The 57,671-nt window shown below is 60.6% G+C and carries 29 protein-coding genes, 2 tRNA genes and 5 pseudogenes (2 of these 36 cut by a window edge); 16 read left to right on the top strand and 20 right to left on the bottom strand.

Annotated elements, in window-relative coordinates; all coding sequences use genetic code 11:
• A protein-coding gene (locus OZY47_RS08425; protein WP_277177918.1) for a ParB/RepB/Spo0J family partition protein crosses the window boundary here: on the top strand, positions 1-135 show its 3' portion. 1,314 nt of this gene lie to the left of the window's left edge; only the last 135 of its 1,449 coding nucleotides appear in the window; its start codon lies off the left edge, out of view; its stop codon occupies positions 133-135.
• A gap of 529 nt (positions 136-664) precedes the next feature.
• On the opposite strand, the gene trxB is transcribed toward OZY47_RS08425, so the two are convergent.
• The 3 genes from trxB to OZY47_RS08410 all read right to left on the bottom strand — a co-directional run bounded on the left by trxB (position 665) and on the right by OZY47_RS08410 (position 4,470).
• Positions 665-1,660 (bottom strand): thioredoxin-disulfide reductase, encoded by a 996-nt coding sequence (gene trxB / locus OZY47_RS08420; protein WP_277177917.1) that lies wholly within the window; start codon positions 1,658-1,660, stop codon positions 665-667.
• 147 nt (positions 1,661-1,807) lie between these two features.
• On the bottom strand, positions 1,808-2,860 hold the full coding sequence (locus OZY47_RS08415; RefSeq protein ID WP_277179254.1) for a class E sortase: 1,053 nt from the start codon (positions 2,858-2,860) through the stop codon (positions 1,808-1,810).
• 848 nt (positions 2,861-3,708) lie between these two features.
• A complete protein-coding gene (locus OZY47_RS08410; protein WP_277177916.1) occupies positions 3,709-4,470 on the bottom strand; it encodes a DUF881 domain-containing protein in 762 nt (253 codons plus the stop codon).
• A gap of 766 nt (positions 4,471-5,236) precedes the next feature.
• On the opposite strand from OZY47_RS08410, the pseudogene crgA reads away from it, so the two are divergent.
• The 4 genes and pseudogenes from crgA to OZY47_RS08390 all read left to right on the top strand — a co-directional run.
• A pseudogene (gene crgA / locus OZY47_RS08405) lies at positions 5,237-5,632 on the top strand (cell division protein CrgA); the annotation flags it as partial.
• Between the two features lie 1,381 nt (positions 5,633-7,013).
• Positions 7,014-8,888 carry an isopeptide-forming domain-containing fimbrial protein gene (locus tag OZY47_RS08400; RefSeq protein WP_277177915.1) on the top strand — a complete coding sequence of 625 codons (1,875 nt, stop codon included), beginning with the start codon at positions 7,014-7,016 and terminating at the stop codon, positions 8,886-8,888.
• Between the two features lie 164 nt (positions 8,889-9,052).
• Positions 9,053-10,186: a class C sortase gene (locus OZY47_RS08395; RefSeq protein ID WP_277177914.1), complete on the top strand. Its 1,134-nt coding sequence runs from the start codon at positions 9,053-9,055 to the stop codon at positions 10,184-10,186.
• A gap of 854 nt (positions 10,187-11,040) precedes the next feature.
• Positions 11,041-11,562 (top strand): annotated as a pseudogene (locus OZY47_RS08390) (gamma-glutamyl-gamma-aminobutyrate hydrolase family protein); the annotation flags it as partial.
• Positions 11,563-11,723: 161 nt separating this feature from the next.
• Here OZY47_RS08390 and OZY47_RS08385 read toward each other — a convergent pair.
• The 9 genes and pseudogenes from OZY47_RS08385 to OZY47_RS08345 form a co-directional block, all read right to left on the bottom strand.
• Positions 11,724-12,923: an ATP-binding protein gene (locus OZY47_RS08385; RefSeq protein ID WP_277177913.1), complete on the bottom strand. Its 1,200-nt coding sequence runs from the start codon at positions 12,921-12,923 to the stop codon at positions 11,724-11,726.
• A 466-nt stretch (positions 12,924-13,389) separates the two neighbouring features.
• The gene (pknB, locus tag OZY47_RS08380; protein WP_277177912.1) at positions 13,390-15,423 is read right to left on the bottom strand and encodes a Stk1 family PASTA domain-containing Ser/Thr kinase; all 2,034 of its coding nucleotides are present in this window, start codon (positions 15,421-15,423) and stop codon (positions 13,390-13,392) included.
• Positions 15,424-16,628: 1,205 nt separating this feature from the next.
• Positions 16,629-17,528, bottom strand: a pseudogene (locus tag OZY47_RS08375) (serine/threonine-protein kinase); the annotation flags it as partial.
• Positions 17,525-18,991, bottom strand: a complete 1,467-nt coding sequence (locus tag OZY47_RS08370; protein WP_277177911.1) for a penicillin-binding transpeptidase domain-containing protein — start codon at positions 18,989-18,991, stop codon at positions 17,525-17,527. The gene OZY47_RS08370 and the pseudogene OZY47_RS08375, both read right to left, overlap by 4 nt.
• Positions 18,992-19,677: 686 nt before the next feature.
• Positions 19,678-21,036 (bottom strand): annotated as a pseudogene (locus OZY47_RS08365) (FtsW/RodA/SpoVE family cell cycle protein); the annotation flags it as partial.
• Between the two features lie 950 nt (positions 21,037-21,986).
• Positions 21,987-22,835, bottom strand: a pseudogene (locus tag OZY47_RS08360) (protein phosphatase 2C domain-containing protein); the annotation flags it as partial.
• Between the two features lie 848 nt (positions 22,836-23,683).
• Entirely contained in the window at positions 23,684-24,244 is a 561-nt protein-coding gene (locus OZY47_RS08355) for an FHA domain-containing protein (RefSeq protein WP_277177910.1), read from the bottom strand.
• 27 nt (positions 24,245-24,271) lie between these two features.
• Positions 24,272-24,973, bottom strand: coding sequence for a DUF3662 and FHA domain-containing protein (locus OZY47_RS08350; RefSeq protein WP_277177909.1), 702 nt, complete (start codon positions 24,971-24,973; stop codon positions 24,272-24,274).
• Between the two features lie 289 nt (positions 24,974-25,262).
• Positions 25,263-27,842: a PASTA domain-containing protein gene (locus OZY47_RS08345; protein ID WP_277177908.1), complete on the bottom strand. Its 2,580-nt coding sequence runs from the start codon at positions 27,840-27,842 to the stop codon at positions 25,263-25,265.
• A gap of 301 nt (positions 27,843-28,143) precedes the next feature.
• Here OZY47_RS08345 and OZY47_RS08340 point away from each other — a divergent pair, with 301 nt between their 5' ends.
• The gene (locus tag OZY47_RS08340) at positions 28,144-29,379 is read left to right on the top strand and encodes an alpha/beta hydrolase (protein WP_277177907.1); all 1,236 of its coding nucleotides are present in this window, start codon (positions 28,144-28,146) and stop codon (positions 29,377-29,379) included.
• 508 nt (positions 29,380-29,887) lie between these two features.
• Positions 29,888-31,099, top strand: a complete 1,212-nt coding sequence (locus OZY47_RS08335; protein ID WP_277179252.1) for an aminotransferase class I/II-fold pyridoxal phosphate-dependent enzyme — start codon at positions 29,888-29,890, stop codon at positions 31,097-31,099.
• A gap of 438 nt (positions 31,100-31,537) precedes the next feature.
• Here OZY47_RS08335 and OZY47_RS08330 read toward each other — a convergent pair whose 3' ends face one another.
• A complete protein-coding gene (locus OZY47_RS08330) occupies positions 31,538-32,545 on the bottom strand; it encodes a 2-dehydropantoate 2-reductase (RefSeq protein ID WP_277177906.1) in 1,008 nt (335 codons plus the stop codon).
• 281 nt (positions 32,546-32,826) lie between these two features.
• Positions 32,827-33,834: a ketopantoate reductase family protein gene (locus OZY47_RS08325; protein WP_277177905.1), complete on the bottom strand. Its 1,008-nt coding sequence runs from the start codon at positions 33,832-33,834 to the stop codon at positions 32,827-32,829.
• Positions 33,835-34,290: 456 nt separating this feature from the next.
• Between OZY47_RS08325 and OZY47_RS08320 the strand changes: the two genes are divergently transcribed.
• A complete protein-coding gene (locus OZY47_RS08320; RefSeq protein ID WP_277177904.1) occupies positions 34,291-34,866 on the top strand; it encodes a TIGR00730 family Rossman fold protein in 576 nt (191 codons plus the stop codon).
• A gap of 148 nt (positions 34,867-35,014) precedes the next feature.
• Here OZY47_RS08320 and OZY47_RS08315 read toward each other — a convergent pair.
• The 3 genes from OZY47_RS08315 to tgt all read right to left on the bottom strand — a co-directional run bounded on the left by OZY47_RS08315 (position 35,015) and on the right by tgt (position 38,846).
• A tRNA-Leu gene (locus tag OZY47_RS08315) sits at positions 35,015-35,100 on the bottom strand.
• 299 nt (positions 35,101-35,399) lie between these two features.
• A complete protein-coding gene (locus tag OZY47_RS08310) occupies positions 35,400-36,599 on the bottom strand; it encodes a nitroreductase family protein (protein WP_277177903.1) in 1,200 nt (399 codons plus the stop codon).
• Between the two features lie 936 nt (positions 36,600-37,535).
• Positions 37,536-38,846, bottom strand: coding sequence for a tRNA guanosine(34) transglycosylase Tgt (gene tgt, locus OZY47_RS08305; RefSeq protein WP_277179250.1), 1,311 nt, complete (start codon positions 38,844-38,846; stop codon positions 37,536-37,538).
• Positions 38,847-39,568: 722 nt separating this feature from the next.
• Between tgt and OZY47_RS08300 the strand changes: the two genes are divergently transcribed.
• The 7 genes from OZY47_RS08300 to OZY47_RS08270 all read left to right on the top strand — a co-directional run bounded on the left by OZY47_RS08300 (position 39,569) and on the right by OZY47_RS08270 (position 51,090).
• Positions 39,569-41,509, top strand: coding sequence for a trypsin-like peptidase domain-containing protein (locus OZY47_RS08300; protein WP_277177902.1), 1,941 nt, complete (start codon positions 39,569-39,571; stop codon positions 41,507-41,509).
• 185 nt (positions 41,510-41,694) lie between these two features.
• Positions 41,695-43,152: an FAD-dependent oxidoreductase gene (locus OZY47_RS08295; protein WP_277177901.1), complete on the top strand. Its 1,458-nt coding sequence runs from the start codon at positions 41,695-41,697 to the stop codon at positions 43,150-43,152.
• Between the two features lie 359 nt (positions 43,153-43,511).
• Entirely contained in the window at positions 43,512-44,483 is a 972-nt protein-coding gene (gene htpX, locus OZY47_RS08290) for a zinc metalloprotease HtpX (protein ID WP_277177899.1), read from the top strand.
• Positions 44,484-44,572: 89 nt separating this feature from the next.
• Positions 44,573-44,643: transfer RNA gene (locus OZY47_RS08285), tRNA-Gly, on the top strand.
• A gap of 276 nt (positions 44,644-44,919) precedes the next feature.
• The gene (locus OZY47_RS08280; RefSeq protein ID WP_277177897.1) at positions 44,920-47,880 is read left to right on the top strand and encodes an HAD-IC family P-type ATPase; all 2,961 of its coding nucleotides are present in this window, start codon (positions 44,920-44,922) and stop codon (positions 47,878-47,880) included.
• A gap of 282 nt (positions 47,881-48,162) precedes the next feature.
• Positions 48,163-49,284 (top strand): class II fructose-bisphosphate aldolase, encoded by a 1,122-nt coding sequence (gene fbaA / locus OZY47_RS08275; RefSeq protein ID WP_277177895.1) that lies wholly within the window; start codon positions 48,163-48,165, stop codon positions 49,282-49,284.
• Positions 49,285-49,788: 504 nt separating this feature from the next.
• A complete protein-coding gene (locus tag OZY47_RS08270; protein ID WP_277177894.1) occupies positions 49,789-51,090 on the top strand; it encodes an adenylosuccinate synthase in 1,302 nt (433 codons plus the stop codon).
• 300 nt (positions 51,091-51,390) lie between these two features.
• Here the strand turns inward: OZY47_RS08270 and OZY47_RS08265 are convergent, their stop codons facing one another.
• Positions 51,391-54,378 carry a BspA family leucine-rich repeat surface protein gene (locus OZY47_RS08265; protein WP_277177893.1) on the bottom strand — a complete coding sequence of 996 codons (2,988 nt, stop codon included), beginning with the start codon at positions 54,376-54,378 and terminating at the stop codon, positions 51,391-51,393.
• Positions 54,379-54,514: 136 nt separating this feature from the next.
• Here OZY47_RS08265 and OZY47_RS08260 point away from each other — a divergent pair, with 136 nt between their 5' ends.
• Positions 54,515-54,796, top strand: a complete 282-nt coding sequence (locus OZY47_RS08260) for a hypothetical protein (RefSeq protein WP_277177892.1) — start codon at positions 54,515-54,517, stop codon at positions 54,794-54,796.
• A gap of 150 nt (positions 54,797-54,946) precedes the next feature.
• Here the strand turns inward: OZY47_RS08260 and OZY47_RS08255 are convergent, their stop codons facing one another.
• Positions 54,947-56,377, bottom strand: a complete 1,431-nt coding sequence (locus OZY47_RS08255) for a DASS family sodium-coupled anion symporter (RefSeq protein WP_277177891.1) — start codon at positions 56,375-56,377, stop codon at positions 54,947-54,949.
• Positions 56,378-56,858: 481 nt separating this feature from the next.
• A protein-coding gene (locus OZY47_RS08250; protein ID WP_277177890.1) for an ATP-binding protein crosses the window boundary here: on the bottom strand, positions 56,859-57,671 show its 3' portion. Its footprint extends 495 nt past the window's final position; 813 of the gene's 1,308 nt are visible here — the last part of the coding sequence; the start codon falls outside the window, past its right edge; it ends in the stop codon at positions 56,859-56,861.

Raw genomic sequence — 57,671 nt, 5'->3', positions numbered from 1 at the left:
ACCAAGGTGGCTATCAAGGGCAATAAAAAGCACGGAAAGATCGAAATCGTGTTCTCGTCTCCAGAGGACATGGATCGAATTCTCGGTCTTTTGATGCCTAACAATGCTCAAAAGAAAGAATCTGGCTGGGTGTGAAGCCTGGCATCACCGTGATTCAGCAAAAATGTTTCACGTGAAACAATTTAAAGCAAAAACAAATGGGCGGCCAAATCCCGAGAAGGGATGGCCGCCCACTTGCAACTGCGAAAGTTGGAATTATAGGCCAAATATTTGGTTTATGATCGGGGTTTGGCCTTGTGAGAGCAGGCGTCTCGTCCTGTTATTTTTCTTCGCGGTTTTAGGGAGGTGGTCTTAAGGAATGAGGGCGTGCTTGAAGATGAAAGCCTTCCCGCAACTGTCAACACGGACGAACCCACAGTCGGCGCGGGCAAATCAAGCTTTGGCGTCAGACACAGATGGAGTTGAACAAGCACATGAATGTTAGGAACCGGATTCTAAAACTAATATTTTGGTTATAGCCTAGCGAAGCTCTCATTCTGCTCGGTTCTTTTCGGCTAAACCTAAAATATAAAAAAGTGGGCGGCTGAATCCCGAGAAGGGATGGCCGCCCACTTGTTAGTGAAGCTGTGTCACGTTAGACACAGCTTGCGAGCCTCGCACACGCTCATTGCAATTCGTTGAGGTAGTCCTGGGCATCGAGCGCGGCGCGGCAGCCCATGCCGGCGGCCGAAATGGCCTGGCGGTAGACGCTGTCGACCACGTCACCAGCGGCGAAAACGCCAGGAACCGAAGTCCGGGTGGAAGCGCCGTCGACCTCGATGTAGCCCTGAGCGTCCAGCTTCAGCGCGCCGTCGAGGAACGACGTGGCGGGAGTGTGGCCGATGGCGACGAATACGCCGCTGGCCGGCACCTCGGTGGTCTCGCCGGTTTTCACGTTTTTCACCGTGACGGAAGTGGCGCTGCCGTTCTCCCCATTGACCTCGGTGACGACAGAGCTCTTGAGGAACGAGATCTTCTCGTTGGCCTCGGCGCGATCGACTAGGATCTTCGAGGCGCGGAACTCGTCGCGGCGGTGGATGATGGTGACGGACGTGCCAAACCGGGTAAGGAACTCGGCGTCGGTGAACGCGCTATCGCCGCCCCCGACGACCACGATGGGCTTGCCGCGGAAGAAGAAGCCGTCACACGTGGCGCAATATGAAACACCTTTGCCGGAGTATTCCTTCTCGCCGGGCACGCCCAGCTTGCGGAAGTTGGAGCCGGTGGTCACCACGATCGCGCGGGCGCGTAGCACGTCGCCCTGGTCGCAGGTCACGGTTTTAATCGCGCCGGTAGCCTTGCCGTCGCTGCCGTCAGCGCTGTCCGCGCCAAAATCGACGGACACCACGTCGTCCCAAATGATCTCCGCGCCGAACTTCTCGGCCTGCTTCTGCATGTTGTCCATGAGGTCCGGCCCCATCACTCCATCGGGGAAGCCGGGGTAGTTCTCCACCTCGGTGGTGTTGACGAGCTGGCCGCCGGGCGTGATCGCGCCGGCGATAACGGTCGGCTTGTAGCCGGCGCGCCCCAGATAGATCGCGGCGGTGTAGCCGGCCGGGCCCGAACCGATGATAATGACGTCTCGTACGTCGTTGCTTTGCTGTGTTTGCTCTTGTGCCATGCGTCCACCATAACATCAGCCGCCACGGTCTGAGCTTTGGGCGCAACGGGAATAAACGCCTATTGCGCCGTGTGACGTTCGGTCGTCACAATCGGTGTGCGCAAGGTGAGTGAAGGCGCTCTGAACTGGCCGATCCCCGCTGAAACCTTATTGGTTGATTGCCACGTAATTAGACATTTGGTGGAGTAATGGTATATTTTGCGCGGCCCACGGGAACACCCACTGGAAGAGCGAAAGCGCGACCGCGGCCAACAGCAACACCACCAGCAAAATCCGCACCGGTTTGACGCCGGGTTGCAAGCGCGAAAGCCCGCCGTAAATGCTGACGTCCGGCTTTTTGTGCTCGCCGAGGCAAATCGCCTTGCGCAGCGGCCAGCGCCACACAATCGCCGCCGCGAGGAACAGCACCAGGTAGACCATCAAAATCCCGAGGATCAGTGGGATGAGCGAGCTGATTTTGGCCACGGGCGACGTCTTGCCGTTGTTGATGAACTGCACCTGCCCGTTCGCGCCCTGCCGCGCCAGCTCCTGTGGAATGCCGTCGGAGACCTTGGCCCAATACTTGAGTTTGCCGTAGGTGATCCAACGGTGGGTGGGGGTGGAGTATTTCGGCTCGCAGGTGGTCAGCGTGATGAGCCGCTGCGTGGCCGGCGACATCGGACTGTGCGGGTTCGGCGCGATCACGCGAATCTGGTCGGGCGTCACGATTTCGTAGCCGGTGTATTGGTAGACGTACCAGTAATCCTTCGTGCGGATGATGATCGTGTCGCCGGCCTTGGCGTCGAGTTTGTCGACGTTGCCAAGCGGCTGCCCATAGCCGTTGCGATGCCCCGCGACCGCGAAATTGCCGACCTGGCCGGGCATCTGCGACTGCGGATAATGGCCGATGCCGTGCTCGTTGAGTTCCGGCATGTCGATGCCCTCGACGATGTTGCGCTGCCATTGGTCGCCGAAGCGCGGGATGTAGATCTGCGCGATTAGGTCGCCTTGCCTGGCCTGTTTCGGCTGGACGGGAGGCGCGCCGTTCTGCGCGGGCGCGATCTGCTGGTTCTTCTCGGTGGCCGGGTTGCTCCAGCCCACCGATTGCCGCTGCTCGATCTGGGTGTGCTCGGATTCCACGCCCGTCCACCACATTTGCCAGACGACATATAGCGCGCAGACGGCCGCGATGGTGAACAGCAGTTCGGCCACAATGCCCATGGTCTGCCAGAGCCTGGAATTCTTGCTTTTGGCCGCGCCGCCCCGGCCGCCGTTCGTGCCGTTCAGGGCTTGCGTGTTGTCATGAGTATATATGGAGTGGCCGCGCGGGGGAGTGGCGACGTCGGCCGCTCGGGTTGCGCCGGTCGCGCTCGCGGAGTTGGTTGCGTTGGCCGTGCCCGCATCGAAAGTGCTTGCATTTTGGAGGATGGATGATTGCGTGGCACTCGCGGTTGTGGCGGTTTGCGTTTGCGCCTGCGTTGCCGCCTGCCCGGCCATGGTATCACCGTTATATCCAAACGAAGGTACCGCTGAATATGCAGTATTACTAGTATTACTGGCGTTACTAGCGTTGCTGGCATCGTCAGCGGCGCTCGCGGCGCGACGGCCATCAGCCCTGTATTCCGAATCGTCCCGGAACTGCTCGAAGGCGTTCTCGAGATTCGGTGATTCGTCGAAATCGTCTGCCTGCGCGGTCTCGTCCGAAATCCCGCCGCCGGAACGCGCCTGGCGCCCGGGCAGCGGAACCTGCTGATCCGAGGGCGTTGCGTTCTCCCAGCTGCTTTGTGCGCCAAAGCTGGTACCAGAACGTGCGTCAAAGTCTGCGCCTGCACCTGTGCCCATGCCTAAGCTCGTGCCCGCGCCGTCTCCCGAGAGTCCCTTCGGCATCACGTCGTCATTCTCGCCGATATCCATAAAATCTCTCCCAAGCCCCTGCTCGCCGTTGGTTCCGGCAGTCTCGTTGGTTCCGTAAGCACCAGCGGCCCCAGCAGCTCCGTCAGTCCCGCCGAAATCCCCGGTCCCGTCAAGCCCGTCTGTCCCGCTAAACCCGTCCGTCTGGTCGCTCATCGCTAGTTCTTGTCCTCGTTCTTGTTCACGTTGGCGTATCGCAACGTCTGCAGCAACGGCGCCTCCGGGAAGCGCAGGTTGTCCTTATCCTCTACCTTCCAGCCTAAACCAAACGCGCTCACATATTCCTGATATGTCTGAATTGCTTTCGAATCATTCAAAGCGTCGCGCATCTGGTCGGCGGGCCCGATGGCCTGGACGGTGTACGGCGGCGAATATTGCTTGCCCTGCAGCATCAGCACGTTGCCCTTGCAGATGATCGCGGAGTTGTATAGCACCCGCTGGTCCTGGATCATCATCGCCTCGGCGCCCCCGTGCCACAGAGCGTTCACCACGGCCTCGATATCCTGCTGGTGAATCACGTAATCGTTGATATTGGAGGCGGAACCGGAGCTGTTGACCATGTGGTCCCAGAGCGGTGAATCGTTGAGCGTCACGGTCAGGCCGGGGCCTTGCAGCGCGGGCAGCACGGTGCCGGAACCCGCGTCCTCGCTCGCGCCGACCTTTTTGTCCGTGTTGCTGTTGGTGATTTTGTTGAGGTCGTTGATCTGCGTGCCCAGTGATTTGACCTGGCCCTGCAGTTTGTTGACCTGGCCGACGCGTTGTTGCACCAGTTCAGCGGTGTCGGAGGTGACGACGGTGGTCTTGTTGACGCGCAGGTTGGTCATGAGCAGAAATCCGGTGAACGCGACAATGACGAAAACGGCGACGCCGCCCAGGCGTGAGCGCTTCGCCTTGTGTTTCCCCGCGTGTTCTTCTGCCATGATTTCTAATAATATCCCCAGATATTCCCTTGCCGTTCCCTATATATTGACAGGTATTCGCTGGTTTCGAGTGTACCCACTACTATATCTATTAGCCGATTGAATGGAGACTACGCTTATGGCTGACGAAGAGCTGAGTAAGGGCACCGCAGCTGCCTCGAACGCGACCGGATCCGCGAAGACCACGGGGGCCGCGAAGACTGCGGCGAAGAAGGCCCAGCCGAAAGCGCAAGCCGCGACGAAGGCCGCGGGCAAGACTACGGCGAAGGCTGGTACGAAGACCGCTGCCAAGACTTCTACCACCAAGACCACTGCGGCTAAGAAGACTACCGCGACAAAGTCAACGACTAAGACCGCGAGCAAGACTGCGTCTGCGGCGAAGGCTGGCGCTGGGACCAAGAAGACTACCTCCACCGCCGCCAAGTCCACGGCCAAGACTGCAGCGAAGTCGACGACTAAGACCGCAGCCAAGGCGAAGCCGGCCGCCAAGAAGACTGCCGCGAAACCTGCGGTTAAGGCTTCCGACAAGGCCGAGTCCACCACTTCTGCTGCCAAGAAGACCAGCAAGTCCGCCACGGCGAAGGCCAAGGCGAAGTCGAAGGACGATGCCAAGGCCGACGAGACCGAAGAGGTCAAGGACGCCGAGGCCGCTGAGGCTGCCGAAGACGCCAAGGATGATTCCGCCGACGAGAAGGCTGGCGAGGCCAAGAAGTCCGGCAAGTCCGCGAAGAAGTCCAAGAAGGGCGAGAAGTCGGGCAAGTCCGCCAAGGACGCTGACGACGATGACGCCAAGGATGAAGCGGACGACGACGCTGACGACACCGATGATGACGATGACGACCTGGATCTGCCAATGGACAAGATCGAGGCCCTGCTCGACGTCACCAAGGTCGACAAGAAGAACCTGACCCCGCAGATGCGCCGCGTCGCCCAGCGCCAGGTGGAGACCACCAAGCGCGTCGAGGAGACGATCAAGAAGACCAAGGCCAACCCGCGCTGGTTCGTGCCGCTCTTCTGCTTCTTCATGATTCTCGGCCTGGCGTGGGCCGTCGTCTACTACCTCACCAGCAAGTACCCGATTCCCGGCATCGGCGCATGGAACCTGCTGATCGCGTTCGTCATTGTGATGGTCGGCTTCTTCATGACCATGTGGTGGCGGTAAACGTTCAAAAACCTGTCGCGCGCGCCTTCCGATTGATTCGGGAGGCGCGTTTTGCTATGTCTGGTCGCTGATTCAGGTGACCTTTGCCGGAGGTGGTTTTTGTCGTAAGTGGTGCCTGTATTGGCAATCTGTTGCCCGATATCGGCCGGCGAAATTAGATAATGGTGAATATCGGATGAAGATGGCCTAGATTTTGTCCGAATCCTGCCGATGAAATGAGACGACGGCGGATATCAGATGGGAACGGTCCTGATTTCGTCTGTTTCTGCCGTCGGGATGAATAGAGAAAGCCTCGGCGATGATGATGGGTATTCATTCTGGGCGTTGGCTCTGATTCTGTACCATGGCAGGGCCTTGTGACGGTGAGCGCAGGATATGTCTCGCTAAGTTATCCACAGGATTTCATAATTTGCGGTGGATAACTGTGGATAAGCGCTGAGTTATTCACTGGTGCGTGGATAAATGTTTTCCACGGTGAATAAGTCACTATCCACATTATCCACAGCTTCAAGCCCTTGAAAAATAAGGGTTTCTGAATAACGCTGTGGATAAGTCGGTGAGTTTTCCCCATCGAAAGCACTACTTATACCCAAGTTATCCACAAACTTTTCCACAGTTGTGGAAAACTACATGCGTGTAATTTCCGTTTCCGCGGGGGATATCGTGTGACTCCGCGAGCAATGACGAAATGCAGACAAACAGAGACTGCGCTGACTAGATCATCGACAACGTCATGAGTTCAAGTAGCTTCTTTGCGACTTGCTGGCAGATATAGATAGAGACTTTGTCGCCATGAACCGCTCACCGTCAGGGGAAGTGCGTCGTGGAACCTTCGCGCGCAATTAGTCTTTGTGAGTGGAACCACTGGTCGAGATCTTCGCACGTAAACTTCACTCTTCAACAAAGTGTCGTAGGTATATATGGAGGCCGTACGTCGTCGAGGTAAGCGCGGCTGGAGCGCACTAAGATGATATTGTTCAGCCATTCAACTTTTGACCCGTTAAACAGGCGAAAAGGTATGATTATTACCTAGTTTGATAGAAAAAAGAGCCCAAATTTGGCTAAAAGCGAAAAAATTGTGTAATACAAGGCGTTTCGAGGAGTCTTGCTGCGGCGTGTTTGACGAAGCGATAATCGCTGGGAACGATATAAGTCAATTTGCAAGGCTTTGACTCAAAACGTTGCAGCGCGGGAATCAAGGAATATTTATCGGCGGCTTTACACTCAATATTTAGTCTCGAAGAGCCTATTTAAAGGCCTCAAAACCGACAATATATATAAAGTTGATGAATAAAATCGCGGGTTAAGGGGCAAGGACGCTGGTTTTGCGTCAACACACGTAAAATGCGCGAAATCTTTTGTAAAAGTTTTATACGTCGCAATGGTTATCTCGGCGATTTATCACAAAAAGTACGACATTATTGCTATTATTGACAAGTACGTTGTAAAAAACGCTTGGTTAACCACCAGTAGAAAAGGGAAACAAATGAAGATAGGAAAAGGACTGCGCAACGCTGCGGCCATGCTCCTCTCCGCCGCAACGTTACTAGCGCTCGGCGTAGCAGGAGCGGGCACTGCGAGCGCTGACGAAAGGGACATCGAGCTCGCCGGCGGCAATGCCACAGGTAAGATCACCATCACCAATGCCGCTAAGACGCACGTTTACTCTGCTTACCAAATCGGCAAGTATACGTATGCTGCCGATGATGGCGGCAGCGACAATGTGGTCGGCCTTTCCGTAGAAAATATGGGGACTAGCACACCTGATGATGATGTGTACACGGCTGCTCATACCGCTGATTCCAGTGCGCCTACGGACAATACCATTGGTTGGGTTGTCAAGAACTGGCAAAGCAAGGATGAGAGTTCTCCATACAATACGGGTGACAGCGGCAAGGTGCGAACATTTGTGACCAAGTTGAAGGACTTGATGGGCAGCACTCTCGCTAGTGGAACCACTGCAACCGCTGACAACGACGGCAAAGTTCAATTTACTACTCTGAACCCAGGCGTCTACGTTGTTGTGGATAAAACTGATCCTAGTGCGGCGGGCCATGAGAATGATAATTCGCAGACCATTCCAATTCTCATCAGTTCAACCATTGGCAGCTACACCAAGCTCAATGGCGATGCCACATGGGGAACTGCCGAGGCCAAGGTGAATGATGACCTGACCCTTACGAAGAAGTATGACGGTACCTCCGATGGAAGCCCCGCTACTACTGGCAAGACGGCGAAGTTCCATATTGACTCGACTGTTCCTCTTTGGACCGGCTACAGCAGCTATAAGTTCGTGATTCATGATGATCCCGATGCTGGTCTGAAGTTCGCTTCGGTGACTGACGTCAAGATTGCCGGCAGTACGATTGCGAATACTAAGTACACTGTTGGTGGCGGAGCTAACGCGGGTGATCAATTCACCATTACCTTTAACAATATCGAGGAGTTTACTCCTGGTGACACTATTCTTGTCGAATACACGATGACGATTGCGGATGCTGGCAAGAGTATGGCGAACAAGGCTTGGCTTGAGCACTCATCCAAGAGCGATGGCGATTGCGCGTCTAATCCGTCCGCAGACGGCTGCACCAGCGAGACTGAGCCTGGTACGGATGGCACGACAACAATCACAACCTACTCCATCACACTGCGTAGCAAGTACAAGAAGAACGCGGCTGACCTCGGCACTCCTGCCAAGCACGCCAAGTTCACGGTCAATGATGGAAGTGCTGACGTGAAGTTCGACTATGACAGCGGCACCAATACCTACACCTACAATCCCAGCGCACTGCCAAGGACCGCTGCGACTGTCGTAGAGGATGCGACTGGCGTGCTCAGGGTTCAGAACCTTCCTCAGGGAACGTATAAGTTCACTGAGACTGATGCTCCTTCCGATCCTGCTGGTATTCTGCAGCAGTTCAAGCCGAGCTTCAGTGTGACGATTGCTGATCCGAGCACAACTAGTGGTGGCGAGAAGGCAAAGTTCACGCTGACACAAGATATTTGGAAGCTTGTGCAGGTTGATACTGGTTCGTACTCCACCTCCGGCGATGTTGAGGCCAGCAAGACTGATGGTTCAGACACCAAGAGCACCAACTTCAACCTTAAGGTTGAGCACGTTGACTCGGTCACGGCTCTGCCTCTCACTGGTGGCGCGGGCATCATCCTGCTGCTGGCGCTGATTGTGGTCTCCGGTAGCCTCGCCGCCGGCACCGCGGTGCTGCGTCGTCGCAATGCGGTGAGCCACGAGGCCTGATGTGACCCAATGCTTCGGCAAGTCGCAATGACAAGTTGAGGCAAAGAAACATCGATGTGAATGGCGGTCAAATTCGGAAAACATTCTGAGTTTGACCGCCTTCGCATGCAATATCACTTTCATCGTTCAGGCGGGAAAGTACCGCTTGATGATAGGTTGGACGAATGAAGCACGGAAAGCCAAGCAAGCCCCCCAAGGCCATCGCGGATGATGGCACGGGGTTTCTGAAGAGCCTGCCGTTCAGCGAGGCGGCCCGGTCGACCGTAACCCGAAAGCAATACGTCATCCGCGTCCTCATCGAGGCGGTCCACGACTTCTTCGTGGTGCTCACCGTGGTGCTGATTCTCTCCGCGCCCATCAGCTGGGCCATCAACGCGCAGCACGAGGCGCAGGCCTCCATCGCCGCGGCCGAGGAGATGGCCAAATGGCCGAGGGGCCAGACCGTGCAGAAGTACCACGCGGCCCAGGCCTATAACAAGAAGATCGCCGAGTCGGGCCAATACTCGCTGGGCGAGGTGGCCGATCCGTATTCCCCCGGTGGTGGCTCTGACGCCGGTTCGCGCAAAGACGCCGAATACCAATCGTTGCTGGGCAACACCGACGGTGTGCTTGGCACCATCCGCGTCCCCAAGGTGTCGATTCGCCTGCCCATCTACCACGGGACCTCAAAAGACACGCTCGCCGTGGGCGCAGGCCATCTCTACGGCACCAGCCTGCCGGTCGGCGGCAAGTCGACCAATGCCGTCATCACCGGCCATCGTGGCCTGCCCAACGCCATGCTGTTCACCAGGCTCGATCAGCTCAAGGTCGGCGACTTTTTCTACATCCAGACCCTTGGCCGCACGATGGGCTACAAGGTGAAGGCCATCCATGTCATCGACCCTGCGGACACGCACCTCTACAAGGTGGTGCCCGGCAAGGACCTCGTGACGCTGATGACCTGCACACCGTACGGCGTCAACACGCAGCGACTCGTCATCACGGGAGAGCGCGGCAAGATCCCGCAGCAGGTGCCCTATATGGACAACGAGAAGGACGCGGTGCTCATGGGCACCCTCACCATGGCGGTGATACTGGTCATCGGCCTGATAGGCGTGCTTTCGCGCAACTACCGCGTGCTCGTGCCGCAACCGTGGCACTACGACGGCACACCGGTCTCGCCGAGCCGACTCTTCCCGCGCAAGACCGACAAGCGTGGTCTGCCGCCGATTGGCCTCTTGCCGCTCAACCATAAGAGACCTCCTACTCCACCTGGGCACACAGGGCCCAAGCCCAGACATCAGCCAAGACGTTATTGACGGTGGTTGATGGCTGCTAACGTAGCCGGTTCCCCTGAGTGGATGCCGGCTACGTTCGTATTGTGTGGCAGGCGCGGTGGAGGATATGGGTGTCGCTTCGCGGCTGCGCGGGCGTGAGGTTGCGGCGAAAACGTGTCCGGGTGCGGATGCGTCTCCACGGCTAAACAGGCGTGAGGTTGCGAGATACGTTGACGTGTCGGTGACAGCACAAGTGGCAAGGTGGTAAGCGCCTCGCGGAGTTTGGCGCACGCCTGAGCAGCATTTGGTTTGGTTTGCATGAGTACGAGCGGGCCGCGAGCGACGTTGTTCGGCTTGTGGAATGGTTTCGTTGCGACGAAATCCGTGCGGCTAGAATGAGCCACAACGTAAGGTGTGAGAGCCGATTCCTGGGCGATATGGCCTTGGCCCGATCGGCGGGGATTTCGATTACGTAATGAAGGTGGGATTTGATGGCAACGGCGAATGACTCGGTGACGGAGCAAGGGAGTGGCGACTCGGGCGCGCGCATTCTGGTGGTCGACAACTACGACTCATTCGTCTACACGATCGTCGGCTATCTCAAGACGCTGGGCGCCCAGGTCCGCGTCGTGCGCAATGACGACGACCTCTTGCACGACATCCTCAACGGGGCCTCTGGTGAGACGCAGCACGATGCTGAAAGCGCGTCGAATGTGAGACGCCAAAGCGACAATGGCGACGCCGGCTCAACCGCGAAAGACCCCAAGTCTGGTGCGTCCTGCGGCAAGGGCGAAAGTGCGTCGAACGCGAGTCAGCAAGATAGTGATAACAGCGAAGGGTCAAGCTCGAAAGCCCCCGAGTCTGGCATCGTCTCTGGCCAGGGCCATGGCGCGTCGCTCGACGACTACGACGGCGTGCTGATCTCTCCCGGGCCGGGCACACCGGCCGACGCGGGCTATAGCGAGGATATGATTCGCCTGTGCGCCAAAGCTGGCAAGCCGATGATGGGGGTGTGCCTCGGGCTGCAGGCGCTCGCGGAGGTTTATGGTGCCACGGTGGGCCATGCCCCGCACATCATGCATGGCAAGACCAGCGAGATGGAGCACGACGCAGACGGACTCTTCGAAGGTGTGCCGAACCCGTTGACCGCCACACGTTACCATTCGCTCGCCGTCGACCCGCGGACGCTGCCCGCCGAGCTCGTGGTGACGGCGCGCTCCAAGGACGACGGCACCATCCAGGCCGTGCGCCATGCGCGACTGCCGCTGGTCGCGGTGCAGTTCCACCCCGAATCGGTGATGAGCGTGGCTGGCTACCGCATCTTCGCCAACTGGCTGGCCATGTGCGGCGACCAGTCCGCCGTCGCCCGCTCCCAAGGCTTGAGCCCCAAGGTCTGCGCCCCAACAGCCTCCGCCTGATTTCTGCCCTCTGTCTCCACCCCCCGCGTTCAGCGATAGAAAACGTACATGAAATACCATTTTCTATCGCTGAATGGTGGTGAGTGATAGCAATTAGCTCCCTACCCGTCAGCCACTCGCGATCGATGTCAAAAAACGTGGGTGTGGTGGCAGTGGGGAAGTCACTTCAGCAGCCAGTCGATCAGGTTCGCGCCTTGGATTCCATTGCGGCTATATGGGTACTCGTCCAGCGACAGCACGGTCTTCGGGTAGCTGTCATGAATCTTCTCGAGGGCGCCGAACTCGCGGTCGCGTGTGTGTGCGTCCGCCGCCAGATAAGTGACTTGGTAGTATTCCGTTTTGTCGCCTTTCCGGGCGATGAAATCGACTTCGGCATTTTCGACTTTGCCCACGGTAACTTTGTAGCCACGCCTCAGCAACTCGATGCATACGATGCCTTCCAACACCTGGTCGATGTTGGCGACGTTATTCATGCCAAGCGCTTGACGCAGCCCCTGGTCGACCACATAATACTTCTCATTGAACGCCAGCATCTTCTTGCCGACGGCGTCCTCGCGACTGACCTTGTAGAGCATATACGCCTTCTCGGCGGCGTTCAGATAATTGCTGGTCGTCTCCGCCGTGACTTTGCGACGCTCGCTTCTGAAGTAGTCCGAGATGTTCTTCGTGGTGAGCAGATGGCCCTCCTCGGCAATCGCATATCTGACGATGCGTTCGAGCGCGTCCACGTCACGGATGCTGTTTCGCTGCACCACATCCTTGAGCAGGATCGTCGAGAAAAGATCCTCGAGATAGTGAAGCGAGGCGTCTTGGTTGAAATCGAGCTCCTGTTGGAAGGGGAACCCACCTTGGATGGCGAACGCGCGGAAGGCCTGCTGCGAAGTGGCGCCGGAATTGCTGTTGAGGTACGCCGGCATGAACTCCTTGAAAGAGAGTGGGAACACTTCGATGGTCACGTATCGGCCCGTGATGAATGTCGCGAGATCGCTGGAAAGCACATGCGCATTGGATCCGGTGATGTAGATGTCGGCGTCATAATCGACGAGAAATGAGCGTAAGGCGCGCTCCCAGCCGTCGACTTCCTGAATCTCGTCCAGGAAAAGACGAATCGGTTTTGAGGAATCGACGTTGTCGCTCACGTATTTGGCGAGGTCTTCGCCGGTCTGGATAGCCGCAAGCTCGTTGGAATCGAAACTTAAATGGAGGGTGTTTTCCATGGATGCGCCTTGGCTGGCGAGATGTTCCTTGAGCAATTTCAGAAGTGTTGATTTTCCGGTTCGGCGCGCGCCGATAAGGACTTTGATGATGTGTTTGCCGATATATGGCTTGATTTGTTCAAGATACGTTGGTCGATTAATCATATGGGTTCCTTAGCTGCGATTATAACCGTAACTATACCAGAATTTAGAAAAAGTTGCGGTTATAACCGAAACTATTGGGGAAATTGCTAAAAGTTGCGGTTATAACTGAAACTTTCCTGGATAGTTTCGTAAGTTTCTGCCGCTGGTGGACGATGGCGATAGGCGCCAGAAAGGCCGACTTTGCGCGATTCGCGTCCGGTGGTTCCACCGTTAAGCGATGGGAAACGTCCACTGAATCGCATTTTCTATCGATGACGGCTCGTCAGCAATAGGAAATGTACATGGCATACCAATTCCTATCGCTGACTGGTGGCGAGCGATGGAGAAGATATGAGAAAGGCTCCGGGGAGCGGGATGCGCTGCCTCGGAGCCTTTCTTTGTTGAGGTGTCTGGCTGGTTTGGTGCTGCTTAGCGTCAGGGACTAAGCAGCGTTATGCGATACCAAACACCACCCAACCAGCTTGCGCTAGTTGGATTGCGTGCCGGGACTCGGGGTGTGGCCGCCGGATTCCGAGCTGGAAGCCGGGGCCTTGCCGGTCAGGGTGATGGTGCTGCCCTTGTCGACCTGCTGGCCAGGCCCGGGGCTCATCGAGGAGACCGTGGAATCGCTGGTGCTGGAGCCGACGACATTGACCTGGAAGCCGGCGGCCTCCAGAAGCGCGCGGGCCTCGCCAATCGTCATGCTGCTGTCGATGTTGGGCACCTGCACCTGCTCCTTGCCGCGCGAGATGTAGAGGGTGACGGACGAGCGCTGACCGACCGACGAGCCGGCGCCCGGGTCCGTGCGTGTGACCGTGTCTCTTGGCGCATCCGCGTATTCCGACTCGACGACGACGGAAAGCCCGCTGTCGCTGAGCGTCTTGACGGCCTGGTCCTTCGGCTGGCCGGTGACGTCGGGCACCTTGGTCATGCCGGACGAGACGTAGAGCATCAGCGTGGTGCCCTTGTCGGTGGCTGAACCGGCGGGCGGATCGGTGCGCGTGACATGGTCCTTGGCCACATCAGGGCTGTCCTCGGTCTGCGTGCTTGGCGATACCTTGAACCCTGCGTCCTCAAGGATGTCTTTGGCCTGGGCCTGCGTCTTGCCCTTCACGTTGGGCACCTGCTTGGCCTCGGGCCCCGCGGAGAACCAGACGATCACCGTCGAGCCCTTGACGGCCTTCGCGCCGCCCTTCGGCGTCTGGCGCGTGAACGTGCCCTTCGGTTCGCTGGAATTGGTGTCTTTCTCCACCTTCATCTTCAGGCCCACGTCGGTGAGCTTCTCGCGCGCGCGAGCCTCCGTGGTGGACGACGTGAAGGTCGGCACGGTGACGGTCTGCGGCTTGCGCATGTGCGTGATGCCGAAGACGATGCCCGCGATCGCGAGGATGGCGACGATGCCGCCGACCACCGAGGCGATGATGATTTTCTTCTTCTTGCGCTTCTTTTCCTCGGCCGCGCGCTCGGTACGGGTCTTGAGCGCCGTGCCCGCACCCTGCTCGGCCTGCTGGTAGGTGCCGGTCAGCGGGTCGAAGGCCTGCGTCGCCGTCGTTTCGATGGGGTTCATGGCCTCTGTGGCGGCGGTCTGCTCGGCCTCCTTGCGCTCCTTCATGTTGGCGAGGTCGGTGAGCGGGTTGAACGCCGCCGCGACGGGGATGCCGCCGTTCATGAAGGTGAGGATGTCGTTGCGGAACTCGGCCGCCGTGGCGTAACGGTTCTGGCGGTCCTTGGCCATCGCCTTGCCGCAGATCTGGTCCCACATCTTGGGCAGGCCCGGCACGATGGTGCTCGGCGGGGTCGCCACCTCGGAGACGTGCTGGTAGGCGATCGCCACGGCGGAGTCGCCGGTGAAGGGCGCGCGGCCGGTGAGCATCTCATAGAGCACGCAGCCGGCGGAATAGAGGTCGCTGCGCATGTCGACGGTCTCGCCGCGGGCCTGCTCCGGGGAGAGGTATTGCGCGGTGCCGACCACGCCCTGAGACTGGGTCATGGTGGCCACGGAATCGTCGAGCGCGCGGGCGATGCCGAAGTCCATCACCTTGACGATGCCCTGCTCGCTGATCATGATGTTGCCGGGCTTGATGTCGCGGTGGATGATGCCCATGCGGTGCGAATAGTCAAGCGCGTTCAGGACGCCGAGCATCACCTGTTCGGTGTCGCGCTGGCTCAGGGGGCCGTTGGCCTTGATGATGTCGCGCAGGGTCTGGCCCTTGACGTACTCCATCACCAGGTAGGGCACGCGCTCGGTGCTGCCGTCGTCGTTGGTGATGACCTCCTCGCCGGAATCGTAGATGTTGACGATGTTGACGTTGTTCATCTGCGCGACTGAGTGGGCCTCGCGGCGGAAGCGGCGCAGGAAGATCTCGTCGTTGGCGAGGTCGGAGCGCATGATCTTGACGGCGACCACACGGCCGAGACGCGTGTCTTGCGCGACATGCACCTCCGCCATGCCGCCTCTGCCGATTAACTGGCCAAGCTGATAGCGGCCGTTTGCAAGTGCCGCTGGCATATTGGTGCTCATTGCTGCTCCTCCTGGTTCTCTTCTGAAGTCTTGCGGGCCGGGGTCTCGCCGGTCGTGGGTTCGGGTTCGGGTTTGCTGGACGGTTTGCTGAGTTCGGGTGCGATGCTCGCGGGCTCTGCGCTTGCGGGTTCGCCGTTTGCGGGCTTGATGCGCTCGGGCTCGGTCGGCGGCTTGTCGGACGGTTTCTTGTCTGCCGTATCGGACGTATCGCTGGCCACGCCGGTCGCGTCGTCGCTGGAACCTGCGCCTGGCGGGGTCGCCGCGTCATCGCTCGCCGGTGTGGGCGAGAGGTCGATATCCTTGATATCCTTCAGCGTCTCAGAAAGCGTGAGCATCGCGGCCTTCGCCGCCGGCGTGTATTCGCTGTCACCGGGCTCGTTTGACATGTCCGGCTCTCCGGGATTGTCCGACGTCTCAGCGGCGTCCTGGGCCTTGTGCTTGGGAGCGTCGTGATTGTCGGTATTCGGTGAATCGTCAGGAATCGCGTGCCTCGCGTGCTTTGGCTTCACCATATCGGCGTCGGCCTGCTCGTCGTCTGCTTTGCTGTCTGCCTCGTCGCCATCCAAATCAATATCGGTATCGCCGAAAATGCCCTGGCTGCTGACATCATCGGACGTGACGAAAGCGGACGAGACCGGCGCGGGTGCCGGAGGCTCGCTGACATCGTGCCGTGGAAGGCGTGAGGCATTCTTGCCGTCGGCCTTATCGGCGTTGTTCGCCTCGGAGGATGAGCTGACCGTGCGTGGCCCCTCGGTTTTCCGGGGCTTTTCGTCGTTTTCGGCATTGCTGTCGTCATCTGGCTCGCTGGTGATATCGTCGTCAGACTTGTCATTGCTGGTTCCGCTTGTCACGCTGCGAGGGGCGTTGCCAACCTGTTCTTCGGCGGCCGCTGGAGTATCCTCGGCATCTTCCGCATTTTCAGCATCCTCAGCGTCCGGCGTATTTTCAACGTCCCGCTTGGCGTCGGCGTTTTTAACCTCCTCGGCGTTCACGACGTTTGCCGCATCCCGCGCATCCTGCGCGTTCCCAAAGTCCTCAGCCGCCACGGCACCATCCGGCTTTTCCGAATTCCCGGTGCTCGCCGCGACCCTGCGCTTGCCAGTGCTCTCAGAGGATGCGTTCTCAGACGGTGGGTTCTCAGCCTCAGGAAACGCTGAACCCAGCGACGAGGCCCTGCCACCCGCCACCGCGCCGTCGAGCGTATAGGGCGCACTGACCACACGGCGAGCGATGCGTCCGTCGCGGGAGACGATGGTGGCGTCGTTCAACGCGGCCTGCTGGTCCATGAGCCGGCGTTCGATGCGTGAAAGTGTGCGGGAGACCACGAGCGCGTCCTTCGGACGGTCGCGCGGATCCTTGGAGAGCATCGACATGACGAACTGGTTGAGCTGCACATCCACCGTGTCGGGCAGCGGCGGCACCGCGTCGTTGACGTGCGCGGCGGCGATGTCGACGGGCGTGGCGCCGGTGAACGGGCGATGGCCGCAAAGCCCCTCGTAGGCCACGACGCCCAGCGAATAGATGTCGGACTGCGGCGTGGCCTGCTTGCCCTGCGCCTGCTCCGGCGAGATATATTGCGCGGTGCCGACCACCATGCCGTCCTGCGTGATTTGCGCCTGGTTGGTGGAATAGGAGACGCCGAAATCGGTGATCTTCACCTCGCCGTCCTCGGAGACCATGATATTGGCCGGTTTCACATCGCGGTGGATGACCCCGTGCGAATGCGCCACGTAGAGCCCACGCGCCACCTGCACCAGGATTGGCAGCAGCTCGAGCGGGTCCATCGCGCCCTTCTTGCGGTAGAGGTCGGCCAGCGAATCGCTCGGCACGTACTCCATGATGAGGAATCCGATGCCGTCATGCTCGTAATAATCGAAGAGCGCGGCGATGTTGGGGTGCGCGAGATTGGCGGAATTGTGGGCCTCCATACGCAGACGGCGCAGCTTCGCCTCGACGTCCTTCACGTCCCCGCGCAACGCCTTGATGGCCACGACCTTGTTGAGCTGGATGTCGTAGCCCTTCCAAACCTCACCCATGCCGCCCTGCGCGAGGCGACGGTCGAGCCGGTACCGGCTATGAATCAATTGGCCTTCAACGAGCTTCATTTGCCCAGTGCCTCCTCCATCATCGCTTTCATGATCGGACCCGCGGCGTAGCTGCCGAGCACGTCCGTGTGGTGCACCACCACCGCCACGGCGATCTTCGGGTCGTCCGCGGGCGCGTAGCCGATCACCCAGCCGTCGATGCTCGCGTTGCTGATGCCGATCTGCGCGGTGCCGGTTTTGGCGGCCACCTGCGTGCCGTTGATGGCCAGGTTCGCGTTCTCCTTGGTGACCACGGCCTTCATCATCTGGTTGAGCTTGCTCGCCGAATCCTTGCTCATCGCCTGGCTCATCACGCTCGGCGTGGTCTTCGAGATCACCGTCAGGTCGCTGGAACGCACGCGGTCGACCAGGGTCGGCTTCATCAGCGTGCCGTTGTTGGCGATGGCGGCGGCGATCATGGCGTTCTGCAACGGGGTCTCCTGCGTGTCACCCTGGCCGATGGAGGCCAGCGCGAGCTTGTCGGGCGTGGCCTCGGTGGGGAACTTCGACGACATCGCCTGCATGGGGTTGCCCGTGCTTTCGGAACCGTCGATGTTCACTGGCGAGCCGAAGCCGAACTTCTTGGCTTGCTCGTCGATAGTCTTGTCGCCCAGCGAGACGCCCAGTTGCGCGAAGGCGGTGTTGGACGAATAGGCCAGCGCGTCTTCGAAGGATATCTTGCCGTCCACGCCGTTGGCGCTGCCCTCCACGTTGGTCAGCTGTGTGGCCGTGTTGGGCAACGTATAGCTTGCGCCGGCGGGAATCTGCGTGTCGGGCTGGTAGTTGCCGCTCTCGAGCGCGGCGGCGGCCACGACGGTCTTGAACGTGGACCCGGGCGGGTAGAGCTGCGAGACGGTGCGGTTGAGCATCGGGTTGGAATCCTCGCTGGTGAGCTGGGAGTAGGTCTGGTTGACCTGCTTGGTGTCGTGGCCGGCGAGGGTCGAGGGGTCGTAGCTCGGCGTGGAGACCATGGCCAGGATGCGGCCGGTCTTGGGCTCGATGGCCACGGCCGCCGCGTCATGGCTGGCCAGCTGCTCGTAGGTGACCGCCTGCAGCTTCGGATCGATGGAGGTCTCGATGGAGGCGCCCTTGTTCTCGCTGCCGTTGAACAGCGACTTGAACTTCTGCCAGGCCAGCTCGTTGGATTCGCCGGTCAGCAGCTTGTTGCGCGAGGCCTCGATGCCGCGATCGGCGCGCTGGCTAATCGAGAAGTAGCCGGTCACGGGCGCGTAGAGCCTGCCGTCGGCGTAGGAACGCTGGTATTCGAAGGGGTCGTTGACGGGCTCGGACTTGGCGAGCACGGTGCCGTCGGAGGCGAGGATGGAACCGCGTGGGGCGCCCACCTCGTGGTAGAGGCCGCGCTCGTTGAGCGGGTTGGCGTTGAGCACGTTGGCGCGGATGGCCGTGATGATGGTGCTCGAAAGGCCCAAGACGGTGAAGAGGACGACCACGGCCGTGAACAGTTGACGAAGGTATTTGTTCATCGTGCGCCTCCCTCTGATGCGTTGGTGTTGTTGGCGTTTCCGGCGTTACCGGTTTTGCCTGTCTTGCCCGCGTTCAGGATGCTGTTGAAGTCCAGGTCGTCGGGGACGCTCAACGGACTGGACAGGCTGAACGGGTTGAATGGGCTTGACGGGCTGGTTGCGTTGGTTTCGCTCATCGGCTCGTTCGTGTTGGCCGGTGTCGCCGGATTCGCTGAATCGGTGACGTTTGTCGGGTTCGCCAGATTCATCAGATTATCAGACGGATTGTTCACCGTGTTGGCGGTATCGCCAGTATTACCTGCAAAATCATCAACCGAATGCTCAATAATATTAGTATTATTGGCCGGATTACCGGGATTCGCGGCGCTCGCAGCCAGCGCCTCCGAAGAGGAACTCGAGGCGGTGCGTGGCACGGCCGGCGCCGATGACCTGGGCGAAGGCGTCTCCGGGAACGTGGAGGTGCTCGATTCAACGGGATCGTCGTCGAAGGCCTCGGATTCCGCTGATCTTCTGGCGTTCTGATCGTCGTCGAAACGATTCGGATCGAGATTCGCGGCGCTGTGGCGGCCACGGGAGACGCGACGTTCTTGGTCTTGGTCAGCGCCGGCGTCCGAATCGTCGCCGGGAACCTCACGAGGCGCGCGGGAGGCATGGGCGGCCGCGGCGGCCTCGCGGTGCCGGCTGGCTTCGCGGTTGTTGATGGCGACCATGGCCTTGAACTGCATGGTGCTGGAAAGCTCGTCGTCCGGCTCTGGCTTGTTGGCCGAGTTCGAGATGACGATGAGCAGCGCCGCGAGGATATAGTTGGCCACGAGCGACGAGCCGCCGGCCGCCATATACGGCATCGTCAGGCCCGTCATGGGGATGACCAGCGTGATGCCGCCGACCACGGTGAAGACCTGGAAGGCCATCGTGAAGGCGAGGCCCGAGGCGAGCAGCTTGCCGAAGCCGTCCTTGATCTTCATGGCCGTGATGAGGCCCGAGGTGACGATGATGAGGTAGAGCCCGAGGATCGCCAGAAGGCCCGCGAGACCAAGCTCCTCGCCGAGCGAGGCGTAGATGAAGTCCGAGTTGGCCAGCGGCGTGATGGCGGGGTGGCCCTGGCCGATGCCCGTGCCCAAAAGGCCGCCCGAGGCGAGGCCGAAGAGGCCGGTGACCAGCTGGTAGGAGCTGCCGGTGGTGCGGTTGTAGACGCGCGGATCGAAGGGATGCAGCCAGCCGTCGACGCGGTAGCCCACGTGGGCGAAGACCTTCACCGACACCACCGCGGCCAGCGCGAAGGCGATCCCGCCGATGATCAGCCAGCTGCCGCGGCCCGTCGCCACATATAGCATCGAGACGAACATGGCGAAGAACATCAGCGAGGTGCCCAGGTCGTGCTGCACCACCAAGACGCCGATCGAGGCGAACCAGACGATGATGATGGGGCCGAGGTCCTTGATGCGGGGCAGCTGCAGGCCGAGGATCTTCTTGCCACCGACCGCGAGCTGGTCGCGATGGTCGAAGAGGTAGGCCGCGAAGAAGAAGGCGAGGAAGAGCTTGGCGAACTCGCCGGGCTGCAGGGTGTGCGAGCCGACGCCGACCCAGATGCGCGCGCCGCCGATCTCCTGGCCGATGCCCGGGATCATGGGGGAGAGCAGGAGCGCCAGGCCGATGACCATGCTCACGTAGGAGAAGCGGCGCAGCACGCGGTAGTCGCGCAGGGCGACGATGAGGATGCAGGTGAGTACCAGCGCCACGCACACCCAGATCAGCTGGCGGAAGGCCACCGTGGTGTGCTTGGCGTAGTCGATGCGCGCGATCATCATCGTGCCGATGGCCGTCAGCAACAGGACGCACGGCAGGATGGCCTGGCTGGCGTAAGGCTGGAATTTAAGTAATAGCGCCCAAAGGACGATGAATAGCGCGACCACGATGGTGAGCACCACCGCTAAATTCGCCGGTATGCCGCTATAGACGCGTTCGAACATCTGGAAAAACGCGATGCCGGAGAGCACGATCGAAAACAGCAGCAGGGAGAATTGGCGAAGACGCTTGGCGATCATTTGCTCGCCGCCTTCGGGTCGGCGCCGATGGTCGGGGTGTTGGAAGCGTTGGAAGAGCTAGGGCTGCTTGGGTTCGACGGGTTCGATTGGTTCGATTGGCTCGAGGCCGCATCCTTCGACGTCGTCTTGCTGGCGCCGGAATCGCCTTTCGACGAGTCCGCCCAAGGCAACGGGGTGCTGCTGCCCTTGGTGCTCTTGAGGTTCTTGGCCTCCTTGCGAATCATGGCGACGTGGCTGTGCGCGTCGGAAAGCGAGTTGACGGCGATGCCCTGGTCAAGCGCCTCGTCCCAGGATTGCGGCAGCTGGGAGACCCTGATATTGGTGGTCTCGATCTCATGCGAGAGCTGCGCGCCGAAGAGGTTGGTGTTGACGCCCTGGTAGATCGCGACCTTGCCCTGGCTCTTGCCGAGGTAATACTTGGTCTGGCTCCAGCGATACGCGCCCACGCCCGCGCCGAGCATGGCCAATGCCGCGACGATGATGGCGATGATGATGGCCAGGCGCCAATGGAAGTGGCGCTTGCGGGTCAGCTGCTTCTCGCGCTGGCGCTCCTTGCGGATCACGCGCGCGACCTCGGGATCGTTGGGATCGGCGGAAAGACGGCCGTCCTTCTTCTTGACCACCGGGATCTCGCCGGTGTCCATGCTGGCCTTGGTGTCGTTCTCGTCGCGGGCTGCGGCGGGCTTGGCCACATGGATGACCTGGGTGATCACACCGGGGTTGTCGGTTTCGTCTGTTGCGTCGGCTGTACCGGTTGTGTTGCGTTCGCCTGTTGCGCCGCCGGAACGGGAGGAAGAGGATGACGGGCTGGCGGAGCTATTGCCGGTTCCGGTTTCGTCGCCATCGGCCGCCGAGGCTTCGGGGCTGTCCGCATCTGCGGCCGAGCCGCCTGAGCTGGCGCTTGAAGTGGAGCCGGAACCGCCGCCGTGACCGTGACTATGACCGTGTGAAAGCGCGGCCGCGCGGGCCGCCGGGGACTGCCTGCCGAGCCGTAGCGCGGGGGCCGAGGCGACCGGCACCTTGACGATGTCGGCGATGGCCTCGAGGTTCGAGCTCGCCGCGCCGCCGATCAGCGGGGTCTGGTGGGGGATGTCGAAGCCCGTGGCGCTCAGCGCGAGAATGGCGTCGGCCACCACGGCGGTGACGTTGTCGGTGCTGCCGGCCTTGAGCGACATGGCTACCAGGCGTTGTGCGCACTCTTCGGAATCGGACACCGTGGCGAGCACGTCCTCGATGGTGGAGTCCTCGAGCACGCCGCACAGGCCGTCCGAGCAGAGCAGCCAGCGGTCGGTCGGCTCGGCCTTGATCACCGCGATGTCGGGGTGCGGGTCGATGTCGAAATCGCCGAGCACACGCATCACCACGTTGCGTTGCGGGTGGTTGCGGGCCTCGGCCTCGGTGATGCGGCCGGTGTCGATGAGGTGCTGGACGTAGCTGTGGTCCTGGGTCATGCGGCGCAGCTTGCCGTCGCGCAGCAGGTAGGCGCGCGAGTCGCCGATATGGGTGACCACCCAGTGACCCGAGACCAGCGAGACCGCGGTGACCGTGGTTCCCATGCCCGCCAGCCTGCGCTCGCGCTTGGCCTTGCCCACGATGGCATCGTGCGCGGCCATGACGCTGGTTTCCATCATCGAGGCAATCGAGGCCACGTCGGCGCTCGGGTCGTTCTGCTCGATGTGGGCCAGGGAGCGGATGGCGATGGTGGAGGCGGTGTCGCCGCCCGCGTGGCCGCCCATGCCGTCGCAGATGGCGATGAGGCGCTCGCCGGCGAAGGACGAATCCTGGTTGTTGCTGCGCACCGTGCCGACGTCGGAGACCGTTGTGGAATAGAGGTAGAGCGGCTGCGGTTCGTTGGTGTTGCGTTCGTTGGTGTTGTTGCTGCCGTTGCCGTTCCGGCTGTTGCTGCTGTCGTTGCTGCTGCCGCTGTCATCGGAAGGGGAGACGGGCTCGGCGGGGCTTGCGGTGCCTTGAGATTGAGCGGAGTCGGTTGCGGAGCCGGATTCGTTGGAGTTGCTGGAGGCGGCAGAATCGCTAAAGTTGCTGGGTTCGCTTTGTTGGCTCGCCAAATCAGCTGCGCCAGGTTGGACGTTTTGCGTGATTTGTGCGGTTTGCCTGCTCGGGTTGATCTGCAAAGGCTGGGTTTTCGCGGTCTGCGATGCCTTGCGCCGCTTCACATTTGAGGCGGGCATATATGAGGCCGGCATAGCGGCGGGGGCAGCGTCGCCGCCTGTGGCGACGGCTGTGGAGTTGGCGCCGGAAGCGCGGGGGATGTCGGCGGTTACGGGAGCGACGGGGGTGCCGGAGGCATGGGAATCGCTGGGAATGCCGGAGGCGTTGGCGTCGCCGGAGGTGCTTGGAGAGTTGGTATGCAAAATATCGGAATCGTTGGAAATGTCTGAAATATCGGAATTTTCGGAAGCGCTGGAAGCCGTGGAAACGCTGTGACGCGAGGCTCCCGGGCGATGTGCGGGTGCGATGGAAGGTGGTGTTGCCGCGTTGCCTGCGACCGGCTGGCTAACGGACTGGCTGTTTTCGCCGGCGTTGCCCCCAGCGTTCGGCGACGGGGCGAAGTTAATGTTCGAGGCCTCGAAAGCGGAGGCGTTTTCGGATTCGGATTGCGTGATTTTTGAGGTTTCCTTCATACGCATCACCTCAACTCGAACGTCGTGGCGCCGATGCGGACCGGCACCCTGGCCGGGAGGATGACCGGGGCGGTGATGCGGCGGTGGTTGACGATGGTGCCGTTGGTGCTGTTGAGGTCCTCGATGGCCCACGAGCCCGAAGTGGGATCCTCGTAGACGCGTGCGTGCTGGGAGGAGACGAATTCGTCGTCAAGCACCACGGTGTTCGACGACGAGCGGCCAAGGGTAATCGTGCCGTTGCCCAGCGGCACCGAGGAGCCGGCCAGCGGGCCGTCGATGATCGTCAGCAGCGTCGGCTGGACGTTGCCCAATTGGGGGCCGCCCATTTGCGAATTGCCGCCACGGCGCCTGCCGCCTGTGGAGACGGGTGCGTTGGCCATCGCCGGCGCGGGCTCGGCTTGGGCGGCGCGGCGCGCTCGACGGGCGTTCTTGCGGTGCGCGCGGGACTTGTGCGGACTCAGCGTCTCGACGTCCTGGCGCAGCGAACGCACCACGAGCCACACGAAGACCCACAGCAGGGCGAGAAACCCGTACTTAAGAATCGCAAATGTAAGTTCGGTTATCATACGATTTGTCGGCTTTCGCGAGAGCCGTTACTCCTGATCCTGCGACGATGCCCAGTACAGGATGCGGGTGCGACCGATGGTGATCGTGTTGCCGTCGAGCAGCGTGGCGGCGGGGACCTGGTGCCCCTCCACGTACGTGCCGTTGGTGGAACCGAGATCGCGTGCGATGGTGCCGTTCGGGGTGATGTCGATTTCGAGGTGGTTGCGCGAGATGCCCGGATCGTCGATGACGATGTCGCAGCCGGAGCCGCGGCCGACGATGGTCTTCTCTTTGGTCAGCAGGTATTGGTTGCCGTTGATCTCGAGCATCGGGCAATCCTGCGACTGCTCGTCGGTGGTCACCGGTACCGCATTGCCCTGCACCGACTCGCTGGTGAGCTTGAAATTGCCCTTGCTCAGGCTCAGGTCTTCCTCGAAGATCACGACGACGGGGCCCACGAACGCGTAATGCTGGCTCTTCGCGTACTGCGTGAGGTTGTCGGCAAGCTCGTTGGCCAGCGTCTCGCTGCCCCACTGCTCGATGCGATCGAAGTCGGGGGTGCTCAGCTTGAACCGGTATTCGTTGGGAGCGACCGTGCGATCGCGGCCCACCGGCATGGCCTCCGAGTCGATCTCGCGCTCGAGGGCGCTGGAGAGGTCGACCGGCTGCAGGTCTTTTGAGCCGAACTTCGAGAAGACACCGTTCACGGCCCCCTCGACGCTCTTTTCAAAACGGTCGAAAACGCTCATAGTAGCCCCTTTCTTATCGTTCCCTATCCTACGCGGCAGAGTGAACCCGGATGAAAATCGGCATAAATCCGCGCAATTTCTTCATTGGAGGGGCGGATAGCCGAAAACCCGCACACCCAAACGGGGGTATTTAAAACGGGAATGGCCTGATTCCAACGTTCTTGTTTTAAATGGGTGGGTTTGGGTGTGTGGGCTATCGGTGGGGCGCTCGCACTTTAGCGCCGATACGAAACCGGGTTTGCCGGAATTTTAACGATTTTGGTTTCGTATATGGTCTAAAGTGTGAGCGCTATTCCTGAAGATAATAGACAGAATCGTCCTTGGGGGACTGATTCATGTGGAATGAGAGGAAGTTGAGGTAGGGCCTGCTGGTGGAGGCCGGCGCCTCGCCCGGGTTCGCGTCGGGCACGAACGATGGTCCTAGTGACGAGCCGTTGCCCTGGTACCATCCTGCGGTGTCGGCGTTGCGGAAGACGTACATCATCGAGGTCGGCCAGCCGGTCAGCTCGTTGGTGGCGGCGTTTCGGCAGGCGTCGCGGCCGGAGCCTTGGGAGCAGGTCAGCTCGCTGTCCGGGCCGCTGAAGTAGAGGTATGGCGCGCCGGGTTTTTGGGTGCGCGAGTCCTTGGACCAATCGCTGCTATCGCCGTCAAGGCGCAGCTGGCTGGAGTCCTTGCCGATGAAGGGGTCGGAGGCACCGCCAGTCAACAGTCCGGTTTTGCTCAGCTGCACGCACTTGCCCGCGTTGGTGCAATATGTACCGGCAATCGGCGTGAAGTCGCCCTTTTGCGCGGCTGCGGTGATCTGATCGGGTGTCGCGTTTTTGGAAGGTTTGGCCGTCTTGGCCGAATCGCTCTCCTTGCCGTCCTTTGAAAACGTGAACTCCGGCAACGAATCCCAATCGAGCTGCGGGTCCTCCACCAAGTAGTAGGCGGTCTCGTCGCTGGGGGCGGGCTTCACGGGCTCGAGGGCGCTTTCCGCTGCGCCATAGGATGGCAGGAAGGGATTAGGCGTGTCCATCGACGTGATGTCAAGACTGGTCTTGTCGTAGAGCTTCTTGTCGCGCTTGACGAAGAACGGCCGGGTGGTGTTCGGGGGCGTCTGGCCCTTTGCCTTGGTCACCTCGGCTTTGTCGAAGTAACCGGAATCCATCACCTTCGACACATCTGAGCCGACTGGGAAATACACGTATAGTGGGCCCATGTCGTAGTGCGCTCCGGAGAGCTGGTCGGCGGTGGCTGGATCGTATTGATCCGGTATTTGCCCGTTTACGCAGGCGCTTCCGGCGTCGCCTTCGACGAACGTGTCCTTGCCACAGGTGAAACCGGTCGAGTACTCGTAGGGCGCCAGCTCAAACGCGCCCGAACCCTGCTGGTACAAGGCTTTGGTGGGGCTGGAGCTGTCGAGGTCGGAGCAATAGGGCTGCTGTATCGCGCCGCAGAAGAGGAGATGGTGCTCGAATTTGTTCTTTGACGAGGTGATTGGGGATTCGGAGCTCACGACTCCGGGTTTGTCACCCGCCGAGGGGTCGTGGGTGAAGTCGATGCAGTCGCCTGATTCGCTGCAATACCGGCCTTCGACGGGTGCGGCCGCGCCCACCACGGCGGTGCCGGACGGGTCGACGCCGTTGTCTTCGGGGTAGACGGCTTTCTGGCTCACCGCGTCGTGGAAGCCGTTGGCGTCGATGCCGTAGTAGAGGGTGAGCTTGCCTCCGTCGGCCTCGGTGCCGGGCTTGGGGTTGGAGTCGACGATCTTGCCAAGCAGCTTCTTGCTGGAGAAGCGCGGCTTCATGGTCACGGTGAAGCCGGCGGTTTCGTATTGTTGCTGGGCTTGGTCTTTGGGGGTGCCGACGACATCGTAGCCCACGCCGTTGGCGCCATCGCTGCCGCCGGTGTGCTCGGCGACGCCGACCTGGATGCCCTGCTGGTTGTCGGTGACGGGTTGGCCATCGGCGGGGGAGGTGGCGACGACGGTGCCCTCCTTGATGCTGTCGGTGGCGACGATCACCTTGCGGTAGTGCACGGCCACGTTCATGCTCTCAAGGGTCTGGTTGATCTTTTGCACGGGCTGGCCTTGGGTGCCGCTGGGCACGCCCGGGCCGCGCGAGGCGATGATGGTGATGCTGTCGCGCCTGCTGTGCTGCTGGCCCGCCTTGACGCCGCTATAGTCGACGAAGCTGCCTTTCGGCTGGCCGGAGAACGCCTCTTCGGTGGTCGTCTTGAAGCCTTGGTCATGCAGGGAGCGTTCCACGTCCTTGGCCGAGAAAGTGCGGGATTTCTTGGATTTGGTCAGGCCGAGCTCACTGGGCGCGGGGACTGGTTTGCTGCCCCACAGGCCGGCCTGGTAGGTGCTGAAGGTGGCGCCCGAGATGACGACGATAACCGCGACCACGGCCGCGATGAGGATGATCCAGAACTTCTTGGTGCGCTTGGAGCGTTGCGCGGCTTGCGCGGGGTTGTTGGGGTCGACGGCGAAGTCCGCGAGGCCGTCGAGGCCGGGATTGGAATCGTTGGCGTGACTGGCGTTTGGGTTCGGGTTTGCGTTCGAATATGCGATGGTGTCGGCTAGCGCGTCTTGACTGGCCGAGCCGGCATTTGGTGTCGTTGCGCTCTCTTTTCGCGGCAATGCTGGATTCGCTGGGGAGGTCGGAGAGGCCGGAGCGGAGGCTGTGGTTTCCCTCTCGGGCAGAGGTATGTTGGCGGTTGGCGTTGAGGCGGGCGTTGGTGTTTGCGTAGGTGCCGGGGACTGAGCCGAAGCTTGGCCGGTTTGCGCGTCCGAGTTGTTTTGTTGGGGGCTGACGTCTGCCCCGCAGCCGGTGCAGAATCGTGTGCCGTCATCGAGCTTCTTGCCGCAGTTGGTGCAAAACCTCATTGTTCCGTACTTTCTTCCTCGAGCTTCTCTTTAGATGTAATGATATATCGCTTTTGGTTAGCCGACAATCATGGTGTATGGGATTCGGACGCACACCCAAACGGGGGTATTTAAAAAGAGATTGGCTTGATTGCAACGTTCTTGTTTTAAATGGGTGGGTTTGGGTGTGCGGACTATCAGTAGGGCGCTCGCACTTTAGGGTGGATACTAAACCGGTTTCGCTGGGATTGCAACGATTCTGGTTTTGTATATGGGCTTAAGTGTGAGCGTTGTCCTCATGGGTTGCGGATAGACTGACCGTATGAACATGCCGCTGATTGACGAGAACCATTACGCCGACGCGATGCGCGAGACCGTGTTGCCCGCGCTCGCCAAGTGCCGCGTCGAGGGGTGGATGGCGCCGGCGGGCGTAGATGATGAGGATTTGGCTGATGGTGGTTCGGCCAACGGGGGCAACGGCGCTTCCGCGGGCGGGGCTGGTGGCCGCCATCGCGATCTGGACAGCCGCAACGACCTCGATGACGCCGGTGACAACAGCAGTGGCTCCTATCATCCCTCACCCAGCAATCTCTTCGACATTTCGGCGCTCCCGGCCCCGCCCGCGCCCGGCAAGCTGCACTATGTCTGCTTCGACGCCCACAAGTTCGACGAGCTCAACATCGACGGGGCGAGCGCCAAGTTCCGTGGCGCGATTGTCTTCTCGCACGGTTTCACCGAGTTCGCCGAAAAGCACGCCGAGATGACGTGGTATTTCCTGCTCGCGGGTTATTCGGTCTGTATTCTCGAGCACCGCGGCCACGGCTATTCCGTGCGCGACGTCGCCAACCCCTCGTTGGTCTGGATTGATGATTGGCGGCGGTATGTCGCGGATTTGGCCAAGTTCGCGCAGGGTATTGGGCGGATCTACGCCGACGGGCAGCCCCTTTATCTTTACGCCCATTCGATGGGCGGCGGCATCGGCGCGGCCGCGCTCGAATGCTTCCCCACGCTCTTCGACCGGGCCGTGCTTTCTTCGCCGATGATCGAGCCGGTCACCGGCATGCCCAACGCCATCGCCGGCCCCGCCACGGCCTTGGCCAGCGCGATTGGGCTCTCGCGTCACTGCGCGCCCGGGCAGGTGGAGTTCTCGCCGACCATGAAACTCAAGGGGTACAACGGCGCCGAGCAGAGCCGCGTGCAGTGGTATTTCGCCCTGCGCAAGGCCAACACACATTACCAGACCAACGCCGCCACTTTCGGCTGGGTGCATCAGGCGCTCAAGATGTCGAAGGCCGCGCTCGACCGTGGGGCATGCGCCCGCATCGAGACGCCGATTCTGCTCTTCCAGGCCGGCCGCGACACCTGGGTGCACAATTCGGCCCAGAACCGTTTCGTGGAGCGGGTGCGCGTGGAGAGCGGCGATGTGGTCTTGGAGCGCGTCGAACCCGCCGTCCACGAGATTTTCAGCATGCCCAACGCCATCCTCGGTCCCTACGTCGACCGCATCATCGATTTCTATGGCGAGACCATCGACGAAATGGTCGCCGACGAGGAATAAGGCGGTTGTGCCAGGCCCATTCTCTCCCGGCCCAAGCTATCTCAGCTAATTCCCGCCATATTTGGGCCTCTCGCGTCATCGCAGCGGTGCAAAAATAGTGGGAATTTTGCGTTGCGCCATATTTGTGCCGTTTACGTTTTCTTAGTGGCCCTTTTATGGCTGAATTTCTGAGTATCGCCATATTCGAGCCACTTGTTTGCTGTCAGCGGCTTATGTATGGCGCAAACCTGGCTCGTTGTCAGTCAGGCATTGGTTTGGCCAATGGTTGCGTAATGAATGCACTGGCATGAGATGACGAACAAATGACATCAGCCGGAAATAATGGCTGCGTAAAAATGGAATCGAGCTGTGACGCGGGTGCGTATGGCATACGATAAAGGTGGCAAAACACTGGGTCGAGCTCGTGTCCGCATGGAATACCATGGAGGCACGTCGAGCTCGCGCGTCGGCAGCACCGAAGGCGCGGAGGAGACCAGGCGACCAACCGCACGACAGTTAGGGGACAATGATGACTTACGATTTCACGTCGATTATGGACAGGCACGGCAAGGACGCCGTCGCGGTGGACGGGCTCGGCAGCCAGCCCGGGTTCGCGCCGGATCCGCCGAAGGACGGTTTCGACGTCATTCCGATGTGGATCGCGGACATGAACTTCGCCACCGTCCCGACGATCACCGACGCCATCATCGAGCGCGCCAAGCACCCCGCGTTCGGCTATTTCCGCGCCACCGACGAGTATTTCAACTCCATCATAGACTGGCAGAAGACGCGCAACGGCGTCGAGGGGCTCACCAAGGAAGACATCGGCTACGAGAACGGCGTGCTCGGCGGCCTGATCTCGGCCCTCTCGTGCTTCGCGGCGCCTGGTGATTCCGTGCTCGTGCATCAACCGACTTACGTGGGCTTCACCGAGTCCATCGAGGCCAACGGATTCCATATCGTCCACACGCCGCTCAAGCGCGACGAGGAGGGCGTCTGGCGCATGGACTTCGACGATATGGACAGGAAACTCAAGGAGAACAACATCCACGTCGCCGTCTTCTGCAGCCCGCACAACCCTTGCGGCCGCGTGTGGGAGCGCTGGGAGATCGAGAAGGCGATGGAGGTCTACCGCGCCAACGATTGCGTCGTGATCTCCGACGAGATCTGGTCTGACCTGATCCTCGAGGGCTACAAGCACATCCCGACCCAGTCGGTCAGCGAGGATGCGCGCAACCGCACCATCGCGCTCTATGCGCCCAGCAAGACCTTCAACCTCGCCGGCCTCATCGGCTCGTACCACATCATCTACAGCAAGTACCTGCGCGACCGCGTCGTGGCGAAGAGCTCGAAGGTGGTCTACAACGAGATGAACGTGCTCTCCATGCACGCGCTCATCGGTGCCTACAAACCCGAGGGCCACGAATGGCTCGACGAGCTGCGCCACGTGCTCACCGGCAACGTGGATTACGCCTCCGACTACATCCGCTCGCATTTCAAAGGCGTCGAGTTCGCCAAGCCGCAGGGCACCTACATGCTCTTCCTCGATTGCACCGGCTGGTGCGAGGAGCATGGCGTGACGCTTGACGAACTGCTCAAGCGCGCGTGGAACGTCGGCGTCGCCGTGCAGGACGGCCGCCAGTTCAAGGCTCCGTGCGCCATCCGCATGAACCTCGCCCTTCCGCTCTCCCGCGTTCAGGAGGCGATGAAGCGCCTCAGCGAATACGTGTTTGTGGAGTGATTGATTTAGGCTTGGCCCTGATACGACAAAGCCGCCAATTCATTGGTTTCTTTGGTGTGAAGTTTAATGAATTGGCGGTTATTCTTATGTGAGAATTTGGGGCAGTTACGCGTCAGCATGCCTTGCGGATAAAACTTGGCCCACCGCATTTTAGGATTACCGAATACCTCGAAAAGTACCGAATAACTAGCCTTGGGTGGGCGCTGTTACTTTTAGTTTAACAGATTATGCAAAAGTGACAAGCTGCGACTTTCCGCATATTTAGTGATGTCAGAGAAGTTTAGACACTAAATGGCAACGGGACGGGCCATGTTGTCGTTTCTGTTGCAAAACATAGATGTCCCGCAGGAGAACGTACGTTTTGGGACTAATTTCTGTACGTTTTCCAGCGGGACACCTTATATATAGGTATATAAGCCCGAGCTTGGCCTGCTTAACTTATTTATCAGCTTCGGCGGCGGCCTTTTCGGCGGCTTCCTTCTTGTGGATCTGGAAGGCGAGCTCAGCGACGTGGACGCCGTTGGTCACGAATTCGTGCACGCGGCAGGGGCAGTCGTTCTCGCGGCCAACGCTGGCGATGTAGCCGTTGATGTAGTCGACCTCGGTCTTGCGGCCGGCGACCATGTCCTGGTACATCGACGGATAGTGCAGCGGCATGACGACCTTGCTGGAGTTCTCGACCTCGTGGATGGCCTCGGCGCGGGTCTGAATCGGCTGAATGCCGCCGCGTTCCAGCGCGTCGTAAGCCTCGTTGACCAGCTGCGTGGTCATGTCCATCGCACCGGGGTAGGAGATGAACTGGCCCATGCGAATCTGATACATCGTGCACAGCGAATTGACCACGGAATTGAAGATGATCTTCGCCAGGCAAGTGCCCTGCAGGTCGTTTGAGATTATCGGGTTGAAGTGGGCCTTCTCGAAGTCGGCGGCCAGCTCCTTCTCCACCGGCGTCACCTCGCCGCTCATTGAGCAGATATGCATGCTTCCGCTGCCCAGTTCGCCTTGGAAATCGACCTCGCCGGGCGCGATGAAGGAGCTGCCCTGCATGGCGGTGCCGCCGTAGACGCGCTCCTCGGGGAAGTACTTGAGAATCTTTTCGAAATGGCCCCAGCCGTTCATCGCGCTGAAGACGTTCTGGTGGTCCTTGAAGAGCCCGGCGTCCGCGCAACGGGTGAGATAGTTCTGCAGGTCCATCTGCTTGACCATGATGATCCACATGTCGGGGTCGCCGCCCTTGGCCGCGTATTCCTCGGGCGTATAGACGTTGACCTTCTCCAGGTGACGGTTCTTGTAATCGCGGGAAACGTAGACGCCGCCCTGCTCCTTGATGGCTTTCAGGTTCGGCTCCCAGATATCGATGTAGTCGACGTCGCGGCCCACCAGATTGTGGAAGAGCACCCCGTACCTGAAGCCCATGGATCCTGCGCCGATAATTCCGTATTTCATAATCATTCTTTCCCGTGTTGCAATTTTGTCGTCTCCATGCCTTTTGGGCTCGGCTGGGTGTCGCGCGATCTTGTGGACCGGAATGCGATACCGAGACTATAAGGACTAAGCCGCAAAGCTGGGAACACGCGATAAATGGCCAAATAGTGGATGATTTTCTAATTTTGTGACACAAAAAAGTCCCCGCCGATGAATTTTGGGCGGGGATTGGTGAATGATTGATGTATAGGAAGCCTTAGTGCAGCAAGCGTGCGTCCGCTACGGGAGACGACCTTCTTGGCTTACTTAGCAGCCTCGGCAGCGGCTTTCTCGGCGGCTTCCTTCTTGTGGATCTGGAAGGCGAGCTCGGCGACGTGCACGCCGTTGGCGAGGAACTCCTGGACGCGGCAGGGGCAGTCGTTCTCGCGGCCGACCTTGGCGATGTAGCCGTTGATGTAGTCCACCTCGGTTTTGCGGCCCTTCGACATGTCCTGGTACATCGACGGGTAGTGCAGCGGGTTGGCGACGCGGCTGACGTAATCGATTTCCTTGATGGCCTCGGCGCGGTTCTGGATGGGCTGGAAGCCGGAGCGTTCGAGCGCGTCGTACGCCTCGTTGATCAGCTGCGTGGCCATGCTCTTGTAGCCGGGGTAGGAGACGAACTGGCCCATGGTGATCTGGTACATCGTGCAGATCGAGTTGATCACCGAGTTGAAAATGACCTTGGCCATGCAGGTGCCGCGGAAATTCTGCGTGACCTGCGGGTTGAAGCCGGTTTTGTCGAGGTCGGCGACGAATTCCTTCTCGACCGGCGTGACTTCCTCGGTCATCGCGCAGATGTGCATCGTGCCGGCGCCCGGCTTGCCGATGAAATCGACGTCGCCCGGGCCGTTGAAGGCGCTCGCGACCATCGCCGTGCCACCGTAAATGCGGTCTTTCGGGAAGTACTTGAGGATTTTTTCGAAGTGGCCCCAGCCGTTCATCGCGCTGAAGACGACCTGATGGTCCTTGAAGAGGCCCGCGTCGGCGCAGCGCTTGAGATAGTTGTCAAGATCCATCTGCTTGACCATGATGATCCACAGGTCGGGGTCGCCGCCTTTGGCCGCGTATTCTTCCGGCGAGTAAATGTCGGCCTTGACGAGATGACGGCCTTCATGGTCGCGGGAAACGTAGACGCCGCCCTGCTCCTTGACCTTCTCGAGGTTCGGCTCCCAAATCTCGATATAGTCCAACGGCTGGTGTGCCAACTCCTGCAGCAGCACGCCGTACCTGAATCCCATGGCGCCTGCGCCGATGATACCGTATCTCATGATTTGGTTCCTTCCGTTCTTGACCCTTGTGGGTGTCGGCGTCGCCGCAAAATCTTGTGGACAACATCGTGCGGCTCGACCGATAGTTGGCAGTATGCGTTGTGGGAGAAGGGTTGCGCGTGGTGATTCCGTATTGTGGACGATTAAACAGATATTTGGACATAATCTGTCTAAAAAATAATAAAGTACGTCGGATATGAATAAATCGGGGCGAATGTGCGCATTGTTGGCGCTTGGTCGTTGTTCGTGGGCTTTTGATTGTTGGGTTGGATTGGGTTGGGTTCGGGGCGTTGAACGTTGTCGCTTGTCTCGTGGTTTGTGGGATTGGCGGACTGCCCGATGCGTGATTGAGGGGTCTCGGCAGTTGGGTGTGACGCGGCCGGTCGATTGCAGATGGCATATAATTGGCGGAAATTGAGCGAAAAGCTGATGTGAGAATTAATCAGGGGGAGCGGTATGAAGATCACGGTGTATTGCGGGGCTGCGAAAGGGAACGAGCCGAAGTGGGCGGCCGCGGCGGAGCAGCTAGGCAAGTGGATTGCCGGCGGCGGCAACGAGCTGGTCTATGGCGGTGGTGGCGTCGGGCTGATGGGCGTCGTGGCGCAGGCTGTGCTCGACGGCGGCGGCAAGGTGCATGGCATCATGCCGCAGATGCTCATCGACCGTGGCGCCGCGGCCGAGGGGCTGACGACCATGGAGGTCGTGGACGACATGGACGAGCGCAAGCGCCGCATGATGGATCTGGGCGACGTGCTCGTCGCCTTCCCCGGCGGCCCCGGCACGCTCGAGGAGATCGCGGAGGCCTTCTCGTGGGCGCGCATCGGGCTCAACAACAAGCCCTGCGTCCTCTTCGACCTCGACGGCTATTGGCGTCCACTTGCGCAGACCTTCGACAACATGGTGGCCGCGGGCTTCCTCACCGCCGTCGACCGCGACAAGCTGCTCGTCACCGATTCGGTCGACGAGATCACCAATTTCGTCTCCACCTACACGCCCCCGAAGATCCGCACCTTCCCCGACGCTCGCAAGTGAGCGGTGGCCGAATATAGGATTTACAGCCGTGGTTCGGCCTATACCCTTATGTCCCGAACTGTCAAGTTTTAGTTTGCTTGCAGGGAGGGTGCGGAAACACGAAGACCTTCGAAGCGTTGAATTCTCAGCGTTTCGAAGGTCTTGTTGATGGTGCGAGTAGGGGGAGTTGAACCCCCACGAGCAGTTGCTCACTGCCACCTGAAGACAGCGCGTCTACCATTCCGCCATACTCGCAGACAAATAGTAAGGTTACTGCTCAGTGCCGACGAGCGCAAGGGGCTGCGCGCAATGCGTGTTGTGTCACCCAGTGGGATGGTTATGGGGCAGCAATTCGCGTCGGTAAGCAGAAAAGGCGCTGGTAACTTTGCTTACTGACGCGGGATAGGGACGTGGTGCGTCGGTAAGCAGAAAACGGTGCCCGAAAGTCTGCTTGGCGATGCGGCGTGGGTGTCTGGCGCGTCAGTAAGCAAGAGATACCGTCTGAGAGTCTGCTTGGTGACGCAGCGTGGGGAGTGGACGCGTCGGGCGTGGGCTTACTTTGACCACTGGAAGTTGCCGGAGCCAGCGCCGATTTCGAAGTTGCGCTTGGCACAGCCTACGCCGACGTGGGCGAAGAGGCCCGGGGTGGCGCGGACAATGACGGTGGGTAGTGGCTTTGTGCTGCCGGTTGCCGAGCTGGTTGCGGCGTGGGCGGAGTCGGTCGTGCTGGTTGTGGCGCGGGTGGAGTGGGTCAAGCTGGTTGTGGTGCGGGTCGAGCCGGTGGTGCTGATTGCGCTGGTCGGATCGGTCGGACTGGCCGAGTCGGTCGAGCTGGTCGGACTGGTCGAACCAGTTGCGTCGCTTGAGATTGCGGAATTGTTTGAGCTTTCTCCATCGGCCAGCGTTCTCGAACCATCTGCGGTGTTCGCGTCTTGTGCTGTGCGGTCGTTCGTATTCTCCAGCTCGAAGACGAACGGCTGCTGGCTCAGCGACGTCGGGGCGAGCGAAGCGGCGGCGATACCACGCTGGAACCAGTTGGGAGCGTCCTCGAGGGTCGCGTTTGGGCCGAGGCTGGCGGGCAGTGAACACAGTGATTCCAAGGGTTTGCTGTGGTGTTTGGCACCGGCCCGCGCGGGGTGGCCGAACGCGAGAATCCATACCAGGCGCTCGCCGGGTTCCAGCTGCCACCAGCCGTCTTCGGCGTCATCGAGCACGGCCCATGAGGTTGCCAGGCCGAGCTGGACGATCCGCAACGCGAGCTGTTCGCCGTAATAGCCTACTTTTTCTTCGGTTTCGGCTTCGTCGGCAGGTACGGGGTCGGCGGGTGCGGGAGCATTCGATTGAGGAACGGGCAGAGAAGTGGTCTGAGCGATTGGGGCGGTATCGTCCCTATTACTATTGTCATTTTTGCTGCTGCTTCGCAGTGCGTCTGTGTCGTCACCGTTTGACGTACGTGCGGAAGGCTTGATATCACAAGGTTCCGGCGTCTTTTTCTTCTTCGGTCGAAGGTCGTAAGGCTTGTCGACGTGTGCGACGAGCGCGATGGCGTTGTGGACGCCGGTGAAATGGCCATAGTGCGTTTTGTATCCGCAGAAGGCGTCGTCGAGGCCGGAAGCCATTTGGATGTGCAGTCCCGAGGTATCGTTGCAGGCCTTGATTTCCGAAGCAAGCGTGTCGAGAACTTCGGGGCTGACCGCCTCGTCGGTATACATTCTCACGGAATGGCGCTCCGTCATCGCCTCGTTCAGATTCATTTTGCACCTCTGCCTGTCATCGCTGAACGATTCCATGATACCGATTGGCCGTGGGATTGGCGCGGCTCGAGGGCTCGTAACGAGACGGAACGTGACGAACGACACATCTGGGCGTGACAAAAGGACGATTATAGGCCCGGGATTGTGGGGCCGGAGGCTTGCGGCGATGATAATGAATGTTTTTCTGCATATTGTTATGGGAATGCGTGAAACCGTTCGCTGGCGGCACCCAAATGAGCGTTTTCGCGCATATTGGGGCGCGGATGCTAGAAACCGTTCATTTATGAGCCACCTGTGAACGGTTTCACGCACATCGCTAAGCCGATGCCGAAAACCGGTCACTTAAATGCTCCCAATAAACGGTCTTCAGCATAAACCGAACCAGATGCGCGAAACCAGTCAGTTATATGGTCCAACCACCCGTTTCGTCGCTGAGCTGGTGGTGTGCTGTTACGAAACGGCGTCTGAGTGGTGCAGAAGCCGTCCTGCCACAGAGGACTGAGGTGCTGGGTGCTGGCGCGGGGATGTTTCTTCATCAGGATGGTATGCAGCTGTTGCGGGACGGTATCTGGGGGACTGTTGTGTGCCGTTTCGTGGCGGGATTGGTGGTGTGCTGTTAACAGACGGTATCTGGATGGTAGCCAGAGGCTGTTTCGTAACAGGGGTGGTATGGAGCTGTTACGAGACGGTATCTGGGCGTCCGTTGTGTGCCGTTTTGTAACAGGGGTGGCGGTGAGCTGTTACGGGACGGCGTTTGGGTGGTGGCCAGAGTCCGTTTCTTCGCTGGGACGGTGTTGTGCTGTTAAGGGATGGTATCTGGATGGTAGTCAAGGGCTGTTTCGTAACAAGGATGGTATGGAGCTGTTACGAAACAGCGTCTGGGGTGGTAAGCCAGAGGCTGTTTCGCAACAGGACGGAGTGTTAGGTAACGCGGCCTCAGCCCTTGGAACCGTGGGCGTAGTAGCGGGCCAGGGTCTCGTCGCGGAAGTCCTCGAAGTAGCCGCCGTCGATGGAGGCGCGGATCTCGTCGAGCAGGCGGATGAAGAAGCGCTCGTTGTGGATGGTGGCCAGCGTCGCGCCGTTGATTTCGTGGGCGTGCAGCATGTGGTCGACGTAGGCGCGCGAATAGTGCGTGCACGTATAGCAGTCGCAGCCCTCTTCAAGCGGCCCGAAGTCGCGCTTGTTGGCGGCGCGCTTGATGTTGTATCGGCCATCACGCGTGTAGATGGCGCCATTGCGGGCGCAGCGGGCGGGCGCGACGCAATCAAAGGTGTCGCCGCCGTTCTCGACGCAGGCAAAGATATCGTCCACCGCGGCGATGCCAAGCACGTGCCGAGGCCGTGATTCCGGCATTTCGTCGCAGATCCACGCGCAGGTGTCGCCAATGACGCGCTTCTCGATGGCGCCGCCGATACCCACGCCGTCAAAGTCGAGCGAGGCGATCTGAGAGGCCGCGCGTCGCCGCAAGTCCTCGTAGTTCGCGCCCTGCACCACGCCGTATAGCGCCTGATAGGGCTTGCCGACCCGCGCCTCGGTGAGCCGCTGGTGCTCCGCGACGCAACGTTTCGCCCAGCGGAAGGTGCGCTCGACGGAGCGTTCCTGGTAGCCGCGTGTGTTCATCAGCGTGGTGAGCTCGTCGAACGAGAACATGATGTCCGCGCCGATCTTGTGCTGGATGCCCATCGAGATTTCGGCGGAGAACCGGTGTTTTGAGCCGTTGAGCGGGGATTTGAAGGTCACGCCGTCCTCGTCCACGAACGCCTTGCGCTCGCGGCCCTTGGCGATTACGTCGTCGGATTTCATGCCGGTGACGTCCATCGCCAGCGTCTTCTTGAACCCGGCGCCCAGCGAAAGCACCTGGAATCCGCCGGAATCGGTGAAAGTGGGGCCGTCCCAATTTTCGAAGCGCGCCAAGCCGCCGGCCTCGTCGAGGATGTCCTCGCCAGGGCGCTCGAAGAGGTGGAAAGCGTTGGAAAGCAGGCATTGCGCGCCAAGCGACTTCATCGTCTCCGGCAGCACGCCCTTCATGGCCGCCTGCGTGGCGACGGGCACGAACGCGGGGGTCCGGATGTCGCCGTGGGGCGTGTGGATGACGCCGGTTCGGCCGTAGCGTGCGCCTCCGCGGCCCTTGCCCTCCGCCGAATCGGAGAGCCGCGTGCGTTCCTCGAACCAGAATTTGCCGCGGTCGCCGGGTTTGCCGGGTTCCGCGCCGAGCGGGTGCTCCAGCAGGCCGGACGCGCTCGGCATCACGTAGCTGAGGCTTGCGTCCCGTCCGCTTTGGCGCGAATTCACCTGGGCGTATTGGGTCGCCTCGGAGACCGGGTTGGGCTGCGGGTTGGCCGGGCGGCCTTGCGCGGCGCCGTTAGCGTCGGTGCCGCTGGTGGCGTCAGCGGCCGAAGGGCCGTTGTCTGGATTGGTCGCGGCGTTTCCCGCCGCTTCGCTTGTGGGGTTTTGCTTGTTCATCGTTCGTCCATCATATTCGTCTCGTGGTAATCCTTGCGGCGCAGGCCGGGCCTGGCGCTCGTGCCGGTTCGGCGGCTATATCGCCGGTCCATATTATCTGTCCGTTTATTAGTCTATCCGACCGCTCGTCCCGGTGATTTTGACCATGCGAATGCTAGCTGTCGTAGCGATGCCGATATCGGCTTGCCGACCTCCGACGTCTCCAAAGTCCCGAAAGTCCCGGGAAAATCAGCAAAGCAAGTCATAAGTTCACTTTAGGCGAAGCCTTTCCGAGCCGTCCACAAGAACGACGAAATAGTTTATGGGAGTCGATAAAATATTGTGCCATATGGGTTTTTGTGTATGACAAAGCGAGTGGTGCCGGAATTTGGAACTTCCTTTAAAGAAACGTTCAGGGAATTTCCAGACCGGGTATCTTTACTCGTTGTTAGTAGTACACGGGTGCGGTTCTGGTGAGACGGCGGGTGCCGGCGCGGCGGGACGTTTGGAAACACGAAGGAGCAGCAATGGCTGAAGACAACAAGGACGAGTGGGGCGGCGATCAGCCAGCCAGCTCACAGGGCGGGGCGCAGGGTGCGCCGGGCGCCGAGCGGGATTCCGCCGAGCGCCAGCCCGGGCAAGGCGACACGTCGGCCGAGACGTTCCACGGCGATTTCATCATGCCGGGCTACAAGCCTGTGGAGCCGGCCGCGGATAAGCGTTCCGGTGATACGGGCGCGACGACCAATGCTCCGGCTGATGCCAATACTGGCGCTGACGCCATTGCGAGCGTCGGCTCCGAAGCCGATACAAACGCGACCAAAGACATCAACACCACGCCGACCGAGACCATCTCGAAGGACGACGCGGGCTATGGCCCCTACCGTCCGGCTCCCGAGTTCGGCGCGTACGGCCCGGCTCCCACGGCCTCCAATCCCAATGGTGCGGCCGACGGGAATGTGGCTGACGGAAATGTGGTCGACGGAACCTCGGGCATGCCTTGGAACGGCATCTTCAACGGTCTCGGCTCCAATGACGGCAATGCTTACGGCGCGCCCACGCAAGGCCAGCCGAACCAGGGCAACGGCAGCGAATACGGTGACCCCAACATGCCCGGCGGCCAGCAGGGCGGTTTCGGCGCTCCGCCGTCGTATGGCCCCGGAGATATGGGTGGCAACGGCAATCAGAACGGCCGTAACGGCGGCAGCTGGGCCAGCGCCCACAGCAACATCATCACCGCGATCGTGGCGGCCGTCGTCGCCGCGGCCCTCTGCCTGGGCATCAGCTTCGCGGCCATCTCCAGGGGCTGGATCAGCATCCCCTCGTCCGGCACCATGTCGGGCATCAGCTCCAACAAGTCCGGCCCCGGCACTGCCACCGTCAACGGCGGCCAGGCCCCCGACTGGGCGAGCGTTTCCAAGCAGGTCTCGGGCTCCGTGGTCTCCATCCAGGCGCAGGTGAGCCAGGGCATCGCGAAGGGCTCGGGCGCTGTGCTCGACAACAAGGGCCACATCGTCACCAACAACCACGTCATCTCGGGCGGCAAGAACATCCAGGTCACGCTTTCCAATGGCCAGATCTTCACCGCGAGCGTGGTCGGCACCGATACCACCACCGATCTGGCGGTCATCAAGATCGACAACGCCCCCAGCGACCTCAAGCCCGTCACCTTCGCCGATTCCGACAAGCTCGCGGTCGGCGAGAACGTGATGGCCGTCGGCAACCCGCTCGGTTACGACGACACGGCCACCACCGGCATCGTCTCGGCGCTCGACCGCCCCGTCTCGGTGATGGACGACAACAATTCCGAGATCGTGACCAACGCCGTGCAGATCGACGCGGCTATCAACCCCGGCAACTCGGGCGGCCCGACCTTCAACGCGGCCGGCCAGGTCATCGGCATCAACTCCTCGATTGCCTCGGCGTCCTCCTCGCAGAGCCAGTCCGGCTCCATCGGCATCGGCTTCGCGATTCCCTCCGACCTCGTCAAGCGCATCGCCGACGAGATCGTCTCGAAGGGCTCCGTCAAGCACGCGATGCTGGGCGTGACCATCAAGAACGCGACGGCGACATCCGACGGCATCACCCGTGGCGGCGCGCAGATCACCAAGTCCAGCAGCGGCGGTTCCGCGGTCGTCAAGGGCAGCCCGGCCGACAAGGCTGGCCTCAAGGCCGACGACACCGTGGTGGCCTTCAACGGCAAGGCGGTCGGCAGTAGTTCCGCGTTGCTCGGCTACGTGCGCGCGGCGAGCCTCGGCGACAAGGTGAAGCTCACCATCGTGCGCGGCGGCCAGACCATGGACGTCAACGTGACGCTCGACCAGGAGGAGACGCAGGTCAAGGGCTCCAACCGCTCCGAGTCGCAGAAACAGGACAGCGGCCAGGGCGACAGCGGCTCCGGCAGCGATGGCAGCGGCAGCGACGATGGGGACGGCGGTGGTCTCTTCGACCCCTTCGGCCTTTGGTAAATCCGAGCTGATTGGCCTGTCAACCTAACCCAAGCGAGGGCGGATTCGCGGCAAATGTCGCGTTCCGCCCTCGTTTTGTTATGATATGAAATGTACGGCACCTAAGTATAACCGTAAATAGTATGTTTCCTTACGTTTTGGCAAATTCCTTTCGCGCGATGGGGCGTGTGCGATAACCTAGGGATATGAGCAATGACAATGAACTGCGTATCGCCGTCGTGGGCGCGGGCCCGGCAGGCGTCTATTCCTCCGATATTTTCCTTCGCCAGCTGAAGAAGACCGGCGAGGAGCTTGGCTTGCCGACCAAGGCGCGTATCGACCTCTTCGAGAAGCTGCCGGTGCCGTTCGGCCTCGTGCGCTACGGCGTGGCCCCGGACCACCCGGCCATCAAATACATCGCCGACGCGCTCGAGAAGACGCTCGACAACCCCGACATCCACCTCTATTGCGACGTGGAATTCGGCCGCGACGTGACCCTTGACGACCTCATGCCCCGCTACGACGCGGTGCTCTTCGCCACGGGCGCGGTGGCCGACCGGCCGCTGACGATTCCCGGCGCCGAGCTGGACGGCGTGCATGGCGCGGCTCGGTTCGTGGAATGGTACGACGGCTATCCCACGGGCGCCCGCACCTGGCCGCTTGACGCCGAGAAGGTGGCCGTGATCGGTGGCGGTAACGTGGCGATGGACGTGGCGCGCGAGTTGATGCGCAATGCCGACGACCTCAAGAACCGCACCGATATTCCCGACAACGTCTACGAGGGCATCAAGGCCAACAAGGCCCGCGAGCTGCACCTCTTCGTGCGCCGTGGCGTGGCCCAGGCCAAGTTCAGCGTGCAGGAGCTGCGCGAGCTCGAGAAGCTGCCTGGCGTGCAGATCATCATCAACGAGGACGATTTCGACCTCGACGAGGACACGATCGAGCAGGCCGGCAAAGACAAGCTCACCCGCCAGATGGTCGAGGAGCTGTTCGCGATCCGCGAGATGGCCGAGGATATGGAGGACGACGGTGGCGTCGACTTCGAGGGCAACCCGGCCGACCGCAAGTACTATATGCACTTCAACGCGGCGCCCAGCGAGGTGTTGGGCGTGGACGGCAAGGTGACCGGCCTGCGCGTCGAGCACACCGAGACCGGCGCGGACGGCGTGATGCGCCACACCGGCGAGTTCACGGATTATCCGGTCGAGGCTGTCTACCACGCCATCGGTTACAAGCCGGCGAGCGTGCCGGGCGTGGCCTACGACGAGCAGCGCAGCGTGCTGGCCAACGAGGAAGGGCGCATCCTCGCCGAGCCTGGCTTCACCGCCGAGACCGGCAAGAGCACCGTTCGCCCGCGTCTCTACGCCACTGGCTGGGCCAAGCGCGGGCCGGTCGGACTCATCGGCTCGACCAAATCCGATGCCCTGCTCATCGTTGGCAACATGCTCCAGGACTTCGCCGCCGACGGCAAGGGCGGCTGCGTGGCCACCGACCGCGACCCTGAATCCATTGACCGTCTGCTGGCGTCGCGTGGTGTGAAGCCGATTGACTTTGCGGGTTGGAAGAAAGTTGACGCCTACGAGCGCGCCGAGGGCGCCAAGGAGGGCCGCGAACACAAGAAGGTCATCGACCCCGACCAGATGCGCGATCTCGCGCACGGCTGAGCTTGCGCGTTGGGTGCTAACGCACTGAGTGGTGAGTGCTGAATGCGCTGGGCGCTAGCACACTAGTCGGCAGCGGCGTCAGGCTTCCGAACTCCCGTTCGGTCCTGGCGCCGTTCGCGTACCCACGCGATCCCAACTTGCCAGCGAAGCCCAACACCGTGGTGGCCCAACACCAGTGGGAAAAGCACCAAAAGTGCCCTAGAATGGTGCTTTTCCCACTGAATTTGGTCGGGGGTGCGGAGAAAAGCACCTTTTTGGGGTTGATTTGGTGCTTTTCCGACTGGATGCGGGTTGATTTGGAGTCATAGTCACAGGTTGCGTTCAGCAAAATTACAGGCAGATTCGTTAGGCTTTGGTACATGGACGGCAACATCAAAGTGTATGGCCATTTCAACGGCCTCAAAACCACATTGCTTTTCGCGCTGATGTGGGCCATCATCATGCTCATTTGGTGGTTCACCGGCGCCAGCCGCAACACGCTTGTTTTCTACATTTTCATTGGCCTCGCGGCCACGTTCGGCTCCTATTGGTTCTCCGACAAGATCTCGATCATGTCGATGGGCGCGCGCCGGGTCTCCGAGCAGGAGGCGCCCGAGCTCTACCGCATCGTCCGCGAGCTTTCGGCCCGCGCCGGCAAACCCATGCCGCGCATCTACATCGCCCCGACGATGAGCCCCAACGCCTTCGCCACCGGCCGCAATGAGCGCCACGCCGCCGTCTGCTGCACGCAGGGCATTCTGCAGATGCTCAACGAGCGCGAGCTGCGCGGGGTGCTGGGCCACGAGCTCATGCACGTCTACAACCATGACATCCTTACCTCGGCGATTGCCTCCGCCATGGCCACGGTGATCACTTATCTTGGCTACGCGCTCATGTATTTCGGCGGCGGGCGAGACGACGACAATCGCGACAGCGGGGCCTTCGGCCTGGTCGGGGTGGTGCTGAGCGCGATTCTGGCGCCGATCGGGGCCTCGCTCATCCAGATGGCCATCTCCCGCACGCGCGAATACGACGCCGACGAGGACGGCAGTAAGCTCACCGGCGACCCCGAGGCGCTCGCTTCAGCGCTCAACAAGATCACCTACGGCGCCGAGGCCAACCCGATGCCGCGCACCGCCGGCACGCAGTCCGCCGCAGCGATGATGATTGCCAACCCCTTCTCCGACGAGGGATTCAGCCGTCTCTTCTCCACGCATCCGCCCACTCAGGACCGCATCAACCGCCTCATGCAGATGAGCCGCGAGATGCACCAGACCCAGTTCGTCGGCGCGGGCTCGGGTGCGGGCGCTGGCCTAGGCGGCCGTGGCGGCGAGGCGCAGGTCGCTTACTAGGGCCGTGTGCAAAGTGTGTGTTGCCATTTGCGCGCGACATGGTTCGTAGGCTTGTGTTAAAGTCTACAAATGTGCGCTGTTGCGCCACTGCGGATGTAGTTCATCGGTAGAATGGAAGCTTCCCAAGCTTCAGAGGCGGGTTCGACTCCCGTCATCCGCTCTTTATTGATTTCGATGCAATCCTTTTAAATCCTTGATTTATCAACGTTTCTGCCTTTTCGATTTTCGCAGTCAGATAGGCCGCTGTCCCCGCTATTCGTTCCGCTTTTCCTTTTGGTGATTGAGACGCGAATTGTGGAATTAATTTCGTCGACTACAATGGGAACCGTATCTTTACGCCGTGTATCGGGGGCTGAGCCGCCGGTGGGTTAACAAGGCGTGACCACTTGCCTGGTCGCGCGTTTGTGGCCCGGCATCTACACGCGCAAGGAGAATTATGCGGGTTCTTCGCAAAATTGCCGGGCTCTGCCGTCAGGTTCCCATGCTTCCCATCACCATCGTGGCCGCGCTGCCAGTCGCGCTGCTGTGGAATTTTCGGCCGTGGGACGCGCCGGATATGTGGCACAAATTTGGCGGAGACGGGGCTATGTGGCCGCTGAATCCCTCAGTTGGCCAGATTATTGTGGTCGTACTGGTCGCGTATTCGATATGGGATTCGCTCAAAAGCATGACCGCCGCGATCGAGGCCGGGCACGTGGGCATCGACGTGCTGGCGCTGCTTGCGCTCATCTCGACGCTGGGCGTGCAGGAATATTGGGCCAGCTGGGCCGTCGTGCTTATGATCTGGTCGGGCGAGGCCATCGAGCAGTTCGCGCAGGACAAGGCCGAAGGGAACCTGAGCGCGTTGGTCGCCGCCGCCCCGCAGGTCGCGCACGTTTCTGATGTGCAAGGTGGGTCGCGTGGGGCAACGCTGGATTGGGCGCCGCAACGTGACGCCGAGGGTTTCCGCGCCACGATATCGGCGGATTCGCCGGATGCCGGGGGTGATGTGGCCCGTTTGCAGGCCAGCCAATCGGCGATCGCCGCGGAGGACTGCACCTGTGTGCTGGCTCCGGTCGCCAAGGATGGCGCGATGGGTGAGAAGGCTTCAAATCGTTCAAAGTCTGTGGAATCAAAACAATCTGAGCGTTCGAATCATCAATCAGTTGAATCGCAACAACTGCTGGGGTTGGGGCAGACAATAGATTCTGCGGAATCGTCTGAATCGGGACAGCCGGCAACATCGGCGCAATACATGCGAATGACGCAATCTCGAGTGCTGGCGCAACCTGTACAATCGGCCGAATCGCTGGAATCACGGGAATCGCAGGGAACAACACAGTTTGAATCGTCGGTTGAATTTGCTGAACTCTCTCAGTCCGCAAAACCAAGTCGATCAACTCGGTCAGCCCAGTCGGATCAATCAATAAAGACAACTGAACCGAACGAATCGATAAACGAATCTGCGGGTCCCCAGCCAACACCCGACCAGAAGGCGCATTTCCATACGGTTCCCGTTGATCAGGTCGCGCTCGGTGACGTGCTGGTGGTGCTGCCGGGCGAGACGGTGCCGGTCGATGGCGAGCTGCTGAGCGGATCGGCCACGCTCGACCTGAGCGCGATCAACGGCGAGCCCTTGCCGCGCACGGTGTTCGCCGGCGCGCGGGTGATGTCGGGGGCGGTGAACGGGGCCACGGTGATGACGGTTCGAGCTACGCAGCTCGCCGTCGATTCGCAATATCAGCAGACCATGCAACTGGTCGATTCCGCCCGCTCCTCGCGCGCCCCCGTGGTCAAGACGGCCGACGCGCTCGCGGTGCCGTTCACCATCATCTCGATGCTCATCGCGGGCGTCGCCTGGGTGTGCTCCGGTTCGCCGCTGCGGTTCGCGCAGGTGCTCGTGCTGGCCACGCCCTGCCCGCTGCTCATCGCCGCCCCGGTGGCCTATATGGCGGGAACCGGGCGGCTGGCGAAGGCCGGAATCCTTGTCAAGACGCAGGAGGTGCTCGAGAATCTGGGCAAGGCCTCGCACGTCTTCTTCGACAAAACCGGCACGCTGACGGTCACTAAGCCGCAGGTCGTGCGTGTGGACGTCCCACCCGAAGCCCACCGGCGTTTGGCGGATGGCCTGGCGCGTGAGGTGAGGCCTGACGGGAGCCGTTCTCCTGCCTCGCATCAGCGGGTCGAGGATGTGGTGCTTGAGATGGCGGCCGTCGTCGAGACCTATTCGGTGCACATCCTCGCGCAGGGAATCGTGGCCGCTGGGGCCGCCGCCTCGGCGCAGCTGCATGGGAAAACCGATTTTCCTGTCGTTCGGGATGTGGAGGAGGACGCTGGGAATGGCGTCGCTGGAGTGATTGACGGACATCTTGTGCGCGTTGGTCGGCTGGGGTTCGTGCAGGGGTATGAGCAATGTTTTGTGACAGATAAAGATAAAACCGTCGCAAAAGATGGCGGTTTGGTTACGAATATTTCAGACCATATTATTGATGGTCACAGCAGCCAGCCTGAGCGTCGTGACGCGCGAAGCGAAACCGCCGCGAACAATGCCGATGCCGTATCGCCGTCTGACTCCGTGGGGTCGTCCAGTTCCGAGATATCAGCTCCTGTCGTTGCAAACTTGGCTACTGAACCAGGCGTCAAACCCCAGAACGTTGCCGCTTCCGACCCAAGCGCCATCTCGCAAGGCGTCACCAATGATTCCCCGGCCGATCTGTTCCCCTCCACCTTGTTCCCCGAGCGCGCGGCGGACGAGATGGTGGCGTATGTGTCGATTGACGAGCTGCTCGCCGCCCGCATCGTGCTGCGCGACGTGCCCCGCGCCGACTCGAGCGAATCGTTGCGCCGCCTGCGTTCCATGGGCGTCGACAAAGTGACGATGCTGACCGGCGACGCGCGCAATTCCGCCGAGGTCATCGCCCGCGAAGTGGGCATCGAGGACGTGCGGGCCGAACTCCTGCCGCAAGACAAGGTCGCGGCGGTGAAGGATGCCGCACGTGAGACGCCATACCACACACCGGCTGCGGCGGTGTGGTTCATGCGTCTGCTTACCGGCGCGAAGCCCCGTCCGATCTCGGTGATGGTGGGTGACGGCGTCAACGACGCGCCCGTGCTGGCCGCAGCCGACATCGGCATCGCGATGACGGACGGCACCTCCACCGCCGCCTCGCAGACCGCCCAGGTGGTCATCATGAACGACGATATCGCCGACGTTCCCACGGCCATCGCCATCGCCCGCCAGACCAAGCGCACCATGCTCCAGGCCGTCGTCACCGGGCTGGCGCTCGCGATCGTGTGCATGGTCGCGGCCGCGTTCGACCTCATCCCGGTGGTCGTGGGCGCGTTCATGCAGGAGGGCATCGACGTGGTCTCGATTCTCTGGGCGCTCACGGCTCTGCGGGAGCGCAAGAGCCAGTAGGGCGGTCGTCGGTTGGCTGGGTTGGCGGATATGCGGATATAGATATGTAAGCATAATTGATATGTAGATATGTAGATATGTAGATATGTAGATATGTAGATGTGTAGATGTGTAGATATACGGATTCGGCCTGAAAACAATCCCGGACTGCGGAACCTAACCGTATTTAAAACCAACGCTTTTGCCTTACGGGAGTAGGTGCGCGCCCGCGTCTCCCGCCCGGACGGCCACTAGGCAAACGCCGGGGCTGGATATTCGTGCCGGCGGGGCGATAATGAAGGCATGACTATTGCGACTCCGGAACGTTATGCGCAGATGTTGGATGCGGCGAGGCGGGGCGGCTATGCCTATCCCGCGATCAACGTGACGAGCACGCAGACGCTCAACGCCGCGCTGCAGGGCTTCGCGGAGGCCGATTCCGACGGCATCATCCAGGTGTCGGTCGGCGGCGCCTCGTATTTCTCCGGCAGGCGCGTCAACGACCGTGTGGTCGGCTCGCTGGCCTTCGCCGCGTTCGCGCACGAGGTCGCGTCGCGGTATCCGCATATTTCCATCGCGCTGCATACCGACCATTGTGCTAAGCAGTACCTCGACAGCTGGGTGATTCCGCTGCTTGTGCGTGAGGCCGAGCAGGTGGCGCACGGCGAGGAGCCGGCGTTCCAGTCGCATATGTGGGACGGTTCCACGGTGCCGCTCGACGAGAATCTGGACATTGCCTCGAAGCTGCTCGAGCGTTCAGCCGCGGCGCATACCGTCCTCGAGATTGAGATTGGTGCAGTCGGCGGCGAGGAGGACGGCCATCGTGCCGGCATCGACGCCAAGCTTTATTCCACGCCGGCCGATGGGCTTGAGGTCGCGCGTCGGCTCGGTTTGGGGGAGCGCGGCCCCTATATGGCCGCTTTCACCTTCGGCAATGTGCACGGGGCCTACAAGCCCGGCGTGGTGAAGCTGCGCCCGGAGCTGCTGGGGGAAATCCAGCACGAAGTCGCCGACGCGGTGAAAGACGGGCTGCTTGAGAGCGGTAGTCGTGATGGCAACACTGCAATCAGTGACAATAATGGCCACCTGCCCAATACTCCCGACCCCGCTGATTTCCCCGAAAACAAGCCATTCGCGCTGGTCTTCCACGGAGGCTCCGGTTCGTCGCGAGAGGACATCGCGAAGGCCGTGAGCTACGGCGTGGTGAAGATGAACATCGACACCGACACCCAATACGCCTTCACCCGCGCCATCGCCGGCCACATGTTCCGCCACTACGATTCCGTGCTCAAGGTCGACGGCGAGGTGGGCGAGAAGAAGTTCTACGACCCGCGCTCATGGGGCCGCGAGGGCGAGGACGCGATGGCCAAGCGCGTCGTGGAGGCCTGCGTCGAGCTCGGTTCCGCCGGCAAGGCGCTTAAATAGCGGCGGATTTTGGTCGCCAACAGAGCGCAATCCCGTTAAGTGGGTGCTTTCGCCGTTAAGTGGGTGCCCGATTGCCAAGAATCATGCGACTCAACACCTAAAAGTGGCGAATTCTCAGGAATCATGTACCCACTTAACGCCCAATCCACCCACTTAACTCCAAAATGGGGTTGAGGAGCGCGTTTCGACGTCCAGCGGGGCTGTTTTCTGACCCCAGCTAATTGTTCCCTGTTAAGAAACGGACCGTGGTATTGCGCAGAAGTCCGTTTCGTCGCAGTGATGGTGTGATCCTGTGATGAAACGGACTGTGGCGTCGCGTGAGAGTCCGTTTCGTCACAGTGGAGGTGTGGTTCAGTTAAAGAACGGACTGTGGCGCTGGGGCGAAGGTTCGTCTTGTCGCATGGGTGGGTCGGAATCGATGTGGCGTTGTGGCGTCAAGCGCCTCGGTATAGGCGTGACGGTAGGCTGATAACGGCGGAATAACGCGTATCTTGGAGGTCAAATATGCCCGGAATTGTTCTGATTGGTGCCCAGTGGGGAGACGAAGGCAAAGGCAAGGCGACCGACCTCATCGGCACGAAAGTCGATTATGTCGCGCGCTTCAACGGCGGCAACAACGCGGGCCACACGGTGGTGGTCGGCGACGAGACCTACGCGCTGCACCTGCTGCCCAGCGGCGTCGTGAACCCTCACGTCACGCCAGTCATCGGCAACGGCGTTGTCGTCGATCCCGAAGTTCTTTTCGAGGAGATTGACGGCTTGGAATCCCGTGGTGTGGATTGCTCGCGCCTGAAAGTCAGCGAGTCGGCCCAGGTTATCGCGCCGTATCATCGCGTCATCGACAAGGTGACCGAGCGCTTCCTCGGCAAGCACAAGATCGGCACCACCGGCCGCGGCATCGGCCCGGCCTACGCTGACAAGATCAACCGCGTCGGCATTCGCGTGCACGACCTCTTCGACGCCGAGCGCCTGCGCGATAAGGTCGAGGCGAGCCTGCACCAGAAGAACCAGATGCTCGTCAAGCTCTATAACCGCCGTCCGATTGACGTCGACGAGACCACCGACGAGCTGCTGAAGCTCGGTGAGCGCCTCAAGCCTTACGTCACCAACACTTCGCTGTTGCTCAACAACGCGCTCGCCGAAGGCAAGACCGTGCTCTTCGAGGGCGGCCAGGCCACGATGCTCGACGTCGACCACGGCACTTATCCGTTCGTCACCTCCTCCAACCCGACCGCCGGCGGCGCCTGCACCGGCACGGGCGTCGGCCCCACCAAGATCGACCGCGTCATCGGCGTGGCCAAGGCCTACGTCACCCGCGTGGGCGAGGGCCCGTTCCCGACCGAGCTCAACGATGATTCCGGCGAATGGCTGCGCACGCAGGGCCACGAGTTCGGCGTGACCACCGGCCGTCCGCGTCGTTGTGGTTGGTTCGATGCCGTCGTTACCCGTTACGCCACGCAGGTCAACGGCTTGACCGACATCGTGCTCACCAAGCTCGACGTGCTGACCGGCCTCAACGAGATTCCGATCTGCGTCGCCTACGACGTTGACAACGGCGACGGCACCCACACCCGCTACGACGACATGCCCATCGACCAGGAGGCGTTCGCCAAGGCCACCCCGGTCTACGAGACCATGCCCGGTTGGACCGAGGACATCTCGAAGGTTCACAAGTTCGAGGACCTGCCGGCCAACACCCAGGCCTACGTCAAGCGTCTCGAGGAGATCTCCAACTGCCGCATCTCCGCCATCGGCACCGGCCCGCAGCGCGACCACATCATCGAGGTTCGCTCGCTCGTCGACTGAGCGCGGTTAGCCTGTCGTTGATATTTTCCAGAAAAGTGCGCCTTAGTCTGTGAGGGCGCACTTTTTGGTTTGTCGCCCCGATTTTCGCTTAATCGCAGCATGAAGCTGAAGCCAAAAATGGGGTAGATAAAACAAAACCTCGGCGATTACAACCGAGGCTTTGCCGACCGGGAACTCCCAATCCATGCAAAATATTAGTATATAGCAATTATCAATATATATTCAATTCAAAACTTGCTTTTGTTATATGGTCCATTCTTTGCAATGACTATTCGTATAAGTCGGTGACGGCGCACGGGTTTATCGTGTGCTGCGGGCGTGGCGACCATGACCTCGCAAGATGCGCCGGCGGAAGACGACGAACGCGGCTAGGATCACGGTTGCGGCCACGGCTACGGCGAGCAGGGCCAAAGCGATGCGACGGGAAAGACCGCCGGTAAAAGGCAGGGCCGAAGTTGGCGGTGAGCCGCCGCCGAGGAACGCTTCGGGCGAGATGATGCTGAGCGGGCTGCTCCCGCCGCCTCCGCCCCCGCCTCCCGAGGCGTTGTTTCTCCAAGTGTCGTCGATATACAGGTGCGAGCTGACGTCGTAGCCGGTGGCGCTGTTGAACGCGGTGCTTTCAGGCAGGTCTAGGCTCCAGCTGTGGGTGGTGGTCCCGTCGTAATCCGCCGTGTTATCCATGGTCGCGGTGCCGCAGACGTAGTTGCCGACGGCCGCGCCTGCCGCCTTGACGCAGGTCTTGACGGAGTTGTCGGAACCTTGGTTGATCGGGGTGACCATGAGCGGCCCGTCAATGGGGCCGTCTTGCGTTTGCGCGTAAACCCAGATGTACGGTTTGCCGGTGACGTTGAGGCTGGCGGACCATTCATTATTGAGGCCGCCAAGCCAGAGAGGGTACATGGGAACCTGAATAAAGGAGGACGGTACCCCAAAGACCTGGGTGCAGCCTGCGGGAATGTCGTTGTTATCGTTGCTCCAGCCGATTTTTGCCGGGGGTGCCGTGCCGTTCTGGCCGGGTATGTTGGCGGAGCAGGCGCGTATACGTATGGTGACCACATGTCCGCCGACTGAGGTTTTGATGCCGGAAGCGATGCCGGCGATGGAAAGTGTCCCGTCCGAGGCGAGCGTCGCCATATTGACTTGCAACCCCGTGTTCGCATGGCCGGTGACGGTGGGCGAGCCGATGGCGTTCCAAGGCTGGGCGGTGCCGGTCGCGATGACGTGGTGGCTCGTTGGGTCGCGGTGCACTTCGCTGATGACGGGGGCCTTCGCCTCGTGCCACACGGCGTAGAGCGTCTGGGTCTTGGCTGATTGGTGCGAGCTATCGTATTGCCAGAAGGTCGGCGCGTAAGTGCCGGGGTTGTAGGCGTAGTCCGGTTGCGTGGCTGTAGGGCTGGTGGACCAGCCGGCGAACATATCGTGCTCGCCTTTGGCGGGGATGACGTCCGCGGGGATCGGAGCCGTGGTGCGGTAGTGGTTGTCCACGTCGGCGAAGCCGGACATATCGGCGGGGGCGCCTGTGCCGCCATTGGCGTCGAAGGTGATATTGTAATACGGCATCATGCCGTTTTTCGAAATCGGTCTGGCCGTTACGGTGTTGCCGGTGAGCGGGTCGGTCATGGTGGTCAGCACGTTGATGGTGTAGGAGCGGCCCATTACCGGCTGGACTTGGGCTATCGGGACGCCCGATTCGGTGAATGTGCCGATGCCGTTTTCGGTCGCATGAAAGCCCAGAGGCGTGGTGATGGTGGTGACGCTGCTTGCCATCGCATTGGAAACAAATGGGTTGGGCTTGGTCGGGGTGTTCGTTACGGTGATGTCCGCGGTCGGGCTCGCGCCAAGGGGAGCGTGAACCCTTGGCGTGTTGTTGTCGATTACGGGCCATGGCACCTTGGCCCATTGGGCGTAAAGCGTGAGGGTTCTGACGGGGTTGGAATCGCCTTGGGCCACAGTGATGGTGTCGCCGGGCTGGTAGGGTTTGCAGCTTGCCGAAGAGACTGGGCTTGCGCAAGAGTTCCAGCCGGTAAAGACGTATTGGGACATGTTGGCGGTGAGCACGTTGCCCTGCGGCACGGTGATGGTCGCCGCCGCGGTGGTGGTGTCGTAGGAGACGGGGGTGAAGTTCGTGACGCCGCCGTTCGCGTTGATCGCGAGCTGCACGCCACTCGGCATGAACCTTGAGTCCCAATACGAACCGGCGGGGTTGCTGGAAGCCGCGCGCGTCTGCAGGGCGGTCAGATTGCCAACAGTTCCGATGTGGGTCGCGCTGTTGTCAAGGCTCGACATTTCTTCCCAGTTGATGGTGCTGTCGACGTCGGCGAACGCGTTGCTGGCCAGTTTCGTGCTGGCCCCGAGCTTCAGCTTGCGCAAGCCGTTGGGCAGCAGGTTGGTCATCGACGACATGGCCTTGCTGGTGTCGAAGTTTGAGATGTCAAGCGTCGTGAGGTTGGTGCAGCCGTCGAACATGGAGCTCATATCGGTGACGAGCGGGGTGGTGAAGTCGCTCGGGGCGGTCCACGACGCGAGTGATGGGCAGTCGCTGAACATGCCACGCATGGTGGTCACCTTGGCGGTGTTGAAACTCGAGAGTTTGACCGAGGAGAGTCTATGGCAGCTCTGGAACATGGTGCTCATGTTGGTGACGTTGGCGGTGTTGAAGCCTGAGAGGTCGAGCGAGGTGATCGTGGCGCAGTCGTTGAACATGCCGGCCATGCTCTTGACGCTGCGGGTGTCGAATGGCGAGAGATCGAGTGACGTGAGCTCGGAGCATCCGTTGAACATGCTGTCCATGCTGGTCACCTTGCCGGTGGTGAAGTTGCTGGAGAAGGTGATTGAGGTGAGTTCGCTGGCACCGTCGAACATGTTGGTCATGTCTTCGACGTTGGCCGTGTTGAAGCCTGAGAGGTCGAGGGAGATGAGCTTCGTGCAGAAGTAGAACATGCTGGCCATGCCGGTGGCCTTGCTCGTGTCCCAGCTGGTGATCCCGTTGATGGTCTCGAGCGCGTCGTCGCTTTCGAAGAGGCCGCCCGCCGCCGCTCCCGCCAGGTGCAGCTGGCCGCCGGTGGTGTCGAAGCTCTTGAGGCTGACCATGTCGGCGAACACGGGGTTCAGCGCGATGTTGCTTTTGAACAGCGTGAGGTTGCCTTCGACCTTGATGCCGACGATGTCGTCTTTCTTTTCACGCCAAGGGACGTAGTCCCCGCTGTTGGGGATGTTGGGGCTGAGGCCGCCGCTGAGGTGCAGCACGCAATCGCTGGTGATTTGCCATCGAACGGTGCTGCGGTCCATCCCGACCACTCCAGGGGACCCTTGATATGGCGTGCCCCAGTCGGCCCAGGACGTCGGCGTGCAGCTGGCTTGAGGGCCCACTTGCGTTTGCGGCGACGTTTTGGTTTGTTTGGTTTGAGAAGAGGTATCGGAGGCGTTGGCGGCCGACGAAATATCGTCTGATGGGGTATCGGCGCTCGCAAAAACCGTGCAGGTGGTCATGGCTGCGCAAATCGCGGTCGTGATGACGCGGAGTGCGGAAAGGTGTGAACGTTTTTTCACTTTTTCCTCGCTTCGTGCTGAAAAGCGGTCACTAACGACCGCTAAATGGACGGTTTTCGGCTTTTGGGTTGTGTTATGCCGAAAACCGGTCTTTGACGCCTCCTTAGTGAACGGTTTTCGGCATTTACGCGAGCCGGTGCCGAAAACCGGTCGCTGAGATTTGTGAGGTTCTTTCGATAGCCAAGGCTTTTTCATCGGGAATCACCCAATCGGTGTGCCCCAGACAACGCATAAAAAACCCACAAAGCCTTCGAGCCACATGAATGGACGGAGGTTTGCAATGGGCTTTGCAATGCGTATAGGCGATTTACCATAGGCCGATCAGTTTCCACCAGAGCGTGCCCACTCCGGCGTAAATAACGAGGTTGACAAGGCTGACGATGAAGCCGACCTTCCACCATTCCTTCTGGCTGACATAACCGGTCGAGAAGTAGATGGAGGCGGTGCCGGTTCCGTAATGCGTCATGCCGGGGGAGATGCAGGTCAACAGGCCCAGCAGCATCGTGGCGACGATTGGTGGCACGCCAAGCGAGACCAGGATGACCGCGAACGGGATGAAGAACGTTTGCACGTGCACGAGCACGCTGGTGAGCAGATAGTGCACGTAGAGGTAGAGCAAAACGATGACCGTGATGGCGAGCCATGCGGGGATGCCGGCGACGCTGGAGGTGAGCACGCGCTTGATCCAGCCGACCACGCCGGTCTTGTTGAGGTATTCGGTCACGCCGATCAGCGGGGCCAGCCACAGCAGGATGTTCCAGCCCTGCTTCTCGGCGAACACGTCGTCGAGGTCGATGATCTTCAGGATCAGCAGGGCGGTGAGGCCGACCATGGCGATGAGCGTGTTGTCGAGCTTGGTGAGCGAGGAGGTGCCCCAGAGGATGACGACGATGACGAACACGGCGATCATGAGATACTCGTTGAGCGCCATGCGTGGCATCTTCTTGAGCTGGTCCTGCGCGGTCTTGTGCACGACGGTCAGGTCGGCGCTCTGGCCTTGCGGACGGTGGACGGCGAGGATGATGATCGGCACGATGGCGGCGGCGAGTAGCGTCGGCACGCTCGCGTAGGCGAACCACTGGAACCACGAGATCTTGATGCCGAAGGTGCTGGCGGCCATGCTGGCGACCAGCGGGTTGGTGGCCATCGAGGTGAGGAAGAGGCCGCCGATGATGAGGTTCAGATGGAAGGTGGCCAGAGTGAGGAACGAGCTCACGGAGCGCTTGCTCGGGTCCTTCGGCTCGTCAAGCGCCTCGACCAGCGACTGGTTGATCGGGAAGAGGATGCCGGCGCCGCGGGCGTTGGTATTCGGAATAACCGGAGCCAGGGTCAGGTCGCAGATGGCCATCACGTAGGCCAGCGAAAGCGGGCTGCGGCCGAAGTGGGCGATGAGCCAGTAGGCCATGCGCGCGCCGAGGTTCGTCTTGCGGAAACCGATGGCCATGAAGAAGGCGAACAGCACGAGCCAGACGGGCGCCGAGCCGAAGAACGAGATCAACGTGGCGGCGGGCATCGTGAAGGTGAGGCCCAACAGCGACATCATCGTCAGCGAAAGTATGGAAAGCGGGGCCACGTTGAAGACGCACCCGGCCAGGAAGAAGAGCACGATGGCGAAGCTGTGCCAGCCGGAATGCGTGACGTGTTGCGGCGCGGGGATGAACCACATGAAGATGAGGCCTACGCAGCACAGGAGGAAGAGGGCTAGGGGAATTTTCTTCTTGGTGAGTACCGAAGACATAATGGCTGCTCACGGTCCTTTCAAATCATGGCGAATACATAGTTGTGGGTTATACGTGGCATATAACGATGAGGCCGCGTTTCGTTGTCGCGTCCGCCATGAGGCGCGTGAGAGCCACAGCTGATTTCAAATTACATGCTCAAAAAATGGGCGACAACAGGTAGCAAAGGTGGTTCTGTCTAAAGGAAATCGGTTGGTTGCGCAAGTGGTGTTCCTTTGTCGGCAAAACTGAATGTAATGCATTTGGTTGCTGTATTACCCTACAGAAAAATAGCAAAAACCGGCCGTTTTCGTCTTCGCTGGTAAAGAAATTTTCGACGCTCAATACCATGATTGACCATTTACTATCGCCCAGCAACGATTAGTCCGACGAATCAGCCCATGTGCGTTTGCGAGGCGTGGGTTTCTTGCCCTCCGCCCGAAGCGCAACCCTGGCTCGCGCGGAGTGACGGGAACCGTGCCTATTTTCGTCGAATGTAGTTCACAAACAGAAAGCGGCGTAGAGTGGCACACTTTCGATCTGGTTTTCTTTCCCGAAGTTCTTCGTGGAGAGGCGAATTGCGCGCTCTGGCTGGTATTTGGCTTGGTAGGCGTTGAGGCTGCGTGAGCGTACGTTGTCCGACGACTTCACTTCGATTGGGGTTGCGGTCCGCATGTCGTGGGGGCCGCCAAGCATGGCGACGAAATCAACCTCGGCGTCGCTTTTGCTGGCCCAGTAGCGCAGCGTGTGGCCGTTCGTCGCCAGCGTCTGCGCCACGTAGTTTTCGGTGAATGCGCCGAGGTCGAGCGAGCTCCGTAGTTGCGGGTTCAGGAGCGTTTCGACGGGCAGCTCGGCCATGGCACCCAGCAGGCCGGTGTCGGCCATATAGATTTTGAACGCCGAGCGGTTCTCGTGCAAGGCAAGTGGGAGTTGCCCCGAGCTGATCTGCACGCACCGCTCCACCAGACCGGCGGTCTCAAGCCAGTCGAGGGCGAAGGCGTATTGGCTAGCCCGCCCGCCACTATGGACGATTTTGTATTGGAATTTATGGTTTTCCTTGGCCAATTGGGCGGGGATGCTGTTCCAGGCCTCACGGATTCGTGCCGTTTCGGTGGGGGAGGCGTACTTGGCCATGTCGGCCACATAAAGGTCGAGAATGTTGCGCTGTATGGTGCGGATAGCGCCGAAATCATGGCTGTCGTTGGCGTAGGCGGCGACGGCCTCGGGCATGCCTCCGCAGATCAGGTAAGCCCAATACCGGTCTAGCGCGTCGTCATGGCGCACGTACTGTTCGGATAGCTGGTATTGAGTCCG

This window comes from Bifidobacterium sp. ESL0790, assembly GCF_029395435.1.
Classification (GTDB): domain Bacteria; phylum Actinomycetota; class Actinomycetes; order Actinomycetales; family Bifidobacteriaceae; genus Bifidobacterium.
The sequence above is the reverse complement of the archived record's forward strand: the minus strand, read 5'-3'. Positions and strand labels throughout refer to the sequence as shown.

What these genes read in the sequence shown, in the direction of transcription:
- trxB (WP_277177917.1), bottom strand. Translation starts at nt 1,660, where the DNA reads ATGGCACAAGAGCAAACACAGCAAAGCAACGACGTACGAGACGTCATT.
- OZY47_RS08415 (WP_277179254.1), bottom strand. Translation starts at nt 2,860, where the DNA reads ATGGGCATTGTGGCCGAACTGCTGTTCACCATCGCGGCCGTCTGCGCG.
- OZY47_RS08410 (WP_277177916.1), bottom strand. Translation starts at nt 4,470, where the DNA reads ATGGCAGAAGAACACGCGGGGAAACACAAGGCGAAGCGCTCACGCCTG.
- OZY47_RS08400 (WP_277177915.1), top strand. Translation starts at nt 7,014, where the DNA reads ATGGTTATCTCGGCGATTTATCACAAAAAGTACGACATTATTGCTATT.
- OZY47_RS08395 (WP_277177914.1), top strand. Translation starts at nt 9,053, where the DNA reads ATGAAGCACGGAAAGCCAAGCAAGCCCCCCAAGGCCATCGCGGATGAT.
- OZY47_RS08385 (WP_277177913.1), bottom strand. Translation starts at nt 12,923, where the DNA reads ATGATTAATCGACCAACGTATCTTGAACAAATCAAGCCATATATCGGC.
- pknB (WP_277177912.1), bottom strand. Translation starts at nt 15,423, where the DNA reads ATGAGCACCAATATGCCAGCGGCACTTGCAAACGGCCGCTATCAGCTT.
- OZY47_RS08370 (WP_277177911.1), bottom strand. Translation starts at nt 18,991, where the DNA reads ATGAACAAATACCTTCGTCAACTGTTCACGGCCGTGGTCGTCCTCTTC.
- OZY47_RS08355 (WP_277177910.1), bottom strand. Translation starts at nt 24,244, where the DNA reads ATGATAACCGAACTTACATTTGCGATTCTTAAGTACGGGTTTCTCGCC.
- OZY47_RS08350 (WP_277177909.1), bottom strand. Translation starts at nt 24,973, where the DNA reads ATGAGCGTTTTCGACCGTTTTGAAAAGAGCGTCGAGGGGGCCGTGAAC.
- OZY47_RS08345 (WP_277177908.1), bottom strand. Translation starts at nt 27,842, where the DNA reads ATGAGGTTTTGCACCAACTGCGGCAAGAAGCTCGATGACGGCACACGA.
- OZY47_RS08340 (WP_277177907.1), top strand. Translation starts at nt 28,144, where the DNA reads ATGAACATGCCGCTGATTGACGAGAACCATTACGCCGACGCGATGCGC.
- OZY47_RS08335 (WP_277179252.1), top strand. Translation starts at nt 29,888, where the DNA reads ATGACTTACGATTTCACGTCGATTATGGACAGGCACGGCAAGGACGCC.
- OZY47_RS08330 (WP_277177906.1), bottom strand. Translation starts at nt 32,545, where the DNA reads ATGAAATACGGAATTATCGGCGCAGGATCCATGGGCTTCAGGTACGGG.
- OZY47_RS08325 (WP_277177905.1), bottom strand. Translation starts at nt 33,834, where the DNA reads ATGAGATACGGTATCATCGGCGCAGGCGCCATGGGATTCAGGTACGGC.
- OZY47_RS08320 (WP_277177904.1), top strand. Translation starts at nt 34,291, where the DNA reads ATGAAGATCACGGTGTATTGCGGGGCTGCGAAAGGGAACGAGCCGAAG.
- OZY47_RS08310 (WP_277177903.1), bottom strand. Translation starts at nt 36,599, where the DNA reads ATGAATCTGAACGAGGCGATGACGGAGCGCCATTCCGTGAGAATGTAT.
- tgt (WP_277179250.1), bottom strand. Translation starts at nt 38,846, where the DNA reads ATGCCGAGCGCGTCCGGCCTGCTGGAGCACCCGCTCGGCGCGGAACCC.
- OZY47_RS08300 (WP_277177902.1), top strand. Translation starts at nt 39,569, where the DNA reads ATGGCTGAAGACAACAAGGACGAGTGGGGCGGCGATCAGCCAGCCAGC.
- OZY47_RS08295 (WP_277177901.1), top strand. Translation starts at nt 41,695, where the DNA reads ATGAGCAATGACAATGAACTGCGTATCGCCGTCGTGGGCGCGGGCCCG.
- htpX (WP_277177899.1), top strand. Translation starts at nt 43,512, where the DNA reads ATGGACGGCAACATCAAAGTGTATGGCCATTTCAACGGCCTCAAAACC.
- OZY47_RS08280 (WP_277177897.1), top strand. Translation starts at nt 44,920, where the DNA reads ATGCGGGTTCTTCGCAAAATTGCCGGGCTCTGCCGTCAGGTTCCCATG.
- fbaA (WP_277177895.1), top strand. Translation starts at nt 48,163, where the DNA reads ATGACTATTGCGACTCCGGAACGTTATGCGCAGATGTTGGATGCGGCG.
- OZY47_RS08270 (WP_277177894.1), top strand. Translation starts at nt 49,789, where the DNA reads ATGCCCGGAATTGTTCTGATTGGTGCCCAGTGGGGAGACGAAGGCAAA.
- OZY47_RS08265 (WP_277177893.1), bottom strand. Translation starts at nt 54,378, where the DNA reads ATGGACCGCAGCACCGTTCGATGGCAAATCACCAGCGATTGCGTGCTG.
- OZY47_RS08255 (WP_277177891.1), bottom strand. Translation starts at nt 56,377, where the DNA reads ATGTCTTCGGTACTCACCAAGAAGAAAATTCCCCTAGCCCTCTTCCTC.